Origin of the sequence: Methylorubrum sp. GM97 (genome assembly GCF_024347855.1) — a bacterium.
In the GTDB taxonomy this organism is placed as follows: Bacteria; Pseudomonadota; Alphaproteobacteria; order Rhizobiales; family Beijerinckiaceae; genus Methylobacterium; species Methylobacterium extorquens.
The window spans coordinates 4649824-4706669 of record NZ_AP025942.1; the positions used below are offsets into that span (position 1 = coordinate 4649824).

Consider the following 56846-nt stretch of genomic DNA (forward strand, 5'->3'; position numbering starts at 1 on the left):
ACATCCGTCCCCGCAACCCTTGAAAGAAACGCAAGGCATCTTCGCGGCAGCCAGTCACGGATGACTTCGAAGTGATCTTCGTCTGCTCGGCGCGCCTCTTTCAACTATGGTGTCGGCTCGATCACCGGCACAATGACTGAGCGTCCCAAACGGCGCAGGGCAACCGTCCGTAGTGAACGGCTTACAGGCGGGAGGCTCGCGAAAAGCCTGCCGCCGGACGGGATATTCCGGCGCGGCGCTACCCCGTCGGCAGCGCTTCCTCGAACACCACCGCCTCGCCGCGTGCGGGGTTGGCCAACTCGCCCTGCCACATCACCGGCGTGCCTCGCACCAGCGTGCCCACCGGCCAACCGGTGACGGTGAGCCCATCATAGGGCGTCCAGCCGCATTTCGAGGCGATCCATTCGTTGCGGATCGTCTCGCGGCGCTTGAGGTCCACCACCGTCACGTCGGCATCGTAGCCCACGGCGAGCCGCCCCTTGCGGGCGATGCCGAACAGGCGCTTCGGGCCGGCGCTGGTCAGATCGACGAACCGGGCGAGCGAGAGCCGGCCGGCATTCACATGGTCGAGCATGATCGGCACCAGCGTCTGCACGCCGGTCATGCCGGAGGGCGAGTCCGGATAGGGCTTGGCCTTCTCCTCCAGCGTGTGCGGCGCGTGGTCGGAGCCGAGCACATCGACCACGCCCTGGCTCAGACCGCGCCAGATCCCGTCGCGGTGCCCGGCATCGCGCACCGGCGGGTTCATCTGCACCAGCGTCCCGAGACGGGCGTAAGCCTCGCTGCCGTCTATCGTCAGGTGGTGCGGCGTCACCTCGACGCTGGCGACGTCCTTCGCCTCGGCCAGAATCGGCATCTCGTCCGCGGTCGAGATGTGCAGGATGTGGATGCGCGCACCCGTCTCCCGCGCGAGCGCGATCAGCCGCTGCGTGGCCTTCACCGCCACCTCCGGCGAGCGCCAGACCGGGTGCGAGGCAGCATCGCCCGGCACGCGAAGGCCCTTGCGCTCGCGCAGCATCGGCTCGTCTTCCGAGTGGAAGGCGGCGCGGCGGCGGATGCGCTTCAGGATCTCGCGCACGCCGGCATCGTCCTCGACCAGCAGCGAGCCGGTGGAGGAGCCGATGAACACCTTGATCCCGGCAGCAGCAGGCAGCCGCTCCAACGCGGCGACCTCGCCGGCATTCTCGTGGGTGCCGCCGACCCAGAAGGCGAAGTCGCAATGCATCCGGTGGTGGGCGCGGGCCACCTTTTCGGCGAGTGCTGCGGCGCTCGTGGTCTGCGGGTTGGTGTTGGGCATCTCGAACACCGCCGTGACGCCGCCCATCACCGCCGCGCGCGAGCCCGTTTCCAGATCTTCCTTATGGTCGAGGCCGGGCTCGCGGAAATGCACCTGGCTGTCGATCACGCCGGGCAGGAGATGCAGGCCGCGGCAATCGCGCCGCTCCTGCGCCGATGCGCCCGAGAGGTCGCCGATGGCCGCCACCCGTCCGGCGCGGATACCGAGATCGGCACGATGCTCGCCGTCGTGGTTCACCAGCGTGCCGCCGGACAGGACGAGGTCGAAAGGCGCTTCCATCGGGCTCTCCCGGTTCGCATCGTGCGATTGAGACGAGGATAGCGGCGGCTTATGTCAGGCGTCCCACACGCGCAACGCCGCCGTCCTTTCAAGGAGATGCTATGCCGATCGCCCTGCTGCCGGACCGCACCGTCGTTGCCGTCTCGGGTTCGGACGCGCTCCCCTTCCTGCAAGGCATCCTCACCTGCAACGTCGAGACGCTGCCCGAGGGCGAGGCGCGGCTCGGCGCGCTGCTGACGCCCCAGGGCAAGATCCAGTTCGATTTCCTGGTATCCCGCTCGGACGATGGCTTCCGTCTCGACGTCGCCGCCGAGCGCGTGGCCGACCTCGTCAAGCGGCTCGGGCTCTACCGCCTGCGCGCCAAGGTGACGGTGGCCGCCGACCCGACACTCGGCGTGGCGGCTGCCTGGGATGGGGCCGAGACCGCGGCCGAAACGGTGCGGGTGCGCGACGGACGCCTGCCCGCGCTCGGCGAGCGGCTGTATTTCGCCGAGGGCGCGTTCTCGGCCGATGCCACGGAAGACGCGTATCACGCCCACCGCATCGGCCTCGGCGTACCTGAGGGCGGGCGCGACTTCGCCTTCGGTGACGCCTTCCCGCATGAGGCGCTGATGGACCAACTCGGCGGCGTGGACTTCAAGAAGGGCTGCTATGTCGGGCAGGAGGTGGTCTCGCGGATGCAGCACCGGGGCACCGCCCGCACCCGCATCCTGCCCATCGTCTACCGCGACGGCCCGGCGCCAGAGCCCGGCACGGAGGTGATTGCGGGCGCGCGCAGCCTCGGCGTCACCGGCAGCGCCGCCGGTGACCGGGGGCTCGCCACGATCCGCCTCGACCGCCTCGGCGACGCGCTCGCCATCGGTGAGCCGGTGCGGGCGGGCGGCACGATCGCGGCCGTGGCCAAGCCCGAATTCGCCCGCTTCGCCTTCCCCACCGACACGGCCGTGGCCGGATGAGCGCGGATTCGAGCGGGCTGATCACCACCCATCCCGACAACTGCCCGCGCTGCTGGTGGCCGGGGACCGATCCGGTTTATGTCGCCTATCACGACACCGAGTGGGGCGTGCCGGAATACGATTCCCGCGCGCTCTACGAAAAGCTGATCCTCGACGGGTTCCAGGCGGGCCTGTCGTGGATCACCATCCTGCGCCGCCGCGACGGCTTCCGCCGGGCCTTCGAGGGTTTCGAGCCGGAGCGGGTCGCCCGCTTCACGGACGACGATGTCGAGCGGCTGATGGGCGACACCGGCATCATCCGCAACCGCGCCAAGATCCGCGGCGCGATCAGCGGCGCGCGGGCGTGGCTCGCGATCGAGGAGGCCGGGCCGGGCTTCTCGCCCTTCCTCTGGGACTTTTGCGACGGCCGGCCGATCCAGACCAACGCGGCCACCCGCGCCGCGATCGCCACCGAAACCGATGTGTCACGAACGATGGGCAAGGCCCTGAAAGCGAAGGGCTTCACTTTCTGCGGCCCCACCATCGTCCACGCCTTCATGCAGGCGGTCGGCATGGTCAACGACCATCTCACCGGCTGCCATCGTCACGCGCCCTGCACCGCCCTCGGCGAGGGCCGCCGACCGTGAGCGTGGCCGCGAGCACTTCCAAAAAACCGGTGCGGGCGTGGCAGCGGATGCTTTCGGGCCGGCGGCTCGACCTGCTCGACCCCTCGCCGCTCGATGTCGAGATCACCGACATCGCCCACGGCCTCGCCCGCGTCGCCCGCTGGAACGGGCAGACGGCGGGGCCGCACGTCTTCTCCGTGGCGCAGCACTCGCTGCTGGTGGAGGCTATCGGCGGCGCCCTCGATCCGCGGATCGGCGCCCCGGAGCGGCTCGAATTGCTGCTCCACGACGCGCCGGAATACGTGATCGGCGACATCATCTCGCCGCTCAAGAACGCGATCGGCGACGCCTATCGCAGCGTCGAGCGGCGCCTGCTCGCGGCGATCCGCCAACGCTTCGGGCTCGCCGCGCCCTCCCCGGCGCTCGCCCGTCTCGTCAAGCGCGCCGACCGCATCGCCGCGGCGATCGAGGCGACCCGGCTCGCCGGTTTTTCGAGCGCGGAGGCCGACGGGATCTTCGGGCGCCCCCCGGTTCTGCCCGATCCCGTGAGCGCTGAAATCGAGCGGCTGGTCGCCGGATGGCCGACGGCAGAGGCGGAGGCGTGCTATCTCGCCCGCTTCGCGGCGCTTCAGCGCGGGGCGTGAGACCGAAAAAGAGAATGCCCGTCATCCACGTCTGCCCCCTCTCGCGCCTGCCTGAGACCGTCGCGGCCTCCGGCGCGAGCCATCTCGTGACGCTGGCCACGCTCGGCAGTGCAGTGGAGCGTCCGGCCGCGATCCGTGCCGAGCACCACCTGCGCGTCGGCTTCAGCGACATCGTCGCACCGATGGAGGGGCACCTGCCGCCGGGCGAGGCGCATGTGCGCGCCGTCCTCGATTTCGTGGCGGCGTGGCCGCGCGAAAAGCCGATGGTGATCCACTGCTATGCCGGGATCAGCCGCTCCACCGCGGCGGCCTATGTCGCGGCCTGCGCCCTGCGGCCGGATTGGGACGAGGCGGAACTCGCGCAAGACGTGCGGCGGCTCGCGCCGAGCGCCACGCCGAACCGCCTGTTCGTCGAGATCGCCGACCGGCTGCTCGGACGCGAGGGCCGGATGAGCGCCGCCGTCAGCGGAATCGGCCGCGGCGCCGAGGCCTTCGAGGGCACGCCGTTCCACCTCGCCTTGGCGTGACGGGCACGCCGCGCAGGGCGGAGATCGGTCGCACGCAATCGACCCGGGCTTGTGCGACCGCACGTCGCCCGTCATAACCCGCCCCAAAAGGAATCCGGGATGAACGATCTTACACCCGACGCATCTGCGGCGGCGGCGCCGGACGATCTTCCGTTCGAGCGGGCGCTGGAGCAGCTCGAGGAGATCGTGCGTCGGCTGGAGCGCGGTGACGTGCCCCTCGACGAATCGGTGGCGATCTACGAGCGCGGCGAGGCGCTCAAGCGTCACTGCGAGACCCTGCTGAAGCGGGCCGAGGCCCGCATCCAGAAGATCGCCATCGGACCGGACGGCCGGGCCGCCGGCACTGCGCCGCTCGACGTCGAGTAGGTGACGCCGGTGCGGTTTCAATCACGACAAAATTCATCGCGCGCAAAGGTTTGCGCGCCGTTCCTTACTTCGGGTATGAGGCTGGTCCGGTGGCACTAGCGGACACGACGATCCTTGAGGGTCTTGAGACGCCGGATCGTCTCCGGCTTCTGCCGGAGAGCGAGCTGCAGCGGGTGGCCGACGCCGTGCGCGCCGAGATGATCGACGCCGTGTCGATCACCGGCGGCCATCTCGGCTCGGGCCTGGGCGTGGTCGAACTCACGGTGGCGCTCCACCACGTCTTCGACACCCCCGACGACCGCATCGTCTGGGACGTCGGACACCAGTGCTACCCGCACAAGATCCTGACCGGCCGCCGCGACCGCATCCGCACGCTGCGCCAGGGCGGTGGCCTCTCCGGCTTCACCAAGCGCTCGGAGAGCGAGTACGACCCCTTCGGCGCGGCCCACTCCTCCACCTCGATCTCCGCCGCGCTCGGCATGGCCGTGGCGCGCGACCTCGAGGAGGCGGACGCCAAGGCCAAGGGCGGACCGGCGCCGAAGCGCCGCAACATGATCGCGGTGATCGGCGACGGCTCGATGTCGGCCGGCATGGCCTACGAGGCCATGAACAATGCCGGCGCGCTGCACTCGCGCCTGATCGTCATCCTCAACGACAACGACATGTCGATCGCGCCCCCGTCGGCGCGATGTCGGCCTACCTCGCCCGTCTCGCCTCCGGCGGCACCTACCGTTCACTCCGCGAGACCGCCAAGCAGCTCGGCAAGCTGCTGCCGAAGGCGCTCTACCAGCGCGCGGCGGCGGCCGAAGAGTATGCCCGCTCGCTGATCGTCGGCGGCGGCACGATGTTCGAGGAGATGGGCTTCCACTATGTCGGCCCGGTCGATGGGCACAATCTCGACCACCTGCTCCCCGTTCTGAAGAACGTGCGCGACTCGGATCAGGGCCCGATCCTGCTCCATGTCGTCACGCAGAAGGGCAAGGGCTACGCGCCGGCGGAAGCCAGCGCCGATCGCTACCACGGCGTGGTCAAGTTCGACGTGGTCTCGGGCGTGCAGGCCAAGGCCAAGGCCAACGCCCCGGCCTATACCCGCGTGTTCGGCGAGAGCCTGATCAAGGCGGCCGACGCCGATCCGAAGGTGGTGGCGATCACCGCCGCCATGCCCGGCGGCACCGGGATCGACCTGTTCGGCAAGGCGCATCCCGACCGGACCTTCGATGTCGGCATCGCCGAGCAGCACGCGGTGACCTTTGCCGGCGGTCTGGCGACGGAGGGCTACAAGCCGTTCGTGGCGATCTACTCGACCTTCCTGCAGCGGGCCTACGATCAGGTCGTGCATGACGTCGCGCTGCAGAACTTAGCCGTGCGGTTCTGCCTCGACCGGGCCGGCCTCGTCGGCGCGGACGGCGCCACGCATGCGGGCGCGTTCGATCTGGCCTATCTCTGCTGCCTGCCGAACATGACGGTGATGGCGGCGGCTGACGAGGCCGAGTTGGTGCACATGGTGGCGACCTGCCACGTGCACGATTCGGGCCCGATCGCGCTGCGCTACCCGCGCGGCGAGGGGGTCGGCATCGAGTTGCCGGAGACGGGCGTGCCGCTGGCGATCGGCCGCGGCCGCGTGGTGCGGCGTCCGGAGGGGGCGCGGGTGGCGCTGCTCTCGCTCGGCACGCGCCTGTCGGAGGCGCTGAAGGCGGCCGACGCGCTCGAGGCGGAGGGTGTCGCGGCCACGGTGGCCGATGCGCGCTTTGCCAAGCCGCTGGATGCCGAGCTGATCGTCGATCTGGCGATGAGCCACGAGGTTCTGGTGACGGTCGAGGAGGGCTCGGTCGGCGGCTTCGGGGCGATGGTGCTGCACCTGCTGGCCGAGCGCGGCGTGCTCGATACCGGCCGGGTCCGGGTCCGCACGCTGACGCTGCCGGACTTGTATCAGGACCACGACAAGCCGGAGAAGATGTACGCCGAGGCCGGGCTCGATGCCGAGGGCATCCTCAAGATCGTCCGCGCCGCGCTGCCGGAGAAGGCGGCGCAGCGCGAAGGCAGCGTGGTGAGCCTGAAGCGGTAGCCTCTGCCAACGCCCTCCCCCGCAGGGGGAGGGCAAGAGGCGTGTTACTTGATCACTGCGCAGCCGATGCGCGCGCCCGCGCCGCCGATGGGCTGGCTCGTGTGGTCATCCTCGTTGGCGTGGATGATTAGCGCCGAGCCGTCGCCGTCGCGCAGGCCGCCCTCGCCGGTCAGCGGAGTCTCGCTCGACACTTCCGCGTTCACCGAGCCGTCGGCGTTGGCGTAGACGTTGGGCAGGTCGCCCTCGTCCGGGCCGTCGGGGTTGAGCAGGCCGTGCTTGCTCTGGTCGTGGTTCACGTGGGCCTTCGACTTCTCGAACTTCTCCGTGTCCGAGCAGTCGCCGACGGCGTGGAAATGGATGCCGTGCCAGCCCGGAGGCAGGCCGCCGGCCTGAATTGACAGCCGCATGACGAGGGAATTCGCCCCGTCGCGGATCATGATCTTGCCGATGCTGTCACCCTTGCCGTTGGTGATCGCGCTCTCGTAGGTCTGCGGCGCGCCGGCACTCTCCGTCTTGGCGGGGGCCGGCTCCTTCGGAGTCTCCTTGGCATCTTGCGCGAAGGCGGACCCGGTAAGGCCTGCGAGCAGGGCCGCGGCCAGAGGGATGGCGACCGGTATACGGCGGATGGCAGGCGTCGTGGCCCCTCGCATGATGGCACCTCTCATGAACTGACTCACTCCGTTGCTGCGGCCCGGCGGTTCCGCCCGGGATTCCGCCACCGCTTGAGGCGGTGCGCAATCCGGGCTACCCGGCAAAAGCGGATTTCGCATCGCCCTTTTCGGACGAGCCGGCACGCGCCGTCTCAGGCGATGCTGTAGGTAACGCGAAGCGGCGCGTTCCGACAGGGGACGGGCCGATCCGTCTCGATCACGTGAGCATCGTCCCGAAAGGCGGCCACCGGCTTTTGGAAAAGAACGATGCAACATCAAAATCCGAGGCCCTCGTCCCGGATCAGATATGCGGGACGAGGATCTCGGGCGCGGCGGAGCGATTTTCGGAAGGGAGACCGATGACGGGCGAGCGGCTCCGGGCCGACCGGTTCCTGGTCGAGCGCGGGCATTTCCGCAGCCGGGCGCAGGCGCGGGCGGCGATCGAGGCCGGCCTCGTCAGCGCCGACGGCCGCCTCGTCACGCGCCCCTCGGATCTGGTCGAGCCCAGCGCCCGGATCGAAGCCTCGGCCCCCCACCCCTACGTCTCCCGCGGCGGCCTCAAGCTCGCCGCGGCGCTCGATGCCTTCGGCCTCGACCCCGCGGGCCTGCCTTGCCTCGATGTCGGCGCCTCGACCGGCGGCTTTACCGACGTGCTGTTGCGGCGCGGTGCTGCCCATATCCACGCGGTCGATGTCGGCCGCGACCAGCTCGACGCCGCCCTGCGCGCCGACCCACGGGTGACCAGCCTGGAGGGCACCGATATCCGCGCCCTCTCTCCGGGGGCGATCCAGCCCGCGCCGCAGCTGGCCACCATCGATGTGAGCTTCATCGGCCTGCGGCTGGTTCTGCCGGCTGTGGCGGCGCAGCTCGCCGACGAGGCCGCCATCGCCGCGCTGATCAAGCCGCAATTCGAGGCCGGCCGCGAGCGGGTCGGGCGCGGCGGCATCGTGCGCGACGCCGAGGTTCATGCCGAGGTCTGCGAGGGCGTACGCGCCGTGCTCGTCGGCCTCGGATTCACTGTGTCGGGGCCGATCCCCTCCCCCATCGAGGGTGGTGACGGCAACCGCGAGTTCCTGGTCGCCGCGAGGCGTTCCTCTGATGATTGCCTCTGATGATTGATCCCATGTCCGACGTGATCGAAGAGACTCTGACCATCGCCCGGCTCGGCGCCCGCGGCGATGGCCTCACCGAGGGCGGGCTGGCGGTGCCCGGTGCCCTGCCCGGCGAGCGCGTACGGGTGCAGCGCGGCGACCGCATCGGCACGCTGATCGCCGTGGAGGAGGCGTCGCCGGATCGGATCGCGCCGTTCTGCCAGTATTTCTCGGCCTGCGGCGGCTGCGCCGTGCAGCACCTCGCCCCCGCCCCTTACGCGGAGTGGAAGCGCGGCATCGTCGCCGGGGCGCTGGGGCAGGCGCGCATCGAGACCACGCTGATGCCGCTCCTCGACGCGCAGGGAGAGGGCCGGCGGCGGATCACCCTGCATGTGCGCGAGATCGAGGGCCGGGCGCGGGCCGGGCTGATGGCCGCGCGCAGCCACGCCCTGGTGCCGATCGACCATTGCCCGATCACCGTGCCGAGCCTGCACCGGGCGCCGGCCGTCGCGGAGGCGCTCGCCGCCCCGCTCGGGCACGGCCGCAAGCCGCTCGACATCGCCGCCACCGCCACCGTAACCGGCCTCGACATCGACATCCGCGGCCACGGGCAGGTGAGCGACGGCGTCCGCGGCGTCCTGACTCGGCTCGCCGGCGAACTCGACCTCGCCCGTTTGTCGATCCACGGCGACGTGGTGGTCGAGCGCCGCCCGCCCGCGGTCGGCGAGGGCCCGGCCCGGCGCGTGCCCTCGCCCGGCAGCTTCCTCCAGGCGACGCAGGCCGGCGAGGCGACCCTGACCGCGCTGGTGCTGGAGGCCATGGACGAGGGCAAGGCCAAGGTAAGGCGCGTCGGCGACCTGTTCTGCGGCAGCGGTCCCTTCGCCCTGACGCTCGCTGCGGGGGCCCGCGAGGTCCACGCCGCCGACGGCGAGGCCGCGGCGATCACCGCGCTGACCCGCGGCTACCGAGCCGGAGCCGGCTACGCCCGGATCACGGCGGAGGCGCGCGACCTGTTCCGCCGCCCGCTTCTCGGGCCGGAACTCGACGCGCTCGATGCGGTGGTGTTCGACCCGCCCCGCGCCGGGGCCGAGGCGCAGGTGCGCCGGATCGCGGAATCGAAGGTGCCCCTCGTTGTCGCCGTCGCCTGCGATCCCGGCACCTTCGCCCGCGACGCCGCGACCCTGATCGCCGGCGGCTACCGGCTGGAGCGGGTCACGCCGGTCGATCAGTTCGCATGGTCGGCCCATGTCGAGCTGGTCGGCGTGTTCCGCAAGCAGGCGAAGGTCACCGGCCGAACGCTGCGTCGCCCGCGCTGAGGCCCGGTGGAGGGAGATCGGGGCGCTGCCCCGAGACCCCGCCAAAGGGGTGACCCCTTTGGGATCCCAGGATCTCAACGCAGACCGGCCGCCGCGAGGGCCTCGCGCAGGGGCTCGGGGTCGATCGCGAAATCCCGAAGATATTCGGGTGCGTCCGATGGAATCCGGGGGCCGAACACCGCCGCATAATCCTGGCCGCAGGCGGTGGCGATCTCGCCGTAGAACCGGTCCTCCCAGCCCTCCGGCACGAGGTGGATGACCGGCGTGCCGGGCCGGCAGAAGACCGTGTTGGTCATCCCCGCCCCGGCGATGCCGACCACGATCTCGGCGGCCGAGAACCGCACCACCTGCTGCCGCACGCTGGTGAGTTCGGGATCGAACGCCTCGAAGCCGAGGCCGCGCACCAGGCCGAGCACGGCGTCGCGGTTGGCGAGCCCCCGGCCCCGCCCCGGATGCCGGTCCACGAACAGGCGCCGGCCTTGTCCGGTGAGCGTCCGTAACGCGAATAGCCCGCGCGGCAGGCGGGTCCGCGCCCGCATCTGCCCGGCGAGATAGCGCAGCGCGTGCGGCGACTTGCCCGTGCTCGGCAGGCTGCACGGCGTGGCGTGGTGCAGGCGCGCGAAGTGGTAGGTCTTGTCCCGGTCGAGGAAGCGGATCGAGACCCGATCGCGCAGCAGGAGCTGGATCGAGCGGCGCCGCGCCGCGTCGATATGCGGGAAGTAGGACACCAGCGCGACGGTGATCGGTACCCGCGGATGACGTTTACGCAGCAGCGCGAGCGCGTGCAGCCGGGGCAGGTCGTCGATCAGCCAATGGCCGTAATTGAACGAGCCCGCCGAGTTGAGGAGAAAGATGAGCCCCGCCTCGGCGATGGTCTCGTCCACGTGCAGGAAGCCGGGGCCGGGGCCGGGCACCACGTGCCGCTCCTGCGGCCGGTAGGTCTCGAACAGCACCTGTGGCCGGCCGTCCGCGACATGGAACAGGGCGTTGCCCGCAAGCCGGACGTCGCGGGTCTCGCACAGCAGCGTCGGCGGCCCCGGCGGGCGCGGCGCCGCGAGCGCGGCCCCCTGCTTCTCGCGGAAGGCGGCGCTGCCGCCGAACAGGCGTGGCGGCTCGGGGTCGTGCGCGGGAAAGCCGGGAAACACCGTGCCGACCACCTCGGTGAGCGGGCTCACCCGCTCGCGCAGCCGGTCGAGCAGGGCGGCATCGCCCGCGAACCCGCCGTCGCGGTACAGGCGCCCGGCCTCGCAGGTGAGGACGAGGTTGTCCTCGATCAGCCGGGCATGCGCCGCGGCCTCATCCGCTTGCGTGTCGTTCAAGCCTGCTCCTCGCGGGTCCCGCCGTGAAGCTCGTCCATTCAAGGAATGCGCAACACCGCTCGGGCATCGTCATCGTCCCGGAAGCCGGAGGCCGCCTTTCGGGACGATGCCCTAGACCCTTGTCTTTGCATTATCTTTTTCCGAAAGCCGAAGGCCAGCTTTCGGGTTGATGCTCTAGCATATCGCTGCGGGCGAAGTCCGACCCATGTCTTCCGCTCCCGGCCGCATTTGCCTCGGAGCGGCCGGCGCCTGTAGAGCCACGGCCCGCCCGCGCGTTCGGCATCGGCGAAGACGGTTGAGGAAGGGCGGGACTTCGTGTCGGACACGGCCACCGATCACATTCATGTCGGCAAGGACGGCTGGCTGTTCGTCGTCGCTGGCAGCAACAACGTCATCGCGCAGTTCAACGAGTCGGGCTTCATGGCTCACCAGACCGAGCTGTGGCGCCAACGCATCGCCGGCCGTGCGGCGCGCGCGCGTGAACTCGGCATCGCCTACCACCACGTCGTCGTCCCGGAAAAGCTCAGCGTCTACGACGGCTTCCTCGACGGGATCGCAGTCGATCACCGCCTCTCCCCCGCCCGCCGGCTGATCCGCGGCCTGCCGCGGCGGCGGTGGTTCTCCCGGTTGAGGGGGCATCTCCGGGAATGGCCGGTCACGCGCATCCTGCGGCGAACCTGCATCGACCTCGTCGCGCCGATGCGGGCGGCCCGCGCGGGTGAAGACCTGTTCTACCGCACCGACAGTCACTGGACCTTCGCCGGCTGCCACCTCGCCTATCGCGAGATCTGCCGCGCGCTAGGGGCCACGCCCTGCCCGGATCTTGCCGCGCGCGGATTCCGCGAGACCGAGATTTCCGGCGATCTCGGAGGCCGGTTCGATCCCCCGCGCACTGAACGGACGCGCATCCACGACCTGCAGCGCGATGCCGTGCGCCGCTACGCCAGCCCGATCGTCGAGGCGCGGGAGGCGGCCGGCCGCGCCGATACGCTCCATGTCGGCTCGCACGTGATCTACGCCAACGCCGCCGCCCGCGACCCGCGCCGCCTCGTCCTGTTCGGTGACTCCTACTCGCACTTCGCGCCGCTGATGCTGACGATCATGCTCGCCGAGACCTTCGCCGAGGTGCACTTCGTCTGGAGCACGTCGGTCGATTGGTCCTACGTCGAGCGGGTCCGGCCCGACATCCTGCTCACCGAGATCGCCGAGCGGTTCATGTTCCGCGTGCCCGACGACACGTTCAACCTCGACGACTACGCCGCCGAACGGTTCGGGGAAGAGGTGGGCGGGGAAAGCGGCGCGGCAGCCTGAGCGGAGAGCGCGTCAGAACAGCTCGCCCTGCACGATCTCAGCCTTCGCCGGAGCCCGGCGGCTTGCGGGTGGGGCCACCGGTTCGGGCAGCCCGGCATCGTCGTTGCGCGCGTTGTTGACCCGCTCGCTCACCGGATCGAGCCGCAGCCATTCGTCCGGGCAGGGCCGGCAAAGGCGGGCGGCTTCGGGCGCGTCCACCGCCGCATCGAGCCACGGCCCGACCGCTTCCGGGGCCAGGATCGCCGGCATCCGCTCGTGGATCGCGCTCAGGGTGCCGTTGGCCGAGCAGGTGATGATCGCCGCCGTATCGACTTCCGATCCGTCCGCGCCCATCCACGGCTCCCATAGGCCGGCGAACGCCATCGGCGTCCCGTCGGTGCGGCGCACCGCGAACGGCATCTTCGTCGCGGCCTTGCCAGTCCCCTCGCGGCGCCATTCGTAGAAGCCGTCGGCCAGGAACACGCAGCGGCGGTGGCGCAGCGCCCCGCGGAAGGCCGGCTTCTCGGCCGCCGTCTCGATGCGGGCGTTGAACAGGGTCGGAAAGTCCGACGGATCCTTGAGCCAGGTCGGCCAGAGGCCCCAGCGCATCAGCCGGAAATGCCGCTCGCCGCTCTCGCGGATCACAACGGGCACCGGCTGGGTCGGCGCCACGTTGAAGCGGCCGGGGAAATTCGGCTGCTCGGAATAGCCGTAGAAGGCGCGGTAGACCTCCGGCGGCTGGCCGATGAAGAAGCGTCCGCACATGGGCGCGATATGGGCTCTGGGCGAGGGCGGGATCAAGCGCAGCGGGGGCCCAAGTCACAGCGATGACGGAGGGTTGGATGAGATGAGGTAACAGGCTCCCGTTTTGTCGCGCCACGCATTCGCCGAACCGGTATCCACATCCGGGCCGAGGCGCTCTAACTTGGGGCCATGACCACCCCCGCGACGGCGAACGCTCCCGAGCCCGTCCTGCAGGTGCGCGCCGTGCCGGGCATGGCCCGGTTCGACGCCGCCGAATGGGACGCCTGCGCCACCTCCCCCGAGACCCTCGGGGCGGGCGACGAGACCTTCAATCCGTTCACCTGCCACGCCTTCCTCTCGGCGCTGGAGGAGGCGGGCTGCGTCTCCCGCCGCACCGGCTGGCTGCCGCTGCATGTCCGCGTCGAGCGCGAGGGCCGGCTCGTCGGCGCCGCACCCTGCTATCTGAAGTCCCACAGCCAGGGCGAATACGTGTTCGACCACGGCTGGGCCGACGCCTACGAGCGGGCCGGCGGCAGCTATTATCCCAAGCTCCAGGTCAGCGTGCCGTTCACGCCCGTCACGGGGCCGCGCTTCCTCATCGCGCCGGGGGAGGATCCCGACACCGCCGCCGCCGCCCTCGTCGCGGGGCTGCGCGCCCTGCGGGCCGAGACCGAGGCCTCCTCGATCCATGTCACCTTCGCCCGCGCGCGCGAGGCCGAACAGGCCGAAGCTCTCGGGATGCTGCCCCGCATCGACCAGCAGTTCCACTGGGAGAACGAGGGCTATGCCGGCTTCGACGATTTTCTCGGGGCGCTGGCCTCGCGCAAGCGCAAGGCGATCAAGCGCGAGCGGCGGGAGGCTCTGAGTCAGGGCATCACGGTCGAGCACAAGACCGGCGCCGACATCACGGAAGCCGATTGGGACGCCTTCTACGAGTTCTATCAGGACACCAGCGCCCGCAAATGGGGCCGGCCCTATCTCAACCGCACCTTCTTCTCGCTGATCGGCGCGCGGATGCCCGAGCGCATCCTGCTCGTCATCGCCAAGAACGCGGGCCGGCCGATCGCCGGCGCCATCAACTTCATCGGCGACACGGCGCTCTACGGCCGAAACTGGGGCTGCATCGAGGATCACCCCTTCCTGCATTTCGAGGTCTGCTACTATCAAGCCATCGACTTCGCGATTGCCCGTGGGCTGAAGCGGGTCGAGGCCGGTGCGCAGGGCGAGCACAAGCTCGCCCGCGGCTACCGCCCGGTGCCGATGCATTCGGCCCACGACATCGCCGACCCGGCGCTGGCCCGCGCCGTCGCCGACTATCTCAAGCGGGAGCGCAGCCACGTGAACGCGGCGATCGCCGAATACGCGGCGATGTCGCCCTTCCGCCGAACCTGCGAGGACGCCAGCGAATGAACCCGATCGACCGCATCCGCAGCTACGCCGACGAGCTGACCGCCCTACGGCGCGATCTCCACGCCCATCCCGAGATCGGCTTCGAGGAGGTCCGCACCTCCGGCATCGTCGCCGAGCATCTCGAAAAGTTCGGCATCGAGGTACATCGGGGGCTGGGCAAGACCGGCGTGGTCGGCGTGCTGCAGGGCCGACCGGGGGCGCGCCGGATCGGCCTGCGCGCCGACATGGATGCGCTGCCGATCACCGAGGAGACGAACCTCCCCTACCGCTCCACCGTGCCCGGAAAGATGCATGCCTGCGGGCATGACGGGCACACCACCATGCTGGTCGGCGCCGCCCGCTATCTCGCCGAGACCCGCGATTTCGACGGCACGGCCGTGTTCGTGTTCCAGCCGGCGGAGGAGGGTTTGGGCGGGGCCCGCGCGATGATCGCCGACGGCCTGTTCGAGAAATTCCCGGTCGACGAGATCTACGCGATCCACAACGCGCCCCATGGCCCGCACGGCGTGCTGCAGGTCCGGCCCGGCCCGATCATGGCGGCGGCCGATTTCTTCGACATCCGCATCACCGGCCGCGGCGCGCATGCGGCCATGCCGCATCAGGGCATCGACCCGATCGTGATCGCGACGGGGCTGGTCCAGGCGATGCAGTCGATCGTCAGCCGCAACAGCAACCCGCTGAAATCCGCCGTGGTCTCGGTCACGCAGATCCATGCGGGCGCGGCCTACAACGTCATCCCCGAGGGCGCGCATCTCACCGGCACCGTGCGCACCTTCGATGCCGATCTGCGCAAGCTGATCGCTGCCCGCATTCGCGAACTGGCGGCGGGCTTTGCCGCGGCCTACGGCGCCACCATCGAGGTGGATCTGCGCGACGTGTTCTCGGTGCTCGACAATCACCCCGAGCAGGCGGCGGCCGCCGCCGAGGTCGCCGCGGAACTGTTCGGCTCCGACAAGGTCGAGGCCAACACCGTGCCGCGCATGGGCAGCGAGGACTTCGCCGACATGGTTGCGGCGGTGCCCGGCGCCTATGCCTGGCTCGGCGCCACGCCGGGCCCGGGCCTGCACAATGCGAGCTTCGACTTCGACGACAGCCTGATCCCGCTCGGCGCGGCCTACCTGGCGCGGATGGTGGAGCGGCGCACGGCGGCATAAGCCATCCGCATTCTTCCAACCCTCCCCCTCATCCTGAGGTGCTGGAGCGAAGCGGAAGCCTCGAAGGATCGTCCAGGTCCCGCGCGTTTCCTGGAGCATCCTTCGAGGCCGCTGCGCGGCACCTCAGGATGAGGTGCGGGCTGGAGATCGGCAGCGAGCGAGCTCGAATAACGATTTGACCGCAAGGGACGGGATGCGCGCCCCACGCGGATCCGCCAGGATCGCCGCATCCCTTCTCCTGGAGGAGCCGATGCTCGCCGAACCCGAAATCGCCCCACCCGACGCAGCGCCCCTCACCGAGGCCGAGATGCGCGCCGCCGTCGCCGCGCGCGATGGCGGCTTCGACGGGCGTTTCGTCTATGCGGTGCGCTCCACGGGGGTCTATTGCCGGCCGAGCTGTCCCTCACGGGCGGCGCGTCCCGAAAACCTCTCCTTCCATGCCGGATCGGCGGAGGCGGAGGCCGCGGGCTTCCGGCCCTGCCGCCGCTGCCGGCCCGACGAACCCGCTCTGTCCGTGCAGCAAGCCGAAAAAATCACCCGCGCCTGCCGGCTGATCGAGGCGGCGGAGACGCCGCCTTCCCTCGACGCGCTCGCCCGCGCGGCGTCGTTGAGCCCGTTCCACTTCCACCGGATCTTCAAGGCGGTCACCGGCGTGACGCCGCGGGCCTACGCCCAGGCCCACCGCGCGGCTCGCGCCGCCGACAGCCTCGCCGAGGGCCGAACCGTGACCGAGAGCGTCTACGCGGCGGGCTACGGCGCGCCGAGCCGGTTCTATGCGGGCGGCGCGGAGCGGCTCGGCATGAGCCCGTCGGCCTACCGCAAGGGCGGCGCGGGCGAGCGGATCTTTTTCGCGACCGACGCCTGTGCCCTCGGGCTCGTGCTGGTGGCGGCGACCGTTCGAGGGGTCTGCGCGATCCTGCTCGGCGACGATGCCGACGCGCTCCGACACGACCTGACGGCGCGTTTCCCCAAGGCGGCGATCGTGGCCGGCGACGCGGATTTCGCGGCGACGGTGGCCGAGGTCGTGCGCCTCGTCGCGGCGCCGGGGGGCACCTTCGACCTGCCCCTCGACATCGGCGGCACCGCTTTCCAGCAGCGGGTGTGGCAGGCGCTGCGCCGCATCCCGGTCGGCACCACGGCGACCTATGCCGAGATCGCCCGCGCCATCGGCGAGCCGGCGGCGGTGCGGGCGGTGGCCATGGCCTGCGGCGCCAACGCGCTGGCCGTCGCGATCCCCTGCCACCGGGTGGTGCGCTCGGACGGGGCGCTGTCGGGCTACCGCTGGGGCACGGAACGCAAGACGGCCCTGCTCGCCCGCGAGGGGGTGAAGCGGTAAGCCCTCAGGCCGGAACGGCCGAGCCGGGCGGGGCCGCGTCATGGCCCGTGGGCGCGGGGGTGGACTGATCGGTCGGCGCATGCCCGGCGGCATGCGCATTCCGCGACTGGATCTCGATGAAGACGCGGGTGACGTTGCGGCTCTTCGCCTTGATGCGCTGCTCCAGCCGCGCCACCGTCCGCTCGACCTCGCCCGCGGGCACCTCGTCGGCAAAGTCGAGGCTGAGGTTCACGAGGATGTCCGAGGGGCCGAGATGCTGGGTCAGCACCGCGTTGACGTGCTGGACGGCGCTCTCCTCGGACACCGCCGCCTGGATCGTGCGCACCACCGCCGGGTCGGCGGCCTCGCCGATCAGCAGGCCGTGGGTCTCGATCATCAGGAAGATCGACATGCCGATCAGAACGAGGCCGATGCCGATCGAGGCCCAGCCGTCGAGTGCCGGCTTGTCGAGGACATGCGCGAGCACCACGCCGCCGATGGCGATGACGAGGCCGATCAGCGCGGCGACGTCCTCCACGAGGATCGTGTAGAGCGCCGGGTCCTTGCTGCGCTGGATCGCGGTGATGGCGCTGCGCTCGCCCTTCTCCGCCCAGAACGCCTTCACGGCCACGAAGCAGGAATAGCCCTCCGCCAGGATCGCGAAGCCGAGGATCGAGACGTTCACCCAGAAGCCGGACAGCTGAACGCCGAACAGGGTTGCGTCGGCGGAGGGCTCGGGGTGCTCGATCTTGTGCGCGCCCTCGTAGATCGCGAAGATGCCGCCGCCGAGGAAGATGAACAGGGCGACGATGAAGGCGTAGAAATACACCTCGCGGCCGTAGCCGAAGGGATGCTTGGCGTCCGCTGGCTTCTTCGCCCGCTTCAGGCCGACGAGCAGCAGAAGCTGGTTGGCGGTGTCCACCAGCGAGTGCGCGCCCTCCGCCAGCATCGCGGTCGAGCCGGTGAGGAAGGCGCCGACGAACTTCGCCGCCGCGATGGCGAGGTTGGCGCCCGCCGCCGTGTAGATCGCACCCGTGCTTTCGGCCATGTCCCGCTCCTGAGCGGCGCGCGCCGCCGTCACGGGCTCGTCAACGCCGCCGGAGTGGTCAAGGTTGCTGCGATGAGGCAGCCCGTGCAACGTGCCGCCCGTTTCTGCGAGGAACCGTGCGATGACGCCCTACGATCCGGATAACATCTTCGGAAAGATCCTGCGCGGGGAGATCCCCGCGCATAAGGTCTACGAGGACGAGCACAGCCTCGCCTTCATGGATGTGATGCCCCAGGGCGAGGGCCATACCCTCGTCATCCCGAAGGCGCCCTCGCGCGGGCTGCTCGATGCCGAGCCGCAGACGCTCGCGGCCGTGATCGGCACGGTGCAGCGGGTCGGCCGTGCGGTGAAGGCGGCCTTCAAGGCCGATGGGCTGACGCTGTTCCAGTACAACGAGCCGGCCGGTGGGCAGACGGTGTTCCACCTGCACTTCCACCTCGTGCCGCGCCACGACGGCGTGCCGCTGAAGCGCCATGAGGGCGGCATGGCCGACCATGCGGTGCTCGCCGAGCATGCCGCGCGCATCCGGGCGGCTTTGGACGAGGGCTGAGCCGGCTCCGCGACATCCGCTCGCGCCCGCTCGGGGGCGCGGATGTCGCCTCCGCTCAGGCGTGCCGTACCCCGTTCGTCGATCCCGCGCCCATGCCCGCTCCCGTGCCGGCACCCAGGCTGCTTCCCATGGACGCGATCACCGCGCGCAGGCCGGCATTCTCGGCCTCCAACTCGGCGATCCGGCGCAGCAGGACGGCCAGCGACGGGTCCGTCGACGGTGCCGGGGACGGCTCGGAGGCAGCCTTCTGCACCTCCGCGAAGGCGACGCCGACCGCGTCGCCGCGGCGCCAGCGCAGATTCGACCGGAGGGTGATTTCTTTCTGCGGGATGTAGAGGTCGAACGTTTCCGGCAGGGTGTTGGTCTCGCTCAACTCCAGCCGTGCGCCCATCTCCGAGAAATCGCGGACGAGGCAGTCCATGCTGGACGCACCCTTGTTGAAGTGGATCCGTCCCTTGAGAAAGGTTCGCTTGCGAGGCTCCTGGCGCTTCTCGCTGATCATGATCGGTCTCCGGCCCGCCTGACTGCACGCCTGTCTCGCATGCCGGCCGTTAAGGAATGCTCGACATGATTGCGCACCCGCTTACGGTCCGTCGGCCGCTCGCTCCGTCCCACCCTCGTCGAGGCACTGGAACAGGTAGAAGCCGTTGAAGCGCACGGCGGTCACCGCGGCGCGGTCGTCGAAGCCGGGGGGTGGGCTCGCGCTTTCATCGATTCGCCCGCCGAAGGTCCAGCGGCGCCCGCCGACGAAGCGCGGCACGGCACAGCTCTCCGGAACTGCGCAGAAAAGCGCTTCCCTGCCCCGGCGGCGGAACAGGTTGTAGCTTCGCATCGGATCTCCTCCGCATCGCCGCACCCTCGGAATCAAGGTAGCCCGACAATCGGTCCGGTTTGTGTCGGACAGGGCCATCGCTTGAAGGCGATAGCTCTGGTTTCCGGCTGGCCTCAATCGCCGGCGCCCGCCTCCGCGGACGGCATCGGTTCCTTGGACGTTCGCTCCGCTCGATGCTGTCCGGGGCTCACGCCCCAAAAAGCACGCGCCGCGAAGCCGCTCACGCGGCTTCGAGCGATCGTTCGGTTTTTGTGGGTATAGGCCGATCAGGCCGGGACGGCGTCGGCCTCTGCCCGGCAATCCGGCTCCTCGGTCGGCGTCTCGCGGTCGGCCGCGGCGAGGCGGACGGCGTGGTTGATCACCGCCATATGGGTGAAGCCCTGCGGTACGTTTCCGCGCTGCTCGCCCGTTTCCGCGTCGATCTCCTCGGCGAACAGGCCGAGATCGTTGCCCCGCGCCAGCAGCCGCTCGAACAGGGCGGTGGCCTCGTCGTTACGGCCAGCCAGCGCCAGACAGCCGACCCGCCAGAAGGAGCAGGCGGTGAAGGTCGCCTCGTCGCCCTCCAACCCGTCGTCCATCCGGTAGCGGTAGATGAGGTCGCCCGCGCCGAGTTCCTCGCCGACCCGCTCCAGGGTTTTCGCGACGCGCGAATCGTGCGGATCGAAGGCGCCGAACAGCACGGTGCGCAGCACTGCCGCATCGAGATCGTCCGATTCGTAGGCCATGGTGTAGGCGCCGCGCGCCGCGTTCCAGCCGCGCGCATGATACTCCGCTCGGATCTCGGCCGCGGCCCGCTCCCACCGGGCGATCGTGTCCGGACTGGCGAGACGGTGCTTCGGGTCGGCGCGGGCGATCTGCACGGCGCGGTCGAGACCGACCCAGAGCATCGCCTTGGTGTGCACGCTCTGGCGCTTCTCCGTGCGCATCTCCCACAGGCCGTGGTCGGCCGCGTGGCGGGCCCGCAGGATGTGGTCGGTGAGATGGCCAAGCGCCTCGGGCAGGTGGTCGTTGACCTTCACCGGCGGGTCGTATTCCACCGCCTCGAGGTAGCCGTGGAGGGCCACCAGGAACTCGCCGTAGATGTCGTACTGCTCCTGATCCGCCGCCGCGTTGCCGATCCCCACCGGGCCGATGCCGCGCCAGCCGCACAGGTGGTCGAGGAATTCTTCCCCCGGCACCGCACCGTCGAGGGCGTACATCAGGTGAAGGTCGCGCCCCCGGCTCGTATCGGCCTCGCGCAGGAAGCGCAGGAACTCGGCGGCTTCGCGCTGGTAGCCGAGATTGACGAAGGCGGTGACGGTGAAGCTCGCATCCCGCATCCAGACGTAGCGGTAATCGTAGTTGCGGTTGCCTGGCACCGCCTCGGGCAGCCCCGCCGTCGCGGCGGCGACGATGCCGCCGGAGGGGCCGTGCGTGAGGAGCTTCAGGGTCAGCGCGCTGCGCAGGACCGTCTCTCGGTAGGGCCCCTCGTAGGTGCAGCGGCCCGACCATTCCTCCCAATAGGCCCGTGTGTCGGCAAGCGACGCATCCACCGCGCCGGGTAGCCCTTCTCCGTCCACGCCATGCTTTTCACCGTGGGCGATCACGAGGTCGGCGCGTTCGCCGGCCCCGAGTGCGAAGGCGCCCTCGGCCTCATCGTCGCGGAGGACGAGCGGAACGGCGCAGACGGCGCGGATGGTGTCCCCGCCGCCGCGGAAGCGGATACAGGTCTCGCCCTCCGTCGTCGCCTCGGTCGGGGCGCGGGCGTAGTCGAAGCTCGGGCGCAGCTGCCAGCGGCCGGAGACGCGGCCGGACCGGCAGGCGAGGCGGCGGACCACCTGAGCTTGCGCTTGGCCGTCCGGTCCCTCTTCCGGCACCGATTCGTGACGGTGAAGCGGCATGAAGTCGGTGAGCACCGCCCGGCCGGAGGCGGTGACGAAGGTGGTCTCGAGGATGTTGGTGCCGGGCAGATACCGACGGGTGATCTCGGTCAGGCCGTCGAGGACGAGGCGGCAGGCACCGCCCCGCTCGCTGTCGAGCAAGGCCAGGAAGACGGCCGGCCCGTCATGGCGGGGCCAGCATAGCCAATCGAGGGAACCGTCTCGGGCGATCAGGGCCGTGGTGCAGGTATCGCCGATTACGGCGTAGTCGGCGATAGCTTTGTCGGTCACGGCCGTTCCCGGTTAAGTTGCGCCGCGCCAACGTCTCCCGGCTCACAAGGTTCGCCCCTGCGACATCAGGCAACGCGACGCGGCGCACCGGTCAGAACCGGGGCGCGCGGCTTCGCATGGACCGCCGCGAATGGCTCCTGGTCGGGCGGTAGGCCCGCCGCGTGCTGTAGCCCCGCCGCGTGCCGTAGCCGCCGGGCCGGCGGTAATTGCCGTTGTTGACGCCGGCGCTGCGGTCGTTGCCGGTGGCGCTCGCCGACGGCGAGAGGCCGCTGCCCGCATTGCCGCTGCTGCCCTGCGCGGCCACGGGGCCGGCGGCGAGGGTGAGCGTTGCGGCCAGGATGAAGAGGCCGCGTCGAAGCGGAAGTTTCATGGTTCTCGACCCTTTCGGAAAATGCGGCCCCGGACGGGCTCCGTGAGGGAGCGAACCGTGGCTCAGACGGCTTGTTCCCCGCCGATCCACGTGCCGAGCACCGCCCTGTCGGCGGAAAGCGCGACGAGATCGGCCGCAAAGCCGGGGACGATCCGGCCGAGCCGGGTGTCGAGCCCGAGAAAGCGGGCCGGGGTCAGCGAGGCCATGGCCAAGGCCTCCGCGAGGGAGGCGCCGCCACGCGTGCTCATGTGGCGGACAGCCTCCGCCATGGTGATCGCCGCGCCCGCCAGGGTGCCGTCCTCGCCGGTGAGCCGGTCGCCGGTCCGGACGATCCGGCGTCCGAACAGGGTGAAGGACGCGTCCGCGCGGGTGTCGCCGACCGGTGGCATGGCATCGCTCACCAGCATCAGCCGCTCGCTTCCCTTGAGGCGCAGGGCCAGCCGAAGCTGGTCGTCGCCGACATGGTGTCCGTCGGCGATGATCCCGGCAAAAGTCTCGGCCTCCGAGAGGGCGACGCCGACCGCGCCGGTCTCGCGCGGGCCGATCTGCGACATGGCGTTGAACAGGTGGGTGAAGCCGGTGAGCCCTTCCGCCATCGCCGCCCGGATCGCGACCCCGGTATCCGCCGTATGCCCGGCGCAGACGCGGGCGCCGCGGGCGATGAGGGCGGCCACCGCGCCGGCCGGCACCTGCTCGGGCGCCAGCGTCACCAGGGTGAGGCCGTGCTCGCCCAGGCTGGTCAGGAGTTCGGCGTCGCCGGGGCCGAATTCTGCGAGCCGGGATGGGTCGTGAATGCCGATCCGCTGCGGGCTCAGGAACGGCCCTTCAAGGTGGATGCCGAGGATGCCGGGGACGCCCGCCTGGATCGCCGCCGCAACGCCCGCGATGGCCGCCCGGATCGCGGGCCGCGTGTCGGTGATGAGGGTCGGCAGCAGCGCGGTGGTGCCGCCGCGCCGGTGCGCCGCCGCGATCCGGGCGATGCCGGCCACGCTGGAATCGTCGTTGAGGAGCACCCCTCCGCCGCCATTGACCTGACAATCGATGAAGCCCGGCGCCAGCACAGCGCCTGCCGGCAGCCGGACGAGGGGAACATCCTTTGGCGGCTCGGCGGTGACGTCGATGATGTGCCCGCCGCGCAGCACGACGGTGCGGTCGCCGAGCATCCGCTCGCCATCGAAGACGCGCTCAGCAGCGATCGCGTGATGATCCCGGGTTCCCAAAGGGATCATCCCTTTGGCGGGGACTCGGGGCAGCGCCCCGATGTCGTCCCAGGGCTCCGCCCTGGACCCGCGAAAGGGCTCGCCCTTTTGAAGCCCGGACTCGTCATCACAGCGTCTCCGTCACCTTGGTGAGGCCGGCCGGCTTGTCCGGGTCGAGGCCGCGGCGGCGAGCCTCGGCCTCGATGGCGCGGTAGGCCGGCACCAGCATGGCGATGGGGTCGCAGGCCGGATGGCCGTCGCCGAGCCAGGGCAGGGTGCCGAGGGGACCGCCGCAGGCATGGACCCGCATTCCGTCGCGGTTGAGGTCGCGCACGAGCGCGTCCACGCCCTCGGCCAGCGGATCGGCCTGGCGCAGGGCTAGGACCGGCGTTGCGACTGAGACGGAGGCGCGGGGCCCGTGGCGCAACTCCGCCGCCGAGTAGCCGAGCGCGGGCAGGCGCAGGGTCTCCGCGAGCTTGAGGGCGATCTCGCGCAGGGGCCCGAGCCCGTGTCCGCGCCCGGTGACGAAGGCCGCCGGGGCGCCCGCGAGATCGGCACTCCAGGCCGACCAGTCGAGGGCGAGCGCCTGTCTCAGCCGCTCCGGAAGGGCGGCAAGGCCCCGTTCCAGCTCGCTGTCGCCGGCCCAGGCCGAAACCAGCGCCGCGCCCGCGATGGCTGAATTCGTCACCGTCTTGGTGGCGGCGACCGCATGCTCCGGCCCGGCGAGGATCGGCAGGACGAGGTCGCTTGCCCGCGCGGCCGGGGAGTCGGGATCGTTGACGAGGGCGAGCGTCAGGGCGCCGCCGGCCCGCGCCGCTTCCGTCGCCGCGACGAGATCGGGCGAGCGGCCCGATTGCGAGACCACGATGAAGAGCGCGCCCGCCACGTTCGGCGGACGGTCATAGCCCGTCACCACCGAGGGCGCGGCGGCCGAAACCGGCAGGCTGAGCCGCGTCTCGATCAGGTAGCGCAGATGCACGCCGGCATGGCCCGAACTGCCCCGCCCGCACACCACCACGAAGGGGAAGCTCCTGGCCCGCAGCGTCGCGCCGATCCGGGCTGCTTCGCCGGCTACCAGCAGAGAGGCGGCATCGGGGATCTCGGCGATTTCCCGCGCCATGAAGGTCGTTGCGCTCATGATCGGCCCACCTCGCGAAGCGCCCGGCGCAGGTTGCCGTCATGGCGCAGGAGCAGGTCGTCGGCCCGCATGGCGCTCATCCCCCCGGCGAGCAGCACCGCACGCTTGATGTCGCCCTCGGCTCGCGTCAGGGCGTCGGCGGCGACGTCTGCCGGGCAGCCGGCGAGCTCGGAGACCATGGCGACGCCGCGGGCGCGCAGCTTCCGGTTGGTCGCGCGCATCGCCACCATCCGCCCGCGATAGACCCGGCCGAGCCGGATCATCACCAGGGTCGAGAACAGGTTGAGGATCACCTTCTGGGCCGTGCCCGCCTTCATGCGGGTGGAGCCCGCCAGCACCTCGGCCCCCGTGGCGGCGAGGATGCCGTGGGCGGCCTCGCGCAGGATCGGCGCGTCGGGGTTGTTGCTGACGCCGACGGTAACGGCGCCGCGGCTGCGGGCGGCCTTCAGCGCCTCGACGGTGAAGGGCGTCGAGCCGCTGGCGGCCAGCCCCACCACCACGTCGCGCGGGCCGATCTCGGCGCTTGCGATCCAGGCGGCGCCGTCGGCGGCGGAATCCTCCGCATCCTCCACCGCGCGCAACAGGGCGCCCTCCCCGCCGGCGATGGCGAAACCGAGCTGCACCTCCGGCCAGTCGAAGGTCGGCGGCAATTCCGCCCCGTCCTGCACGCCGATCCGCGCGGAGGTGCCGGCCCCGACATAGACCAGCCGCCCGCCCTCGCGCAGGCCCGGCTCGGCGGCCCGCGCCGCCGCATCGATCGCCGGCAGGGCCGGCCCCACCGCCGCCACTGCCGCGAGCTGGCCCTCCCAGAGCGCCTGGAGGATGTCGAGCCCGCCCCAGGCGTCGAGATCGACGTAGCGGGCGCTGGCGTCCTCGGTCCTCATACCTTGCGTGCCCTGCTCGTCCGCATCGCGTTTACCTGATTCCGTCTTCGGCACTGCATCACGCGCCTCGCCTGTTCGAAAGAGGTCATCTCCGGTGCGGTTCCGCCGGACGCGGAAAACGGCCGTCGGCGCGGTTTGGCTGCATGCGATCCGACGCGATCAGGGATCGGTTGGCCCGTCCCGGCGTTCGGTTGGCGCGCGCCGCTCCGGCTCCTTGCAGGCGGCGCGCTGCAATCCGGCCGGGGGAGAGGGCGTGCAACAGGAGCAGATCGAGGCGCATGCCGAGGAACGATCGGAACTCGCGTCGGATGAGCCGGCATCGGCGGCGTCGCGGCGCTTGCGCCTGCTCACCTACAACGTCCGCCATTGCCGCGGCACCGACGGGCGGGTCGCGCCGGAGCGGGTTGCGCGGGTGATCGCCGCCCTGGCGCCCGACATCGTCGCGCTCCAAGAGGTCGATGTCGGGCGCCCGCGCACCGACGGTCTGGATCAGGCGGAGGAGATCGCCCGGCTGGTCGGAATGTTCTCGCATTTCCATCCGGCCCTGCACATCGAGGAGGAGCGCTACGGCGATGCCGTGCTCACCCACCTGCCGTCGCGGCTCAAGCGCGCCGGCCCCCTGCCCGGCCTGCTGCGGCGCCCCGGCCTGGAGCCAAGGGGGGCGCTGTGGGTCGAGGTGACGGCGGGCGCCAGCAAGCTTCAGGTGCTCACGACTCATTTCGGATTGCTCGGGGCGGAGCGCGTCGCCCAGGCCAAGGCGTTGCTCGGGCCAGACTGGCTCGGCGATCCCGCCTGCCACGCGCCGACGGTGCTGCTCGGCGACTTCAACGCCATGGGCTGGTCGCGCGCCTACCGCCGGCTGAGCGGACGCCTCACCGATGCCCGGCGGCTCACGGGGGAACGGCGCTGGCGGCGCGGCGGCGCCACCTTCCCGAGCCGCTTCCCCCTGCTGCGCGTCGATCATGTCTTCGTCAGCGAGCGCGTCGCCGTCGAGCGCATCGCGGTCGTGGACACGCCGCTGGCGCGGAAGGCGTCCGACCATCTGCCAGTTCTGGCGGAGATCCGGATCGAGCCGGGTTGAGGGTCTTTCCGCGCGCGAGCATGGTCGTCCGCGGGCCGGCCCGACGACCGGCCGTGGACGGGAGAGGATGCGCGCACGATGACGAAGACGACCGGACCCCTGACCGCTCTCGGTCTCGCCGCCCTGACCGCATTGTCCGCCGGGCCGGCGCGGGCCGAGTCGCCGCGGATCGCCGTAGTCGCGACCGGCGGCACCATCGCGATGAAGCTCGATCCCACGACCCACGCGCCGGTCCCGGCCCTCTCGGGCGAGGATCTCGTCGCGGCGGTGCCGAAGCTGAAGGACATCGCCACCATCGAGGTCACCGAGTTCAGCAACGTGCCGAGCGACTATATGGGCCCGGACCGCTGGCCGGCGCTGACCGCTAAGCTCGACGCGCTGCTCGCCGATCCCGGCATTCGCGGGGCGATCGTGCTGCACGGGACCGACACCCTCGATCAGACCGCCTACTTCCTCGACCTGACGCTCAAGAGCGACAAGCCGGTGGTGCTGGTGGGCGCCCAGCGCAACGCCTCCGACGCGGATGCGGACGGCCCGCGCAACCTCCTCAACGCCGCCCGCCAGATCCTGGCCGAGGGCGCGGTGGGCCAGGGCGTGACGGTGACGCTCAACCACCGCATCAACGCGGCGCGCGAGGTGCGCAAGACCCACACCAGCAACGTCGAGACCTTCAATTCGGGGGAGGCGGGCATCCTGGGATACGTGGACGAGGACCGCGTCGTGTTCAGCCGCCGCTCCTTGCGCCGCCAGACCCTGCCGCTGCCGGAGCGGATGCCGCGGGTCGATCTCGTGGCGATGTATGCCGGCGCCGACGGTTCGCAGGTCCGGCACGCGGCCGAAAGCGGGGCCGAGGCGATCGTGGTCGAGGCCTATGGCTGGGGTAACGTCAACGCCGAGATGCACGACGCCATCGCCGAGGTCATCGCCAAGGGTGTGCCGGTGATCGTGGCGACCAGGGTCCATGACGGGCGCGCCCTACCCGTCTACGGCTTCAAGGGCGGCGGCAACACCCTGCGCAAGGCCGGCGCGGTGTTCGCGGGCGACCTCACGCCGGACAAGGCGCGCATCCTCACCCTGATCGCCCTGCCCACGGGCAAGGAGGCACGGAAGGATCAGGCCGCTTTGCAGGCGGTGTTCGACAAGTAGCCGCGCGCCTTCTGCTCTCTGGGACCGCCTCGACTTCGCGCGCATACCCTCTCCCCGCGTTCGGGGAGAGGGGGAGCCGGGTAAAATCCAACCGTCCGACCGTCACGGTGGAGGGTTCATGAGGCGCCTAGTGCCGCCTTCTCCGGTTGTGAGGCGGTGTCCTCCTCCAAGAAACTTGAGCCGCCAACCCGGCGCAGCGCCTTGCGGCGGTGCCAGGGGCGCCACGCGTCGGCGGGGCTCACCGGGTCGCCGAGGTGGAAAGCCTCGACGAGGCGGGCCACTGGGCCGCGGCGGGAGGGGACGAGGGGGCAGACCCGCGAGCACGGCATCAAGCGGGGATCGTCGAGCACCGCGCGCAGGGAGCCGCGCGCCGCGAAGGCTTGCCCGAACACATCGGGCGGGCAGCCGCCGTGATGGGAGAGCAGCCGGACGAGCAGCCGCCGCAAAGCCGCGCGGGCCTCGGCGTCGTCGGCCGGCACCTCCACGGCGAGGTCGCACTCGGTGTCGTAGCCGAGGGAGCGGTTGTTGAGGTTGGTCGAGCCGATCCGCAGCAGGCGCTCGTCGATGATCGCGACCTTGGCGTGGACCAGGATCGGCCGGCCCTTCTCCGTGTGCGGCGCCACGATCCGCAGCCGGTCGAACCGGTCCGCGCGGCGCAACGCCCTGATCAGGCCACGGCGGGCGCTGTCCATGGTCAGACGGTCGAAGCCGCTCGGGCTGCGCTCGGACAGCACGATCACGATCTCCGGCCCGTCGGGTTCGGCGAGGCGCTCGGCCAGCGCCTCCGCGACGACCGGCGAGGTGAGATACTGGTTCTCCAGATAGATGAAGCGCTCCGCTGCGCGGATCGAGGCGCGATAGAGCGCGGCGCTCTCCGTCACCGCCGGGCGCCCAGCCAGCGGCGGATCGGTGCGGGCGAGCCCCACCGTCACGTCGGTCAGGTGCGGCGCGAGGGTTTCGGGCCAAGGATCCAAGTCCGAGTCCCCGTCCGGATCGCCGTCGGCAGACGGAAGGCTTTCGCCGGTGGCGCGGCGCCAGCGCTCGCGGGCCAGATCCGCCAGCGCCCGCGCGGCGTCACGATCGACCAGCATCATCACGTCGTGGCGCGGCGGGTAGTCCTCGCCGGAGGGCAGGCGGCGGCGGGGGTCGCGGTCGCGGTGGGCGGGGGTGTCCCAGCGGTTCACCTCGAAGTCGCTGCCGCCGCTGAAGGCGATCGCATCGTCGATCACGAGGATCTTCTGGTGCTGGCAGGCGCCGAGGGGCAGCGTGCCGTCGATGCGGAAGTCGATCTCGGGCCCGAGGCTCTCCCGCACGCTGTCGGGGGTATGGTCGTTGCCCGCCGAGATCGGCCAGGGCATGTCCCAGATCAGGATGCGGATGGCGAGTTTCGGCCGCGCGGCCTTCAGGCGCCGCAGCAGTTCCGCCAGGGTCTCGCCCGCATCGGGGGAATCTCCCGGCAGCAGGCGCGCGCGCGGATCGAAGCTCCAGCCGATCAGGGTGATGGATGTCCGCGCCTTCAGCAGCGCCGCATGGGCGGCGGCGAAATAGGCCGCGCCGTCATGCAGCACCGCGACGCGCCCCGCCCGCTCCTGTCGCCAGCAGGTGAGCCCGGGCCGCAGCCAACTCTCGGACGATCCTTGACCCACCCCGCGTTCCATCCTCATGCGCGCACCGAGCTGCTACGCCGCGACGGCGCGCTCATCCCCTGTTCGAGCGGAACGCTCATCGTGCCCCAGCCTTTCCCAGCTTGAGTTTGCCGGCTTCAAGCTTGGCCCGCACCCGGCGCCGGGTGAGTTCCACCGCGGCGACGGTGGCGAGGAGGCCGAGGCCGAGGGTGATCCAGTGGGTCGGCTCGTCGCTGCCGGCATGGCGGCCGATGACGCCGAGATAGACGCACACCACCGTGCCCGGCAGCATGCCGATCACCGTGGAGACCAGATAGGCGGAGGTGCGAACATCCGTCACCCCGAAGACGTAGTTCTGGGCGTTGAACGGCACGAAGGGGCTGAGCCGCATCAGAGTCATGAGCCGCCAGCCGCCGTCGCCGACCGCCTCCACGGTGGCGTTCAGCGCCGGCCGGCGCTCGATCAGTCCCCGCACCCGCTCGCGGAACAGGTGGCGGGCGGCCACGAAGGCGAGCCAGGAGCCGAGCGTTGCCGAGAACAGCACCACCGGCATCACCGCCCAGCCGAAGGCGACGGCCCCGGCGATGGTGAGCGGCGTGCCCGGCACGACGAGAAGGGTCGCCAGGAAGAACAGCACGCCGAAGGCGAGGAGGCCGTAGGGACCGAGGCCGTTCGCCCAGTCCGAAAAGGCGCGCAGCCAGTCCTCGACGGGCAGGAGGTACCATGCTCCGACCGCCAGCGCGGCGGCGCCGGCCGTGGCTGCCCAGGTCTGGGCCGAGCGGCTGGGTTTATCCATTCGGTGGCTCGAAAGGGGGAACGGTGCGCCTGTCGCACGCGTCCCCAAACCGTTGGCCGGCGTAACTGTTCCGCCAAGCTCGGCCGTTATCGCGCGCGGTTCGATGGGCGCCTACGCGGCGCGGCGCCGGTCCCGACCGCTTTGCCGTCACCAGTCGCGGTCGAGTCGCACCGCGATCCGGCTCGGGCGCGCGCCCGCGAGCGTCCGTTCGAGGGAGGTGAGCGCTTGGCGCGCCTTGTTCAGGCGGGGGCTCCGCCAGCGGCGCTCGTGGCCTCTCGGCGCGATCACCGCCTCGCCGAGTCGGTCGCCCGCGAAGACCAGACGGTCGACCGCCCGTCGGATCGTCGGCGTCTCCTGGGTCAGGACGCAGAGGTCGGAGAGATAGTTGCGCAGGGCGTGCAACTCGTTGCGGCCCCCGCCCTCCCCTGCCAGCGCGACGAGCGTCCGCTCCATGGCCACGATGAGATCCGCCAGCGGCTCGGGTACGCCACGGGAGACTCCGTCGCCATCCCGGCGATCACGTCCGTCCCGTTCAGGCCCGTGCAGGGCGACTCCCATCCTGGCTCCCAGCTTCATCCGGCGCGGCAAGGGCTGCCGCGAATCGCGATGGTGATTGGTGTACGAAGGGTTAACAACCTCAACTGTTAAATCGATACAGGTCCAGGAAAAAAATGTGAAAAATAGTTTCAACGGTTCCGGGCGCCTCGCCTCACCCGGCATCATGGCCGGATGCCGCGCGTCATCGCCCCCTCAGACCGACAAAGGGCGGTCCGTCAGCGACGGGGCATCCTGCGAGACCCTCTGAGGGCGTAGACGAGGGCCGCGGCGGTCATCAGCGCGAGGGCGTACCATGTCAGCGCGTAGACGAGATGGTTGTTGTGGAAGGCCACCACGGTGAGGCCGCCGACCGTCAGGCCGCCAGGATTGGGCGCGGCGTCGGCATCCACGAAATAGGGCGCGACCTCATTCGGCGTGCCGCCGATCCCGCGGGCGGCGGCGATGGCCGCGACGTCGCGAGAGTACCAGCGGTCGGCCGCCGGATCGTTGTGGCGCAGGAAGGCGCCGCCGGGCTCGGTCAGGCGCAGCAGGCCCGTGACCGTCACGTCCCCGTCCGGCTCACCCGCGGCACGGGCCGTGCGCTCGCGGGCCTCCGTCGGCACGAAGCCGCGGTTGACGAGGACGGTGAAACCGCGGTCGGTCGCGAGCGGCACCAGCACCCAGAAACCGGCGCCGCGGGCGGTCACCGCCTGGACCAGCGTGGCGCGATCGTAGGCGAAGCGCCCGGTGAGGCGGACCCGCCGGTACTCGGCGGAGGCGGCCGTGAGACCGGCCCATTCCTCCGGGCCCGGTGCAGGCGCGGGCTCGGCGCGAATGCGGGCCTCGACCCGGTCGATCAGGTCGAGCTTCCAGATCCGGCGCTCGACCTGCCACGTGCCGAGGCCGAGGAAGACGCCCGTCACCGTAAGGCCCGCCAGGATCAGCGCGAGCCGGACGAGCAATGGGCGCCGCCGACCCGTTGCCGGGGCGGCGGGCGCCGGAGTGTCGGGTTTGCGGGACGCGTCAGGGAGCGTGACGCATCTCCTCGGGCGAGATCGGCATCATGTTGGTGTTGAGGTGGTGCATGACCCAGATCGACCCGCACAGGGTGATGACCACGAGGGTAATCGTGAAGATCAGCGCCATGAAGGTCCAGCCGCCCTCCGACTTCGTGTTCATGTGCAGGAAGTAGATCATGTGAACCACGATCTGCACCGCGCCCAGACCGAGGATGACGACGCCGGTGATGAGCTTGTCGCCCAGCACGTCGCCCATCACCAGCCAGAACGGGATCGCCGTCAGGATGACGGAGAGCACGAAGCCCGTGACGTAGTCTTTGAAGGAGCCGTGGCCGTGGGCATCCTGCCCATGGCCGTGATCGTCGGCGTGCGCTGCCCCGCTCATTGCAGGACTCCCATCAGGTACACGAAGGTGAAGACGCCGATCCAGATGACGTCGAGGAAGTGCCAGAACATCGACAGGCACATCAGCCGGCGCTTGTTCTCCGCCCCGAGGCCCTTGAGCCGGGTCTGGATCATCAGGGTGACGAGCCAGATCAGGCCGAAGGTGACGTGCAGGCCGTGGGTTCCGACCAGGGTGAAGAACGCGGACAGGAAGCCGCTGCGCTGGGGCGTGGCGCCTTCGTGGATCAGGTGAGCGAACTCGTAGAGTTCGAGCCCGACGAAGGCCGCGCCGAACAGGCCGGTGATCGCGAGCCAGAGCTGGGTCTTGGCGAGGTCGTCCTTCTCCATCGCCAGCATGGCGAAGCCGTAGGTGATGGAGGAGAACAGCAGCATCGACGTGTTCACCGCCACGATCGGCAGGTCGAACAGGTCCTTGGGCGAGGGCCCGGCCGCGTAGCTGCGGCCGAGCACGGCGTAGGTGGCGAACAGGACTGCGAAGATGAGGCAGTCGCTCATCAGGTAGATCCAGAAGCCGAGCATCGTGCCCCTTCCGGGTGATGCTCGCCCTCGAGATCGAGGAAGTCCGGCACGTCGGCGCCGGACATCCGGTCGCCGGCGAGGGTGTGGGTCGCGTGCGTTGCCATGATGCTGCTCAGACCCGCGCCGCGAGCGCTTCGGTCCGCTGTTGCTCGGTCCGGCGGACCGTCTCAGCGGGGATGTAGAAGTCGCGGTTGTAGTTGAAGGTATGGGCGATCGTGATCGCCAGCATCGCCACGAAGGTGAGCGCTGCGAGCCACCAGATGTACCAGATCATCGCGAACGAGAAGACGATGCTGACCACGCCCAGGATCACGCCGGTGGCGGTGTTCTTGGGCATGTGGATCGGCTTGTAGCCCGAGAGCGGACGCTGGAAGCCGCGGGCCTTCATGTCCCACCACGCGTCGAGGCTGTGCACCACGGGCGTGAAGGCGAAGTTGTAGTCCGGTGGCGGCGAGGAGGTCGCCCATTCGAGGGTCCGGCCTTCCCACGGATCGCCGGTCACGTCGCGCAGCGCCTCGCGGTTTTTGATCGAGACCGCGAACTGGACGATCATCGCACCGATGCCCAGCGCGATCAGACCCGCGCCGATGGCGGCGATCACGAACCAGATCTGCAGCGAAGGGTCGTCGAAGTGCTGGGCACGGCGGGTCACGCCCATGAGCCCCAGCACGTAGAGCGGCATGAAGGCGACGTAGAAGCCGATGGTCCAGAACCAGAAGCTGACCTTGCCCCAGAACTCGTCGAGCCGGAAGCCGAAGGCCTTCGGGAACCAGTAGTTCACGCCGGCGAACATGCCGAACAGCACGCCGCCGATGATCACGTTGTGGAAGTGCGCGATCAGGAACAGCGAGTTGTGCAGCACGAAGTCGGCCGGGGGCACGGCGAGCAGCACGCCGGTCATGCCGCCGATGGTGAAGGTGACCATGAAGCTGACGGTCCACAGCATCGGCACATCGAAGCGGATGCGGCCGCGGTACATCGTGAACAGCCAGTTGAAGATCTTCGCGCCCGTTGGGATCGAGATGATCATCGTCGTGAGGCCGAAGAACGAGTTCACGCTCGCGCCCGAACCCATCGTGAAGAAGTGGTGCAGCCACACGAGGTAGGACAGGATCGTGATGACGACGGTCGCGTAGACCATCGAGGTGTAGCCGAACAGGCGCTTGCCGCTGAAGGCCGAGGTGACCTCCGAGAACACGCCGAAGGCCGGCAGGATGAGGATGTAGACCTCCGGATGACCCCAGATCCAGATGAGGTTGAAGTACATCATCGGGTTGCCGCCGAGGTCGTTCGTGAAGAAGTGCGTGCCGACGTAGCGGTCGAGGCTCAGCAGCGCGAGAACGGCGGCGAGGATCGGGAAGGCGGCCACGATGAGCACGTTCGTGCACAGCGAGGTCCAGGTGAAGATCGGCAGCTTCATCATCGACATGCCGGGCGCGCGCATCTTCACGATGGTCGCGACCAGGTTGATGCCGGACAGCGTCGTGCCGATGCCCGCGATCTGCAGGCCCCAGATGTAGTAGTCGACGCCGACCCCCGGGCTCATGTCCGCGCCCGAGAGCGGCGGGTAGGCGAGCCAGCCGGTGCGGGCGAACTCACCGACGAACAGCGAGATCATGATCGTGGCCGCGCCGGACACCGTCATCCAGAACGAGAAGTTGTTCAGGAACGGGAAGGCGACGTCGCGCGCGCCGATCTGCAGCGGCACGACGTAGTTCATCAGGCCGGTGACGAACGGCATCGCCACGAAGAAGATCATGATCACGCCGTGGGCGGTGAAGATCTGGTCGTAGTGGTGCGGCGGCAGGAAGCCCTCGTTGGAGCCGAACGCGATCGCCTGCTGCGAGCGCATCAGCAACGCGTCGGCAAAGCCGCGCAGCAGCATCACGAGCGCCAGGACGACGTACATGATGCCGATCTTCTTGTGGTCGACCGAGGTCAACCAGTCGCGCCAGAGCGGACCCCAGAAGCGGAAATAGGTGATGGCGGCGATCACCGCGATCCCGGCCACGGCGACGCCTGCGAAGGTCACTTGCAGGATCGGTTCGTGGAACGGGATGTCCTCCAAGGAGAGGCGCCCGAACAGCAGGTGCTGCAGGTCCGTGTTTGCGAACATGGGTTGAAACTCGTCCGTAAATCCTGAGGCGGCGACGGATCAGTTGTTGGTCTGGTCGGGAGCGGAGTGGCCTTGGCCGCTCCCCTCGTGGTTCTTATCGCCGTCCGGCGTTTCGCTCTTGGGCGCGCGGTGCGAGGCCGGGGTCGTCGCCCCCGGGGCTTCGTCGCCGCGCTGCACATGGCGGTTGTCGTACTGGAGCCGCTCGGCGTTCTCTTGGCTTTCCTTGCCGGCGCCGCCCTTGGCGTCGATGGTCATCATCTCGTGCATGCACATCTTGCCGGGCACGGCGCACATGCCGAGGATCTTGCCGAAGAGGCCGTCGGCAAACGAGGCGTAGTAGGTGACGGGAACGCGCTCGCTCGGGCGCTCGAGTTCGAGATAGGCATCACGGCTCAATTCCGAACCCTGCTGCTTCACTTTGGCAATCCACTGGTCGAAGCCGTCGCCGTCGAGCCCATGGAACTTGAACGTCATGCGCGAGAAGCCGGTGCCGCTGTAGTGCGACGACAGCCCGTCATAGGCGCCCGGCTTGTTGATCACGGCGTGAAGCTGCGTCTGCATGCCGGGCATCGCGTAGATCATGCCGGCGAGCGCGGGGATGTAGAAGGCGTTCATCACCGAGGAGGCGGTGATCTTGAAGGTGATCGGCCGGTTCACCGGCGCGGCCAGCTCGTTGACCGTCGCGACGTTGTATTCGGGGTAGAAGAACAGCCACTTCCAATCGAGGGCGACGACCTCCACCTCCAGCGGCTTCACCTCCGCCGCGACCGGCTTGCCGGGCTCGATGCGCGAGAGCGGCCGGAACGGGTCGAGGGTGTGGGTGCTGATCCAGGTCAGCGCGCCGAGCGCGATGATGATCATCAGCGGCGCGGTCCAGATCACCACTTCGAGCCCGGTCGAGTGGTCCCAGTCGGGGTCGTGGCGGGCCGCCGTGTTCGACGCGCGGTAGCGCCACGCGAACAGCAGGGTCAGCACGATCACCGGGATGATGATGAGCAGCATCAGCCCCGTCGAGGCGAGGACGAGGTTGCGCTGCTGCATGGCGATGTCGCCGGAGGGCTGCATCACCACGAGGTTGCAGCCGGCGAGCAGGCCGAACAGCGGCAGGAGGACGAGACCCCGCAGGATCCGGCTCGCGGAGCCGGCCCCGGCACGGGCTCTCATTGAACGGTCGGCGGTCATGGCCACGAATCTTCGTTCCATCGCAAGGGCCGCGCGGGTGACTTCCCGCGTGGCGGCGGTTCGTTTCTCTCCGGAGAGGCCGAGCCGACGGTGTCGGCTCGGCCTCTCCGGGACCTTGTTGTGACGCGCTTTCTGGCGCCGGACCGGCATCCAGGGTTCGGCGGAAAGCGCTCCCGGTCCCGCGGCGAGATGAGTCTCCGCCCGCGGGGCCAAACTCACATCTGGCGCATCTCGGACCGGTCGAGGGAGAGCGCGAGCAGCGTCGCCAGGGCGCCCGACAGCAGGTACACGCCGACCATCGCGAGCCCGTACTCGGTGGAGAGGTACAGCACCACGAGGGGGGCGAAGCCCGCGCCGAACAGCCAGGCGAGGTCGGAGGTGAGCGCCGCGCCGGTGTAGCGGTAGCGCCCGCCCAGCCGCGAGGTCACGGCACCGGCGGTCTGGCCGTAGGACAGGCCGAGCAGCATGAAGCCGATATTGACGTAGATCGTCTGGCCGATGGCGTTCTCGCCGAAGATCAGCGGCGCCAGGATGCTGCCGCAGGCGAACACGGCGATCAGCCCGGCGCTGATGAGCAGCACGTTGCGCCGCCCGATCTGGTCGGCGATCAGGCCCGAGGCGGCGATCGCGCCGGCGCAAACCATGGCGCCGGAGAACTGCACCATTAGGAAGTCGCCGGCGGAGCGTTCGCTCGACAGGGCGAGCCACGCGATCGGGAAGATCGTGACGAGGTGGAACAAGGCGAAGCTCGCCAGCGGCACGAAGGCGCCGATCCACACGTCGAGGGCGTGGTGGCGGGCGAGATCGACGACGCTGACGGGCTCGAGCCGACCCTTGTCGAGAAGCCGGGTGAATTCGGGGGTGGCGACGAGCCGGAGCCGCGCGAACAGGGCCACGACGTTGATGGTGAAGGCGCAGAAGAACGGGAAGCGCCAGCCCCAGTCGGTGAAATCCTCAGGGGTCAGGTTGACAGAGAAGAACGCGAACAGCGCGCTCGCCACCATGAAGCCGAACGGTGCGCCGAGCTGCGGGATCATCGCGTACCAGCCGCGGCGCTCCCGCGGCGCGTTGAGGGCGAGCAGCGAGGCCATGCCGTCCCAGGCGCCGCCGAGCGCGAAGCCCTGCGCGACCCGCAGCACCGCGAGCAACTCGATGGCGACGACGCCGATCGAGTTGTAGCTCGGCAGGAAGCTGATCGCCGCGGTCGAGCCGCCAAGCAGGAACAGGGCAAGGGTGAGCTTCACCCCGCGTCCATGCCGCTTGTGGACCCACATGAAGAAGACCGACCCGAGCGGGCGGGCGATGAAGGCCAGCGCGAAGATGGCGAACGAGTAGAGCGTGCCCGTGAGCGGGGCAGCGAAGGGGAAGAACACCTTCGGGAACACCAGCACCGAGGCGATGCCGAACACGAAGAAGTCGAAATATTCCGACGCCCGCCCGATCACCACGCCGAGCGCGATGTCATTGGGGCTGACGTCGTGGTGGCTCATGGCCACTTGCGCGTCGCGCTCGAGCGGGTGGGAATTGGCCGTGGCGTGGTCGGTGGTCATCGCGGGCAGCCGGCTCGCCTGAAGGTGATCGGAGCCGCCGCCTTGGCGCGGCGTTCGGGACGTGCCTAGCGGATGGCTTGACATCCGCAAAGGGGTTTTGGCGACGCGTGTTGCCGCACAGGACGGCTATGCAGCGAAAGCAGAGGTCATGCGCTCAAGCGCAAAAATCTCAGCCCGAAACGCGTGAGATGCATAATACAACTGGTTTCATCTGTGCGTGATCGTCTCGAATCCGCCGGGTGCCGCGGGATGCCGCCGACACCGGCGCGGGGACCACCGGCGCCGGCCCGCCCGGCCTCAATGGCTGGGCGCTGCCGCGTCGCGCGAGGGCGGCCTGATCCTGTACCAGCCGACATAGAGGGCGGGCAGGAACAGCAGCGTCAGGGCGGTCGCGGCCAGGATGCCGCCGATCATCGCGTAGGCCATCGGCCCCCAGAACACCTCGCGGGCGATCGGGACCAGGCCGAGACTCGCCGCGGCCGCCGTGAGCAGGATCGGCCGCATGCGGTGGCGGGTGGCCTCGACCACCGCGTCCCAGGGCGCCATCCCCTCGGCCTCGCATTCCTCGATCTGGCTGACCAGGATCACGGCATTGCGCACGATGATACCGATCAACGCCAGGATGCCGAGGATGGCGACGAAGCCCATCGGCTTGTCGAACAGCAGCAGCGCCGGGACCACGCCGATCAAGCCTAGCGGCGCGACGGAAAAGACCAGGAAGAGCTTCTGGAAGCTCTGGAGCTGGATCATCAGGAACACCGCCATGGCCAGCAGCATCACCGGCACGACGGCGGCGATCGGGCCCTGGCCCTTGCCCGCCTCCTCGACCGCGCCGCCGACCGCCAGCGTGTAGCCCTCCGGCAGCGCCTTCATGTAGGCGTCGATGGCCGGCTGGAGCGCGGCGACGACGGTGGGGGGCTGGGTCGCGTCGTTGATGGTGGCGCGCACGGTGAGCGTCGGCACCCGGTCGCGGCGCCAGACGATCGGCTGCTCCAGATCGTAATCGATCTTGGCGAAGGCCAGGATCGGCACGACCGAGCCGTTGGAGAGCGCGACCTGAAGGCTCTGGAGCGTGTCGAGCGAGGTGCGCTCCACGGTGCGCGCCCGGCCGACCACGTTCACGAGGTAGATCGAATCGCGCACCTGCGTGATCGCTTGGCCGCCGACGACGGCGTTGAGAATGCCGGCGATGTCCTGGCTGGTGACGCCGAGCTGGCGCGCCTTGTCCTGCAGGATCTCGACGCGCAGCACCTTGCCGGGCTCGTTCCAGTCGAAGGTCGGCACGGCGAGCCGCTTGTCGGTCGCCACCACGTCGGCGAGCTTCAGCCCGAGCCGGCGCACCTCCTGCACGTCGGGGCCGGAGAGACGGTACTGGATCGGGCGCCCCACCGGCGGGCCGAGGCTGAGCGGCTGCACCAGGACGTCGGTGCCGACGAAGTCGTGCCGGCCGAATTTCTGCAGCCGCTCCATGACTGCGTCGCGCACCTCCAGCGACTTCGTGACGATCACGATCTGCCCGAAGAAGGCGTTGGCGAGCTGCTGGTCCAGCGGCAGGTAGAAGCGCACCGCGCCCTGGCCGACATAGGAGCTCCAGCGCTCGATGTCGGGATCGGCCTTCAGCCGGGCCTCGAAGCGGTCCATCTGCGCCCGCGTCTCGGCGATGGTGGCGTTCTGCGGCAGGGTCAGGTCGACGAGAAGCTCGGAGCGGTCTGAGGACGGGAAGAACTGCTGCTGCACGTGCCCCATCCCGACCACCGCCAGCCCCATCAGGGCGACGCAGGCGATCACGGTGATCCAGCGCAGCCGCATCGCGACCCGAAGGACCGCCATGAAGATGCGGGTGAACAGGCCCTGCCGCTCGGCATGGTGCTTCATGGTCTTGGGCAGGATGGTCACGCCGAGCAGCGGTGCGAACAGCACCGCGACCACCCAGGAGACCAAGAGCGAGGCGGCGATCACCACGAACAGCGAGTAGGTATACTCGCCCGCCGAGGAGCCGTTGAAGCCGATCGGCAGGAAGCCCGCCACCGTCACCAGCGTGCCCGTGAGCATCGGAAAGGCGGTTGAGGTATAGGCGAAGGTCGCCGCCTTCTTCAGGTTGTCACCGAGTTCGAGACGGGCCACCATCATCTCGACGGTGATCATCGCGTCGTCCACGAGCAGGCCGAGCGCGATGATGAGGGCGCCCAGCGAGATGCGCTGGAGCGTGACGCCCATGATCTGCATGACGACGAAGACGATGGCGAGCACGAGCGGGATCGAGATCGCGACGACGAGCCCGGCGCGCAGGCCCAGGCTCACGAAGCTCACAACCAGCACGATGACGACCGCCTCGACCAGCGCCTTGGTGAAGCCGCCGACCGCCTCCTCGACGATCTTGGGCTGGTCGGAGACGAGGTGGATGCCGACGCCGATGGGCAGCTTGCCCTCGACGTGGTGCATGCGCTCCTTCAGATCCTCGCCGAACTTGAGCAGGTTGGCGTTGGGGCGCATGGCGATGGCCAGCCCGATCGCCGGCTTGCCGTCGACGCGGAACAGGGCAGCCGGCGGGTCCTCGTAGCCGCGGGAGATCTCGGCCACGTCCGCGAGGCGGAAGAAGCGGTCGTTGAAGCGCAGATTGACGTTGCGCAGCGACTCCTCGGACGAGAACTGGCCGCTCACCCGCAGGCTTACCCGCTCCGACCCCGCCTGGACCACGCCGGAGGCGGCCACCGCGTTCTGCGATTGCAGCGCCTTGATTAAGGCCTGGAGATCGATGCCGTAGCCCGCGAGCTTGCGGGTCGAGAAGTCGAGATAGATCGTCTCGCCTTGCACGCCCATGAGCAGGGTCTTGCCGATATTGGGCACCTTGAGGATCTCGGTGCGCACGCCCTCGACGTAGTCGCGCAGCTGCCGGTGGGTCAGGCCGTCGGCGGTGAAGGCGTAGACGTTGCCGTAGACGTCGCCGAACTCGTCGTTGAACGACGGGCCCTGCACGCCCTGCGGGAAGGTGTGCTGGATGTCGCCCAGGCGCTTGCGCACCTGATAGAAGGCAGGCTGGATCTCCTCCTTCTTCGTCGTGTCGCGGAACTGCACGAACACCGTCGCCTGCCCCGGCGTGGTGTAGCTGCGCACGTAATCCAGCGCATTGATCTGCTGGAGCTCCTTCTCGATCCGGTCGGTGACCTGATCGAGGGTGTCCTTGATCGTCGCGCCGGGCCAGCTCGCCTGCACCACCATGGTCTTGATGGCGAAGGGTGGGTCCTCCTCCCGGCCGAGGCGCGAATAGGCCATCACGCCCGCCACGAGGCAGACGAGCATCAGGAACCAGACCAGCGAACGGTGGCCGAGCGCCCAATCGGAAAGGTTGAAGTCCTTCACGCGCGGAAACCTTTGCAGAATGTCTTGCCGGGCCGAATCCCTTGTCGGGTTCCGGCTTAGTTCCGGTCGTCGGCCAGCCGGACGGTCTGGCCGTCGCGCAGGGAATGGGCGCCCGCGACCACGACCCGCTCGCCGGGTTTCAGCCCCGTGCGCACGGCGATGCGCCCGTTTCCGTCCGGCCCGTCCCCGTCGAGGGTCACGTCGCGGCGCTCGACGTGCCGGTCGCCCGGCTCATCGCCCTGCAAGGCCTCTTGCACGGCCGCATTCTCTTCCCCGCGCTTGTCGGCCGCCGGCACGATCCACACCGAGCGGCGGCCATCGGCGTCGAGGAGCGCGGTGGCCGGCAGGACGAAGCGGCGCTCGATGCGGCGCTCCAGCGCGACGGTAATGGTGGCGCCGAGCCGGAAGGCGGGGCCGGGCTCTTCCAGGGTCAGGCGGACGCGGCGGGTGCGGGTGCCGGCTTCGGCGAAGGGGGCGACCTCGCGCACCCGGCCGCGGGCGGTGATCTCCGGCGCGCTCTGAAGCACCACCGTGAACAGCCCGTCCTTGGGCATGGCGCCGGCCGGCGTCTCGGGGATGTCGACTACGGCCTCGCGGGTCTCGGGCCGGGCCAGCGTCACGATCCCCTGCCCCGGACTCACCACCTGCCCGATCTCGGCGAGCCGCTGGGTGACGACGCCGTCGAAATCGGCACGCAGCTCGGTGTAGCCGATCTGGTCACGGGCCTTCTGCAGGCTGGCGCCGGCCTGGGCGAGGCGGGCCTGGGCGGTGTCGCGCCGGGCCACCGCCGCGTCGAGCTGGGCTTGGGTGACGTTGCCGCCCTCCATCAGGCGCCGCGTGCGCGCCTCGGTGGCCGTCGCGTTCTCGGCCTGGGCCTTGGCATCGGACAGTTCCGCCTCGGCGCGGCTGAGGTCGAACCGCGAGACGATCGGATCGAGGGCCGCGAGGCGCTGGCCCTTCTTCACGACGTCGCCGACGGTGACGTCGCGGGCCACCACCCGTCCGCCGATCTGGAAACCGAGCTGCGACTGGTAGCGCGGCTCGACCGTGCCGGCGAAGGGGCCGAAGATCACGCTGTCGGTGGGCTGTGCCAGGGTGGTCAGAACCGGCCGCACGGGCGGCGGAGCGGGCGCCTCCTGCGACGGCTGACAGGCGGTGAGCGGAGCGGCGCCGGCAACCACGGCGCAGACAAGGAGCGCGTGCCTCATCGTCCGCTCTCCCCCGCCGCGGATTTCGTCGGTTCCGGCGCGGCGTCCTGTGCCGCCAGCGCGACGTGCTGACCGGGGCGGAGGAACTGGATGCCGGCGACCACCACTGTTTCTCCGGACCTGACGCCGCCCTTCAGGACGATGTTGTCGAAGCCGTAGCGGTCGATCTCGACGCCGCGGATCGAGACCGTGCCCGCCGCGGAATCGTAGATCCACACCGCCGGCCGGTTGTCGAAGCGGTAGAGCGCCGACCAGGGCAGCACCACGGCCTCGCGCGAGGCGAAGCGGCCCCGGCCGATCACCACGGCGCCGAGCGACATCGCGGGCGGGGTCGCTTCCAGCCCGACCTTGACGCGGACCGTGCCGCTCGCCGCGTCCACCGTCGGCGAGATCTCGCGCACGTGGCCGGTCGCCGCTGCCGCGGGATCGGACTGGAGCGTGACGTGGATCGTCTTGTCGCCGGGCGGGTGGGCCGTCAGCGCTTCGTAGACGTTGAACACCGCGTCGCGTGGGCCGTCCTGGGCCAGCACCATCACGGCTTGGCCCGCCTGCACCACCTGCCCGACCTCGAAGGTGCGACTCAGGACGATGCCGGATACGCCCGCGCGCAGCTCGGTGTAGGAGAGCTGTTCCTCGGCGGTGCCGAGCGCCGCCTTAGCCGAATCGACCGCGGCTTGGGAGGTGCGCAGCTGCTGCTCGGCGTTGTCGTAGGACGGGCGCGTGGTGTAGCCGCCGTTGATGAGCTGCTTCTGGCGCTCGAAAGTCACCTTGGCCTGGGTGAGCTGCGCCTCCGCCGAGACCAGGGCGGCGCGGGCGTTGTCGAGATTCGCCCGCTGCGTCAGCGGCTCCAGCACCGCGAGCACCTGATCAGCGGTGACGTGATCGCCGACCTCGACACGGCGTTCGGCGACCTTGCCGTTGGTGCGGAAGGCGACGTTGGTCTGGGCCTGGGCCTGGATGTCGCCGGTGAGCACCACATCCGAGGTGACGGGGCCCTCGGTCGCCGTCACGACCCGCACCAGCGCGACGGACGGGTCTTCCGCCTCCGGGAGGGCGGAGGTCGCGGGCGCATCCGCCGGAAAGGCCGCCGTCACGAGGAGGGCCGACAGGGCGGCCGTGAAGGCGGTGGCGGTGAGGACGGGACGGAGCCGTGGGGACATCGGCCGAGTTTCCGGACGGCGGGGACGGGGCATACGGCCGATTCGTGAGAGGACGGCTTTCGCGGCGCAGGCTTATCGCCTATCTTACCGACCGTCCAGACGGTTTTTAAGCGAACTGGCTTGGGGGACGCCCCTGGTTTCTCTCGAAACATCAGCGACAACAGTGATTTAGTGTGGCACGCTGGATGGCGCGTGCAGGGCGGGGATCGGGGGCGATCATGTCGCAGAAGACGCGCAGCCGGCGCGACGACCGTGCCGAAGTGATTCTCGACGCGGCGGGCGCGGTCCTGCGCCGGGGCGGCGCGCGCGCGCTGACCATCGACGCCGTGGCGACGGAGGCAGGCCTGAGCAAGGGCGGCGTGCTGCACCATTACGCCTCGAAGGATGCTCTGATCCTCGCCCTCGTCGGCCGCAAGCTGGAGGAGCTGCGCACCGGCATCGCCGCCTGCGAGGCCGAGCGGGGCCCGGGCGCGACGGGGCTCGCGCTCGGCATGATCGAGCATCTGCGCCGCAGCTATTGCGAGGAGGACGAGTTCAGCCGCGCCCTTCTGCTCGCCTCCGCCGAGAATCCGGATGCCCTCGCCGGCTACCGGGTGTTCGTGGCCGAGCGGCTCGCCCGGTTCGAGGCTGCGGAGGGGCCGGCCGGTGTCGGGGCCGCCCTGTTCTTCTCGCTGCTCGGCGTCGTAATGGGCCGCACCCTCGGCTTCCACGATCTGAGCGCCGCGCAGATCGAACCGCTTCTGGGCGCGCTGGAACGCGCGGCGCAGGAACTGGGCTGAGCAGGCTCGGTGAGAAGGGGCCGGGCTTGTCGCGGGCCGTTCGGCTGCCGAGGCGGTGCAACGCTTGCGATGAAACGGGCAGCTTTGGCCGGTCGGCCCTGCTACGAGAAGAAGCTCTGACAATATGCAAGAGAGCGCCCGCCCCGGTCATGCGGAGCGGTAGAATCTCGACGATCAATGATCCGTCGGGTGCCGTCCGTCGATGGCCGGATTTCGGTTGTCCGCTTCGTGCCGCATGAAACGCACAAGGTGATCGGGTGCGCCGCTCATGGGATGGTTTCAACTCCTACGCAAACGAAACGCCGGTTCTCGATAAGACTCACATCAGTGATGGTGGCCGCTCCGACGACAAGCGCCTGTTCTCGGTCTCGAGCCAGCCTTGCCCGAGCGCGAAGCGGACGATGCTGGCGCGGGACCGGAGGCCGAGCTTCTTGCAGCCGCGGATCTTGTAGGTGTCGACCGAGGCCGCCGAGATCGACATGGCGAGACTGACCTCTTTCATCGTCATGCCCAGCGCGATCAGCCGGAGCACCTCGCGCTCCCGTGCGGTGAGGCCGCCCTCCTGGCCGGGATGCGGAGCGGGCGGGCCGGCTTCCGTACGGTCGGGCGGCGCTGGCGGCGCGCGCATTTCGGCATCGACGTACTGGCCGCCCAAGACGACCGCTTCGATGGCCTCCAGAAGGCTGGTGCCGGCGGAACGCTTCAGGACATAGCCCTGGGCCCCCGCGGTCAGCGCCTCGTCGACGAAGGCGAGGTCTTCGTTGACCGTCAGGAACACGATGTGCACCGCGGAGCCCACTTCCCGGAGTGCACGCGCCACCGCGAGGCCGCTCATGCCGGTCATGGTGATATCCATGATGACGACGTCGGGCTTGGTCCTGAGGACCAGATCCAGGGCGTGCCGGCCGTCGCTCGCCTCTCCGACGACCTCTATGCCGGCTGTCTCGCCGAGCAGGCCGCGGACCCCGCTTCTGAAGATTGGGTGGTCGTCGATCAGGGCGACCCTGACCCGTTCTTTCGCCATTCGCATCTCATCCCCCTGTCAGCGGCAATCGCGCCAGAATCGTCGTCCCGCCGCCGGGAGGCGATTCGATCATGAGCGTTCCTCCGAGCAGGGTCAGCCGCTCGCGCATGCCCGCGAGTCCGAAGCCGCCGCCCGCTCGCCGCGCCTCGGGCGCCTGCTCGCAGGCAAGCCCGGGCCCGTCGTCCTCGATCGCCAGGGTGACGCCCGTACTGGCGTATTGCAGGGTCACGGAGACGTGGCGCGCCCCCGGCGCGTGCTTGACGACGTTGGTGAGGGCTTCCTGCACCAGCCGAAAGATCGTCACCTCGATCTCCGGCGTGAGGCGGACCGTGGTTCCCGAAAGCTGGAAGTCGATGGGGATCGCGCTTTGGTCGGACCATTCGCGCACGAGGCCGCCCAGGGCGAGGATGAGGCCGAGTTCGGTCAGGGTGACCGGGCGCAGCTCGCGAACGACCTGCCGCAGGCTGGCCGAGATCGCATCGACCTGCTTCAACATCGCCTCGACTTGCGTCGGCGAGGGCGCGCGCCGCAGGCGGTCGAGCTGAAGCTTCAGCCATGCGAGCTGCTGGCCGGCCTCGTCGTGGAGTTCCCGGGCCAGACGCTCCCGCTCGGCTTGATGCGCCCGGTAGAGTTGGGCGAGGACCGCGTCCCGGTCGCGTTCGGCGCGCAGACGCGCCTGCGCGCTGCTGCGCAAATCGGCCAGCAGGAGGTCACGCTCGCGCAGCAGCGCCTGCTGGCTGCGCTGATGGCGCTCGCGCGCGGCGAGTTCGCGCCGCAGCATCGCCGCCTCGGTCGCCTGAAGATTGAACCGCATCTCCGGCGTCGGCAGGAGCCGCAGGAGAACCAGGGGGTCGATCCCCTCCCGGTTCAGGCGGAAGCCGTGGCAGCGGTAACGGCGTATCCCGCTTCCCCGCTTGATCGCGATCACGCCGGGAAGCGGCGTCCGCGTCGCTCTGGCTCGGGCCAGAAACACCGTCGAGATTTTGCCTGTGAGCGCGTGCTTGTCGGCCGGCGAGGTCTCGCTGTTGCGCGAGGTATGACCGCTCAGATGGGTCCGGGACGGATCCTCCCGTGTCAGCAGCAGGCGGGCGGGATCGTTGGCGTAGGCGATGCTGCCCGAGCGGGCGACGACCAGGACAGGGGCATCGACCGCATCGAGGACGCGCGCCGCGTCCGCGGTCAGCGGGCCTGAGCCGGCCGCCGTCGCCACGCTCTGATCCATCGACGAGGCCCCCCCGGACACGTCACCGCCTCCGTGCGGCCACGCGTGTTGTTCCGTGGAGCCGGCGAGGGCGCGATAAGCGTGTCGAGAACGTTCGGCATCGACGCTCGTACATCAGCCGCGTGATCGAGCCGCCATCACCCGCCACGATTACTGACATCGACGGAGTCCCCCCACTACCCACCGTTGCCATGGTGGCATGATCCATCCGGGTTATGATCGAAACACCGGATTAGTTCTGCCCAGGCGACCGTAAGGTTGTACGATATGACTCTGCTGCGGCGCGGTATATAACAAAAGTGTTTTGCCGATACCTCATTGTTGATAGCCCGAAAGGCGTATTCAGTTCATAATTGATAGCGCGTCGCGGATTTTCTGGAATGAGCTCCTGATCGAATCGACGATTCAAAATAATATTTGCCAATATCGGGTAGTCTCTTGAGAGAAACTTGCCGATTGCGGTTCGCATGTTAAGCATTGGGCGAGGCAGAGCTCTTCTGCGAGGCAGGAAAGTCTGTCAATTTGTCTATAATTCGGGATTTCGTTTTAATTTGACGTTTTCCTGAGTGCGGTGCGATTGAAAGCTGTGATTTTCAGAGCATAAAAACAGATCGGCGCGCTCGAAGTGAAGTTATAGCAGATATATTCATTTTACTCGCGATGATCGGCAATCTAAGGAGTTAACGCTCAGTTATGTTGCGGATCATCATCGCAGATGACCAAAGAAATTTCCGCATCGTCTTGCGGCGAACTCTGGAATTGAATCTGAGTGGAATCATCGTCGTCGATGTTTCGAATTCATCAGAATTGATTAACAGCCTTCGGTCACCGCTGAAGACGGACCTCGTGATCGTCGGATCGCGCCTCCTTCCGGCCGGCGATCCGACCTATCTCGGAGCCCTGAAGCGCGCGGCCGGCACCGCACGCCTCCTGCTCGTCGTCCCCCATGCCTCGGCCGACCTGTTCCAGGATGCTCTGAGCCTCGGCTTTCACGGATTGATCGTTCGGCGCCAGCGCCACGAGGAAATGCTCGAGGCGGTCCGAACCACGCTCGACGGCCGGCTCTACGCACCCACCACCATCCTGGCCGTGAAGCCGCCGGATGCCGGGGCGGGGCTGCGGCAACCGGAGCGCAGCGTGCGAACGTTCGGGTTGACCCTGCGCCAACGCGAAGTTCTGGCGCTGATCGGCAAGGGGTTATCCAATCGAGAGATCGCGATCGCACTGAGTATCGCCGAGGCGACCGTGAAAATTCACGTTTCAGCCGTGATCCGAATGCTCGGCGTCAGAAATCGAACCGAGGCTGCGCTGCTCGCGCCGACCATTCTCAAGGGAAAAGCCTAGTACGAACTGGATACGCCTTGTTGAGATGTCCAAGTTTTTTCTGACATGACAGGACACCTCCCATTCGGTCTAGTTAATTTGTGCCTAACCATTCTGCGACGCACAATATGTGCGTTTGAACGGCCTGAACAGAATCTGGCGGTCAGAGTGATCCGGCGCGGGAGGTTTTCAGGAGATCAGGGGAGTAGCTCCGATGGAACACATCGATACGCTCATCGTCAGTGACAACCGCATGGTCCGGGAAAGCCTGATCGCGCTTCTTTCCGGCACCCGCTTCATGGTGCGGCAGGTCGCGGCCAGCCCGGCGCTTCACCTGTCCGACCTCAAGGCGGCGCATTTGGCGCTCGTCGTCATCGATGAGGAGGCCGCGGGCATCGTCGGGCAGGTCGCCGAGGCGCTGCCCGAGGTCAAGATCGTGGCGCTCGCGCTGCGCGATACCGAAGGGCTGATGCTGCGCAGCCTTCAACTCGGCGCTTCGGCCTATCTGACCGAGGACGTCTCTCCGGCCGACCTGCTCAAGACCCTCGAGGTGGTGATCGCCGATTGCGCGGTGCTGCCGGTGAGCTTCCTCGGGCGTTTGTGCCTAGCCTTCGATCCGGTGCGCGCACCCGGTCCGGTCGCCGCCCTGACCGGGCTGCAGCGGGCGGACGGCACCTCGCTCTCCAGCCTGTCGAGCCGCGAGGTCAACATCCTCGAAGGGTTGGCCTTGGGGGAGTCCAACAAGGTCATCGCCCGCAACCTCGATATCGCGGAGGCGACCGTCAAGGTTCACGTCAAGGCGATCCTGCGCAAGGTCCGGGTGAAGAACCGGACGCAGGCGGCGGTCTGGGCGATGAACAAGGGCATCGTCACCAACGGCTGCGCCCCCGCCGAGCGGTTCGGCGGCCTCGTAGCGCCCCTCCCCTCGTCGCCGGCCGTGACAGCTTCTCCAGCGCGCTCGCGGCTGTGGCCTGACGATCGTGCGGCGCCGTGAGGGCCCGGCGCCGCCCCTGCCCGAACGCGCGTGGTCCCGCACGCGATCGCAAGCCGAAAGACGAGGAAGCCGGCCATGAAGGTGTCCGTGGTCACCCCGACGCTGAACGGCGTCGAATACTTACGCGAATGCATCGAATCCTCGCGGGCCAGCGCCCGCAACGGCATCGAGGTCGAGCACGTGATCGTCGATGCAGGCAGCACCGACGGCACCGTCGAACTGGCGCAAAGCCTCGGCGCCACCGTGCTCCAGGGCAAGGATCGCGGCATCTTCGACGCGATCAACAAGGGCTCCTTCGCCGCATCGGGCGAGCTGCTCGGCTTCCTCGGCGCCGACGACGTGCTGCTCGAAGGCGGCCTGGAGGCCGTGGTCGAGGCCTACAAGGGCAGCCATCGGCGCTGGGTCGTCGGCGGGATACGCTGGATCGACGGGCGCGGCCGGGGCCTGGGCGGGTTGGCCGCCCCGCCCAACTGGATGACGCCGCGCATGCTCGTGTGCCTCGGCTGGAATCCGGTCATGCACATGGCGACCTACATCGCGCGGGACTTCTACGCCGAGCTCGGCGGGTTCAACTACGCGTTCAGGGATTGCGGCGACTACGAGATGTTCTGCCGTGCCCTGGCGCAGGAGCCCTACGCCCGCGTCGGCCGGCCGGTCGCCTGCTTCCGTCGCACCGGGCAGAACAACAGCGCCAACCTCGCCCACAAGGCCCGGGCGCTGGGCGAAGTCGCCCAGGTCAAGGGGGTGCACGGACCGTCCTCCCGCGCGGAAGAGCTGTTCTGGCGCTACGCGCTGAAGGGTTACTTCAACGCCCGCAATCCGGACTGGCTCGTCAGCAAGCAGCTCGATCTCGGCCGCAGCCGGCTGAAGCTTCAGCCCCACGCCCACTTCTGATGTCCGAGGCGAAGCCCTCGCGATCCCGTCGCGATGACGGAGGGCGCCGGCTCGGACATCGCGCCGGCGTCATGAGGCGGAAGCCGCTCCGTTCGAGCGGATCCGGTGGCACGGTCCCGGCGCGGGGCGGGCGCCGCTATGCCGACCCCGAAACCGCCAGGGAGTCGCCATGGAGACGCTGATCGACCGCGCCCGCCACGTGGCGTCGGATGGACTCCCGGGCCCTCCGCGGATTCTCGAATTCGGGCTGATGCCGCTCGTGACCGCCGCCTTCCCCGAGCGCACGACCTTCCTCGACACGCGGCTGCGCTGGGCCGACGTGCGGACCCGCGCGCCGCGTTCCGGCAGCTTGCCGCTGCGGCTGCTGAAGCTGGCGCGGCGGGTGGCCGGGATCGGCCGGGCGTGCCTCGCCCAGGATTACGACATCGTCGTCGCCCGGTGTGTCGGCCCGGTCAACAGCGCCGGGCACGCCTACCCCGTCCATGCGGCCTTGAGCCTGATCGGGCTCGCCTTCCGCGGCCTCGTCCTGTTCGCCGCCCGCGGCCCCCGCGTCCGGCTCGCGGTCCTCGACGTGACCGACCATCTCACGATCCACCCGCGCGACCGCGCCTTCCTCCGGCGTTGCGACCTGTTCTTCAAGCGCGAGTTGGCCGCCAATCCGTGGAACACCCTCGAAACGGTGCTGCCCCGCGGCGCCTGCGCCGGCCATGCGCGCCAGGATCCCGCCTGCCTGGCGCTCCGGGCCAAGCTGCGCCCCTTCGCCCTCGGGATCGAGGCGACGGCGCTGAAAACCCCGATCCCGGCCTCCGCGCGCAGCTACGATCTGTTCTACGCCGGCTCGGCGCAGGGGATCGCCTTTCGTGAGACCGTCAGCGGCGTCTTGCCGCGATTGGCGGCCCGGGGGTGGCGCATCCACGCGCCGACGCATCGCCTGAGCCCGGAAGCCTTCGCCGAGGCGATCACCCGGAGCCGGTTCTGCCTGTCGCCGGGCGGCGTCGGCTGGGATTGCTACCGGCACTACGAGGTCGCGTCACTCGGCAGCGTGCCGATTTTCGATACCCGCCCGCTGACCGGCATCGAACCCTTCCTGCACGGACGCGAGGGGTTCTATCTCGACCCGCAGGAGGATCTGGAACGCGCCCTCGACCAGCTGTTGCGCACGGACGACGCGGGGGTCGACCGGATGACGGCGGCCGCTCAGGCTCTGGTCGAACGGGTCTACACCTTCGACGCGCTGGCCCGCTACGTGATCGCCGAGACGCTGGCGTTGGGCCCATCCCCTCGAACGGCGTCGCCGCCGAGCGAGGCGCTCGTCGCGGCGAAGGCCGGTCACAGGCAGCCCTCCCTGAACTGAACGGGTGGCTTATGAGCGCGCGGACACTGCCACTCACCCCGCCCGAGACCCGGCAGCCTCCTGCACCGTTGCCGCTGAGCCTCACCCTCACGATCGCGCGTGCAGCCATGTTGACGCGACGCCCGTCACAGCCTATCTGACGCCAGCACCGAGCGCGGGATGGCGGCCAACGCGATCCCACCTGCTTCCGGCCTCCCTCGACGGGGCCGGTGACGGCTTCGGTGGGGGATAGTTTAACGGTAGAACCGCGGACTCTGACTCCGCTAGTCCTGGTTCGAATCCAGGTCCCCCAGCCATCTAACGACCTAAGCCATTGCAGGCGCTGACGATTTTGCTGAACCGCCCTGCGGTCTGAGCATTTTGCTACACACCGCTGCTACACAGACCGTCCGCGCGGACGGCGGGAGCGCGGTTTGGGTTTCGTCGCCAACGTCGTCCAGCGCGGACGCACCTTCCACTTCCGACGCCGCATCCCGGCCGACCTTCGGCAACGTCTCGGCCGCCACGAACTCGTGCGCAGCCTCGGAACGGGCGATATACGCGCTGCCAAGCTCAGGGCCTGTCGGCTATACGTGGCGGCGGAAGAGCTGTTCTCGACCCTGCGCGCTACGCCGATTGATCGGCCCCCACGCGGTGGTCCAAGTTCTAAGTTAGTGCAGGGTCGGCCTTTGCTCCACGGGTCGCTTGGCCGGCGGAGCCGACCGAGTGAGCGCAGCCGGCCAAGCGGTGAAGGCCGGCACGAACACCTCCGGGGCCGGTGGTCGGTAGCCGAGCGAGGCGTGCGGGCGCACGCTGTTGTAGTGTAGACGCCAACTCTCGATCACGATCTGCGCCTCCTTGAGCGTGTAGAAGATCTCACCGTTCAAAAGCTCGTCCCGTAGTCGTGCGTTGAAGCTCTCGACGTAACCGTTCTCCCATGGCGAGCCGGGTGCGATGTAGGCTGTTCTGGCGCCGACACCGGTGATCCAGGCCTGCACGGACTTGGCGATGAACTCCGGACCGTTGTCCGAGCGGATATGGCTGGGCACGCCGCGCAGGATGAACAGGTCGGACAGCACGTCGATCACGTCCGCCGCCTTCAGCTTGCGTGCGACGCGGATCGCTAGGCACTCCCGCGTGAACTCATCGACCACGTTCAGCATCCGGAACTTGCGGCCCTCGTGCGTGCGGGCTTCGACAAAGTCGTAGGACCAGACGTGATCGCGACGCTCCGCCCGCAATCGCAGGCAGGAACCATCCCCGTCCCAGATGCGGCCGCGCTTGGGCTGCCGAGACGGGACCTTCAGCCCCTCGCGCCGCCAGATCCGTTCGACCCGCTTGTCGTTGACGAACCAGCCCGCCGCCTTCAGCAATGCACCGATCTTCCGGTAGCCGTAGCGCCCGTACTGGCGAGCCAGTTCCACGAGGTCGGCTGTCAGCGCGGCCTCATCCTCTCTTCCCCGCGGCACCTTGCGCTGCGTCGAGCGATGCTGCCCGAGCGCCCGACAGGCGCGGCGCTCGGAGACGTCTAGGACGTTCATGACATGCGCGATGCAGGCGCGTCGGCGCGCGGGGCTGGTCAGTTTCCCCGAGCGGCCTCCTGCAGGATCAGCTTGTCGAGGGTGAGATCCGCAATCGCCTTGCGCAGCCGCTGGTTCTCAACCTCCAGGTCCTTCATCCGTCGAACCTGATCGCTCTTCAGGCCGCCGTACTCCTTGCGCCAGCGGTAGTAGGTCACTTCCGTCACGCCGATGGCCCGGATCGCCTCCGCCACGCTCTGGCCCTGCGAGACCAGAACATCCACCTGCCGCAGCTTGGCGACCACGTCTTCCGGCTTGTGCCGCTTCGTTCCCATCTGTCCGTCCTCATCTGGCTCAAAAGCCATACCTCAGGGCGGACCACTTCAGTGGGGGCGGATCAGCCGCCTGGCACCGGCAAGTCGCAGACGATCGCCAACATCATCGCGGCCGCGATCGCCGACGGGCGCAGCGTGCTGTTCGTGGCCGAGAAGATGGCCGCGCTTGAGGTGGTCAAGCGGCGCCTCGACCGTGCGGGGGTGGGCGATGCCTGCCTTGAGCTGCACTCCAACAAGGCTAATAAACGCGCGCTGCTCGACGAGCTGCGCCGCACATGGGAGCTCGGCGCGCCCCGATCCGGCACCGAGGCGAGTCTCATCGCCCGGTTAACCGAGGCGCGCGACGCGCTGAACGCCCATCCAGCGCGGCTCCATCAGCAGCACGCCCCCTCAGGCCTCACGCCGTACCAAGTTATCGGACACCTCACGCGTCTGCGCCAGGATGGCGAGCGCCCGACGGACCTCGAGCTGCCCGCGGCGCCATCCTGGGACGCGGACGGGGTGCGGCAGCGCGACGATCTGCTGACCGAGCTTGCCCAGCGCGTCGCCGACATCGGCCGGCCAGACGATCACCCCTGGCGCGGTGTGGGGCTTGAGGCGATCCTGCCGACCGATGTCGAGCGGCTGAAGCTCCGTCTTGCCGGCCTGCAGGTGGCCCTGGGGGCGGCACAGGCCGAGGCCGAAGCGGTCGGGGCTTCATTCGGCCGACCGGGGCTCGCGTCCCTCGGCGACCTCGAACTCGCCGCCGCGCTGGCCGAGCGCTTCGCCGGAGCGCCGACGATTCTTGGCGACGCAGCCCTCGGCTGCGAGGCGTGGGCCTCGCACCGGCTTGAGATCGCCGCGCTGCTCGAGCGTGGCAGCGCCTACGCCGCGCTCGTCGCCGAACTGTCCGGAGCAGTGCGGGCGGAGGCCTATGCGGTCGACGTCGCGGGCCTGCGCACCGGGCTCGAGACACTACCGAGAACCTTCCCGGCCGAGGGATTCGCTCGCGCGGCCGCGCTCGAGACGCAGGTCCCGCGTGTGCTGGCTGCTGCACGCGATCTGAGGGGGCGTCTCGGGTCCGCGGCTTCGGCCGAAACCCTGTGTGACGTTGAGCGCCTCGTGACCACCGCGCGGCGTGTCGCGGACGCCCCAGACGCGAGCCCCGAGGCCTTCGCCGCAACTGTGTGGGAGCGCGGGGTCGATCAGGCGGGGGACCTCGCTGAAGCGGCGGCCCGGCTGGCTCAGGCCAGCGCAGCGACCGCAGGCGTTTTGACCGAGGCTGCCTGGACGACGGAACTCGCGTCGGCGCGTCAAGTCCTGGCAGCAAAGGGCACGAGTTTCACCCGGTTCTTGTCGGGTGAGTGGCGCGCGGCCAACCGACTCGTGAAGACGGTCCTCGCGGCGCCGACCACCCCGCTGCCCGCGGTACTCGCCGCCCTGGACGCACTTCAGGCTGGCAAAGCAGCGATCACCCTCCTGCAAGCCGAGGATGCCTTCGGGCGGGCGGCCTTCGGCGACGACTGGCGGGCTGAGCGCTTCCGGCCGGAGCCACTACAGGCCCTCGTTGCCTGGATGCGCAGCCTGCGCGGCCTGGGCGCCGAACCGCGCCTGATCGCGAGCCGTCTACCCGATCGCGCCGATCTCGAGGCGCGGGCCTCCGCCCTCGCGCGGCTGTGCGAGGTGCTCGGTCCGCTCGCGTCCAGCCACTGGGCGGATCTCGGCGACGCGAATGAGGCGGCTTTCCCTAGCGTCGTGGCGGTCAATCAAGCGCCGCTCGCACGAATGGCCGATCGGGCGGGCGCCATCGCCTCTCTCGACGCGGGCTGTCGCGCGGTGATGATCGAGACGGACACGCCCGTACCACAGCGCCTCGCCGTGCTGGCGCGCCTGACCGCCGCACAGGAGGCCGGCGACGCGCTCGAAGCAGCCGACGCACTCGGCCGCACCGCGTTCGGTCTGGCTTGGCGCGGCTCTGACTCCGACTGGCCAACCCTCAGGTCCGCTGCAGAATGGATCACGGACAACGCCGATATTCGCGTGCAGTCCGCACGCGTCTCAGACCGGGTGGCGCTGGCCAAGCGAGCGGAGGCAGCGGCGGCTGAGGCCAGACGATTGACCGCTGGCCTCGACGCGCTCTTCGCGGATCTGAGGCTCGAGGTCGTTGCCCGGTTCACCCACTCCGGTGCAGGCACGATCCCAACAGAGACCTTACGCTCCGCTCTTGCGCGCTGGGGCACGGAGATCGAAGGCCTCTCGAAATGGGTAGCCTACCGCGAACGTGCCAACCGGGCCCGGGATCTTGGACTCGGAGAGTTGGTCGACCGGCTGGCGGACGGGCGTCTCGCACCGGACACCGCCCGGCCGGCTTTCGAGATGGCGTACTTCGAGGCGCTGTTTCGTGCACTCACCAAAGCCGACCCAGCGCTCGCGCGCTTCGACGGCGAACTGCACGGACGGCTGGCCACGCAGTTTGCCGACCTCGACCGGCAGCGCATCGCCCTGGCGAGCGTCGAGGTCGCCCGCGCCCACCACCGGCGTATCCCGAAGGTCGCGGGCGGACTCGGGCCGCTCGGCGTGCTCAGGGCCGAGATGGCGCGCAAGCGTGGCCACATGCCGATCCGCCAGCTCATGCAGCGCGCCGCCCCGGCGATCCAGGCGCTCAAGCCCGTCCTGATGATGAGCCCACTCTCGGTGGCTCAGCTCCTGCCGCCAGGGGTAATCGAGTTCGACCTCCTCGTGATGGACGAGGCGAGTCAGATCCAGCCGGTCGACGCGCTGGGTGCCATCGCTCGCGCCCGCCAAGTCGTTGTGGTCGGTGACGAGAAGCAGCTGCCGCCCACCCGCTTCTTCGCCAAAATGACTGGCGGGACGAACGACGAGGAGGACGACGGCACCGCGCAGGTTGCCGACGTCGAGAGCGTGCTCGGCCTGTTCACCGCGCGTGGCCTGCCGCAGCGTATGCTGCGCTGGCACTATCGCAGTCGGCACCAGTCCCTGATCGCCGTCTCGAACAGCCAATTCTACGAGAACAAGCTGTTCATCGTGCCGAGCCCCTACACCGGCGAGGCCGGGATGGGCCTGCGCTTCCACGCGGTGGCCGGCGGGGTGTTCGACAGCGGCAACACCGGCACCAACCCCGTCGAGGCGAAGGCAGTGGCCGAGGCCGTGCTTCGGCACGCGCTGACCCACCCGAACCTCAGTCTGGGCGTCGTGGCGTTCTCGGTTAAGCAGCGCCGCGCCATCCAAGACGAGGTCGAGCGTCTGCGCCGGCTCAATCCCGAGACGGAGCCCTTCTTCCAGGACCATCCGAGCGAGCCGTTCTTCGTCAAAAACCTTGAGAACGTGCAGGGCGATGAGCGCGACGTCGTGATGATCTCGGTGGGCTACGGGCGCAACGCGCAAGGTTACATGGCGATGCGGTTCGGGCCCTTGAGCGCGGAGGGGGGCGAGCGGCGTCTCAACGTTCTGATCAGCCGGGCGAAGCGCCGCTGCGAGGTCTACGCCTCGATCACCGATGAGGACATCGACCTCGAGCGCGCCAAGGGCAAAGGTGTGCTGGCCTTCAAGCTGTTTCTGCACTTCGCCCGCACAGGGCGGCTCGGCATCGCGCAGACGACAGGGCGCGACCACGACAGCGTGTTTGAGGCACAGGTCGCGCGCGCACTGCAGGCCCGCGGCTATCACGTCCACCCGCAGGTCGGTCTGGCGGGCTTCTTCATCGACCTCGCCATCGCCGATCCCGAGCGGCCCGGCCGCTACCTGATCTGCATCGAGTGCGATGGGGCGGCCTACCACGCCTCCCGATCGGCGCGCGACCGCGACCGGCTGCGCCAGGCCGTGCTCGAAGACCACGGCTGGATCATCCACCGGATCTGGAGCACCGACTGGTTCCAGCGCCCCGAGGAACAGCTCGAGCGGACAGTCGCGGCGATCGAGGCGGCCAAGGCCGAACTCGACGCGCGACTGGAGTTCGGCGGGGCCCGTGCGCGAGCCGTTCCGGTCGAGGTCGTGACGATCGAGCGGGCTGACGTCGTCGAGGTCGGCCTGAGCGAGCGCTCGGACGACCAGCCGAGCCGCCTCTACGTCGAGCTGGTGCCCAACGCCCCGCGCGGCCAGCCCGAACTGCATGAGACGCCGACAGGACTGCTCGCTGGCCTCGTCGAGCAGGTCGTGGCGGTCGAGGGCCCGGTGCACATCGATGAGGTGACCGCTCGCGTGCGTCAGGCCTGGGGCCTGCAGCGCAGCGGTCCGCGCATCCAGGCAGCGGTCGAGCGCGGTGCCGAGGCGGCTCGCGCGCGTGGGGGGATCGAGCGGGAGGGTTCGTTCCTCACACTGCCGGGTCAGACCGTGACCGTGCGCGACCGAAGCCTGGCCGGTTCGGGTACGCTGCGGCGGCCGGAGATGCTACCGCCGACCGAGCTGCGTGCAGCGATCCAGGAAGTCGTGACAGGGAGTTTCGGGGCGAGCCCCGAGGAGATCGTCCCGGCGGTCGCACGGATGCTGGGGTTCAAAGCGACGAGCGCTCAGCTGCGCGACG

The 56846-nt window shown here is 69.5% G+C and carries 46 protein-coding genes, 1 tRNA gene and 3 pseudogenes (1 of these 50 running past the window's edge); 23 read left to right on the top strand and 27 right to left on the bottom strand.

Annotation, left to right across the window (positions count from 1 at the left end; translation table 11 throughout):
• Window positions 1-238 precede the first annotated feature (238 nt).
• Complete coding sequence (locus MSPGM_RS21720) at window positions 239-1576, bottom strand: dihydroorotase (protein WP_015857455.1); 1338 nt, start codon at window positions 1574-1576, stop codon at window positions 239-241.
• Between the two features lie 101 nt (window positions 1577-1677).
• Between MSPGM_RS21720 and MSPGM_RS21725 the strand changes: the two genes are divergently transcribed.
• From MSPGM_RS21725 to dxs, 6 genes and pseudogenes are all read left to right on the top strand, one after another.
• Window positions 1678-2532, top strand: coding sequence for a YgfZ/GcvT domain-containing protein (locus MSPGM_RS21725; protein ID WP_003604711.1), 855 nt, complete (start codon window positions 1678-1680; stop codon window positions 2530-2532).
• Window positions 2529-3158, top strand: coding sequence for a DNA-3-methyladenine glycosylase I (locus MSPGM_RS21730; protein ID WP_003604712.1), 630 nt, complete (start codon window positions 2529-2531; stop codon window positions 3156-3158). The genes MSPGM_RS21725 and MSPGM_RS21730 overlap by 4 nt, the downstream gene beginning before the upstream one ends.
• Window positions 3155-3781, top strand: a complete 627-nt coding sequence (locus MSPGM_RS21735) for an HD domain-containing protein (protein WP_003604713.1) — start codon at window positions 3155-3157, stop codon at window positions 3779-3781. Before MSPGM_RS21730 ends, MSPGM_RS21735 begins: the two co-directional genes overlap by 4 nt.
• 14 nt (window positions 3782-3795) lie before the next feature.
• A complete protein-coding gene (locus MSPGM_RS21740) occupies window positions 3796-4308 on the top strand; it encodes a tyrosine phosphatase family protein (protein WP_003604715.1) in 513 nt (170 codons plus the stop codon).
• A 99-nt stretch (window positions 4309-4407) separates the two neighbouring features.
• Window positions 4408-4674, top strand: a complete 267-nt coding sequence (locus MSPGM_RS21745; protein WP_003604717.1) for an exodeoxyribonuclease VII small subunit — start codon at window positions 4408-4410, stop codon at window positions 4672-4674.
• An 89-nt stretch (window positions 4675-4763) separates the two neighbouring features.
• Window positions 4764-6739 (top strand): annotated as a pseudogene (dxs, locus tag MSPGM_RS21750) (1-deoxy-D-xylulose-5-phosphate synthase).
• Window positions 6740-6783: 44 nt separating this feature from the next.
• Here dxs and MSPGM_RS21755 read toward each other — a convergent pair.
• A complete protein-coding gene (locus MSPGM_RS21755; RefSeq protein WP_003607160.1) occupies window positions 6784-7389 on the bottom strand; it encodes a superoxide dismutase family protein in 606 nt (201 codons plus the stop codon).
• A 359-nt stretch (window positions 7390-7748) separates the two neighbouring features.
• Here MSPGM_RS21755 and MSPGM_RS21760 point away from each other — a divergent pair, with 359 nt between their 5' ends.
• Complete coding sequence (locus MSPGM_RS21760) at window positions 7749-8501, top strand: TlyA family RNA methyltransferase (RefSeq protein ID WP_003607161.1); 753 nt, start codon at window positions 7749-7751, stop codon at window positions 8499-8501.
• Between the two features lie 11 nt (window positions 8502-8512).
• A complete protein-coding gene (locus tag MSPGM_RS21765; RefSeq protein WP_261925909.1) occupies window positions 8513-9796 on the top strand; it encodes a class I SAM-dependent RNA methyltransferase in 1284 nt (427 codons plus the stop codon).
• Between the two features lie 74 nt (window positions 9797-9870).
• Here the strand turns inward: MSPGM_RS21765 and MSPGM_RS21770 are convergent, their stop codons facing one another.
• Window positions 9871-11115 (bottom strand): glycosyltransferase family 61 protein, encoded by a 1245-nt coding sequence (locus MSPGM_RS21770; protein ID WP_015857460.1) that lies wholly within the window; start codon window positions 11113-11115, stop codon window positions 9871-9873.
• A gap of 315 nt (window positions 11116-11430) precedes the next feature.
• Here MSPGM_RS21770 and MSPGM_RS21775 point away from each other — a divergent pair, with 315 nt between their 5' ends.
• On the top strand, window positions 11431-12426 hold the full coding sequence (locus MSPGM_RS21775) for an alginate O-acetyltransferase AlgX-related protein (protein ID WP_003606269.1): 996 nt from the start codon (window positions 11431-11433) through the stop codon (window positions 12424-12426).
• Window positions 12427-12438: 12 nt separating this feature from the next.
• Here the strand turns inward: MSPGM_RS21775 and MSPGM_RS21780 are convergent, their stop codons facing one another.
• Complete coding sequence (locus tag MSPGM_RS21780) at window positions 12439-13170, bottom strand: SOS response-associated peptidase (RefSeq protein ID WP_003606268.1); 732 nt, start codon at window positions 13168-13170, stop codon at window positions 12439-12441.
• Window positions 13171-13338: 168 nt separating this feature from the next.
• Here MSPGM_RS21780 and MSPGM_RS21785 point away from each other — a divergent pair, with 168 nt between their 5' ends.
• From MSPGM_RS21785 to ada, 3 genes are all read left to right on the top strand, one after another.
• Complete coding sequence (locus MSPGM_RS21785) at window positions 13339-14559, top strand: GNAT family N-acetyltransferase (RefSeq protein ID WP_003606267.1); 1221 nt, start codon at window positions 13339-13341, stop codon at window positions 14557-14559.
• Complete coding sequence (locus tag MSPGM_RS21790) at window positions 14556-15713, top strand: M20 aminoacylase family protein (protein WP_003606265.1); 1158 nt, start codon at window positions 14556-14558, stop codon at window positions 15711-15713. The genes MSPGM_RS21785 and MSPGM_RS21790 overlap by 4 nt, the downstream gene beginning before the upstream one ends.
• A 250-nt stretch (window positions 15714-15963) precedes the next feature.
• Window positions 15964-17049: a bifunctional DNA-binding transcriptional regulator/O6-methylguanine-DNA methyltransferase Ada gene (ada, locus tag MSPGM_RS21795; RefSeq protein ID WP_015857461.1), complete on the top strand. Its 1086-nt coding sequence runs from the start codon at window positions 15964-15966 to the stop codon at window positions 17047-17049.
• A gap of 4 nt (window positions 17050-17053) precedes the next feature.
• On the opposite strand, the gene MSPGM_RS21800 is transcribed toward ada, so the two are convergent.
• The gene (locus MSPGM_RS21800; protein ID WP_003605260.1) at window positions 17054-18076 is read right to left on the bottom strand and encodes a cation diffusion facilitator family transporter; all 1023 of its coding nucleotides are present in this window, start codon (window positions 18074-18076) and stop codon (window positions 17054-17056) included.
• A 121-nt stretch (window positions 18077-18197) separates the two neighbouring features.
• On the opposite strand from MSPGM_RS21800, the gene MSPGM_RS21805 reads away from it, so the two are divergent.
• Window positions 18198-18626 (top strand): HIT family protein, encoded by a 429-nt coding sequence (locus tag MSPGM_RS21805; RefSeq protein WP_003605258.1) that lies wholly within the window; start codon window positions 18198-18200, stop codon window positions 18624-18626.
• A 55-nt stretch (window positions 18627-18681) separates the two neighbouring features.
• Here MSPGM_RS21805 and MSPGM_RS21810 read toward each other — a convergent pair whose 3' ends face one another.
• The 7 genes from MSPGM_RS21810 to MSPGM_RS21840 form a co-directional block, all read right to left on the bottom strand.
• The gene (locus tag MSPGM_RS21810) at window positions 18682-19128 is read right to left on the bottom strand and encodes a PilZ domain-containing protein (RefSeq protein WP_003605256.1); all 447 of its coding nucleotides are present in this window, start codon (window positions 19126-19128) and stop codon (window positions 18682-18684) included.
• A gap of 81 nt (window positions 19129-19209) precedes the next feature.
• Window positions 19210-19458: a hypothetical protein gene (locus MSPGM_RS21815; protein WP_003605255.1), complete on the bottom strand. Its 249-nt coding sequence runs from the start codon at window positions 19456-19458 to the stop codon at window positions 19210-19212.
• Between the two features lie 266 nt (window positions 19459-19724).
• Entirely contained in the window at window positions 19725-21608 is a 1884-nt protein-coding gene (locus MSPGM_RS21820) for a glycoside hydrolase family 15 protein (RefSeq protein WP_003605254.1), read from the bottom strand.
• A gap of 91 nt (window positions 21609-21699) precedes the next feature.
• Window positions 21700-21978: a hypothetical protein gene (locus tag MSPGM_RS21825; RefSeq protein ID WP_003605253.1), complete on the bottom strand. Its 279-nt coding sequence runs from the start codon at window positions 21976-21978 to the stop codon at window positions 21700-21702.
• Between the two features lie 62 nt (window positions 21979-22040).
• The gene (gene nagA / locus MSPGM_RS21830) at window positions 22041-23207 is read right to left on the bottom strand and encodes an N-acetylglucosamine-6-phosphate deacetylase (RefSeq protein WP_043766544.1); all 1167 of its coding nucleotides are present in this window, start codon (window positions 23205-23207) and stop codon (window positions 22041-22043) included.
• Window positions 23208-23304: 97 nt separating this feature from the next.
• On the bottom strand, window positions 23305-24315 hold the full coding sequence (locus MSPGM_RS21835) for an SIS domain-containing protein (RefSeq protein WP_003605251.1): 1011 nt from the start codon (window positions 24313-24315) through the stop codon (window positions 23305-23307).
• On the bottom strand, window positions 24312-25199 hold the full coding sequence (locus tag MSPGM_RS21840) for an N-acetylmuramic acid 6-phosphate etherase (protein ID WP_015857464.1): 888 nt from the start codon (window positions 25197-25199) through the stop codon (window positions 24312-24314). Before MSPGM_RS21840 ends, MSPGM_RS21835 begins: the two co-directional genes overlap by 4 nt.
• Before the next feature lie 253 nt (window positions 25200-25452).
• Here MSPGM_RS21840 and MSPGM_RS21845 point away from each other — a divergent pair, with 253 nt between their 5' ends.
• Together MSPGM_RS21845 and MSPGM_RS21850 are read left to right on the top strand one after the other, a co-directional pair.
• Entirely contained in the window at window positions 25453-26280 is an 828-nt protein-coding gene (locus tag MSPGM_RS21845) for an endonuclease/exonuclease/phosphatase family protein (RefSeq protein WP_015857465.1), read from the top strand.
• Window positions 26281-26358: 78 nt separating this feature from the next.
• Window positions 26359-27426 (top strand): asparaginase, encoded by a 1068-nt coding sequence (locus MSPGM_RS21850; RefSeq protein ID WP_003600104.1) that lies wholly within the window; start codon window positions 26359-26361, stop codon window positions 27424-27426.
• Window positions 27427-27542: 116 nt separating this feature from the next.
• Here MSPGM_RS21850 and MSPGM_RS21855 read toward each other — a convergent pair whose 3' ends face one another.
• The 12 genes and pseudogenes from MSPGM_RS21855 to MSPGM_RS21910 form a co-directional block, all read right to left on the bottom strand.
• On the bottom strand, window positions 27543-29090 hold the full coding sequence (locus MSPGM_RS21855; protein WP_315974095.1) for a phospholipase D-like domain-containing protein: 1548 nt from the start codon (window positions 29088-29090) through the stop codon (window positions 27543-27545).
• A gap of 58 nt (window positions 29091-29148) precedes the next feature.
• Window positions 29149-29847 carry a TVP38/TMEM64 family protein gene (locus MSPGM_RS21860; RefSeq protein ID WP_015857466.1) on the bottom strand — a complete coding sequence of 233 codons (699 nt, stop codon included), beginning with the start codon at window positions 29845-29847 and terminating at the stop codon, window positions 29149-29151.
• A gap of 147 nt (window positions 29848-29994) precedes the next feature.
• A complete protein-coding gene (locus MSPGM_RS21865) occupies window positions 29995-30405 on the bottom strand; it encodes a hypothetical protein (RefSeq protein ID WP_003600107.1) in 411 nt (136 codons plus the stop codon).
• Window positions 30406-30620: 215 nt separating this feature from the next.
• The gene (locus tag MSPGM_RS21870) at window positions 30621-31346 is read right to left on the bottom strand and encodes an SURF1 family protein (protein ID WP_261925911.1); all 726 of its coding nucleotides are present in this window, start codon (window positions 31344-31346) and stop codon (window positions 30621-30623) included.
• Window positions 31347-31407: 61 nt separating this feature from the next.
• Complete coding sequence (gene cyoD, locus MSPGM_RS21875; RefSeq protein ID WP_003600111.1) at window positions 31408-31788, bottom strand: cytochrome o ubiquinol oxidase subunit IV; 381 nt, start codon at window positions 31786-31788, stop codon at window positions 31408-31410.
• Window positions 31785-32392, bottom strand: a pseudogene (gene cyoC, locus MSPGM_RS21880) (cytochrome o ubiquinol oxidase subunit III). The gene cyoD and the pseudogene cyoC overlap by 4 nt, the downstream one beginning before the upstream one ends.
• Before the next feature lie 47 nt (window positions 32393-32439).
• Window positions 32440-34443 (bottom strand): cytochrome o ubiquinol oxidase subunit I, encoded by a 2004-nt coding sequence (gene cyoB / locus MSPGM_RS21885; RefSeq protein ID WP_003600114.1) that lies wholly within the window; start codon window positions 34441-34443, stop codon window positions 32440-32442.
• Window positions 34444-34482: 39 nt separating this feature from the next.
• Window positions 34483-35607: a ubiquinol oxidase subunit II gene (cyoA, locus tag MSPGM_RS21890; protein ID WP_015857467.1), complete on the bottom strand. Its 1125-nt coding sequence runs from the start codon at window positions 35605-35607 to the stop codon at window positions 34483-34485.
• Window positions 35608-35840: 233 nt separating this feature from the next.
• Window positions 35841-37175 carry an MFS transporter gene (locus tag MSPGM_RS21895; protein ID WP_003600117.1) on the bottom strand — a complete coding sequence of 445 codons (1335 nt, stop codon included), beginning with the start codon at window positions 37173-37175 and terminating at the stop codon, window positions 35841-35843.
• A gap of 297 nt (window positions 37176-37472) precedes the next feature.
• Entirely contained in the window at window positions 37473-40535 is a 3063-nt protein-coding gene (locus MSPGM_RS21900; protein ID WP_003600118.1) for an efflux RND transporter permease subunit, read from the bottom strand.
• A gap of 56 nt (window positions 40536-40591) precedes the next feature.
• Complete coding sequence (locus tag MSPGM_RS21905) at window positions 40592-41743, bottom strand: efflux RND transporter periplasmic adaptor subunit (RefSeq protein WP_003600119.1); 1152 nt, start codon at window positions 41741-41743, stop codon at window positions 40592-40594.
• The gene (locus tag MSPGM_RS21910; RefSeq protein WP_003600120.1) at window positions 41740-42903 is read right to left on the bottom strand and encodes an efflux RND transporter periplasmic adaptor subunit; all 1164 of its coding nucleotides are present in this window, start codon (window positions 42901-42903) and stop codon (window positions 41740-41742) included. The genes MSPGM_RS21905 and MSPGM_RS21910 overlap by 4 nt, the downstream gene beginning before the upstream one ends.
• Window positions 42904-43121: 218 nt before the next feature.
• Here MSPGM_RS21910 and MSPGM_RS21915 point away from each other — a divergent pair, with 218 nt between their 5' ends.
• Window positions 43122-43682, top strand: coding sequence for a TetR/AcrR family transcriptional regulator (locus tag MSPGM_RS21915; RefSeq protein ID WP_003600121.1), 561 nt, complete (start codon window positions 43122-43124; stop codon window positions 43680-43682).
• Window positions 43683-44001: 319 nt separating this feature from the next.
• Here MSPGM_RS21915 and MSPGM_RS21920 read toward each other — a convergent pair whose 3' ends face one another.
• Together MSPGM_RS21920 and MSPGM_RS21925 are read right to left on the bottom strand one after the other, a co-directional pair.
• Window positions 44002-44706 (bottom strand): response regulator, encoded by a 705-nt coding sequence (locus tag MSPGM_RS21920; RefSeq protein ID WP_015824421.1) that lies wholly within the window; start codon window positions 44704-44706, stop codon window positions 44002-44004.
• Window positions 44707-44713: 7 nt separating this feature from the next.
• Window positions 44714-45928, bottom strand: a complete 1215-nt coding sequence (locus MSPGM_RS21925; protein WP_015857468.1) for a sensor histidine kinase — start codon at window positions 45926-45928, stop codon at window positions 44714-44716.
• Window positions 45929-46621: 693 nt separating this feature from the next.
• On the opposite strand from MSPGM_RS21925, the gene MSPGM_RS21930 reads away from it, so the two are divergent.
• The 6 genes and pseudogenes from MSPGM_RS21930 to MSPGM_RS25410 form a co-directional block, all read left to right on the top strand.
• On the top strand, window positions 46622-47272 hold the full coding sequence (locus MSPGM_RS21930) for a response regulator transcription factor (RefSeq protein WP_003600124.1): 651 nt from the start codon (window positions 46622-46624) through the stop codon (window positions 47270-47272).
• A 193-nt stretch (window positions 47273-47465) separates the two neighbouring features.
• A complete protein-coding gene (locus MSPGM_RS21935) occupies window positions 47466-48245 on the top strand; it encodes a LuxR C-terminal-related transcriptional regulator (protein ID WP_261925912.1) in 780 nt (259 codons plus the stop codon).
• Window positions 48246-48320: 75 nt separating this feature from the next.
• Window positions 48321-49139, top strand: coding sequence for a glycosyltransferase family 2 protein (locus MSPGM_RS21940; RefSeq protein WP_003600127.1), 819 nt, complete (start codon window positions 48321-48323; stop codon window positions 49137-49139).
• Window positions 49140-49308: 169 nt separating this feature from the next.
• The gene (locus MSPGM_RS21945; protein ID WP_003600129.1) at window positions 49309-50493 is read left to right on the top strand and encodes a glycosyltransferase; all 1185 of its coding nucleotides are present in this window, start codon (window positions 49309-49311) and stop codon (window positions 50491-50493) included.
• Window positions 50494-50715: 222 nt separating this feature from the next.
• Window positions 50716-50789, top strand: a tRNA-Gln gene (locus MSPGM_RS21950).
• A 117-nt stretch (window positions 50790-50906) separates the two neighbouring features.
• Window positions 50907-51086, top strand: a pseudogene (locus MSPGM_RS25410) (DUF6538 domain-containing protein); the annotation flags it as partial.
• Between the two features lie 57 nt (window positions 51087-51143).
• Here the strand turns inward: MSPGM_RS25410 and MSPGM_RS21955 are convergent.
• Window positions 51144-52327 (bottom strand): IS3-like element ISMex5 family transposase gene (locus MSPGM_RS21955; protein WP_209688052.1). Its coding sequence is split into 2 segments (ribosomal slippage): window positions 51144-52063 and window positions 52063-52327, totalling 1185 coding nucleotides; the frame shifts between segments, so codons are not numbered across the junction.
• A gap of 135 nt (window positions 52328-52462) precedes the next feature.
• Between MSPGM_RS21955 and MSPGM_RS21960 the strand changes: the two genes are divergently transcribed.
• Window positions 52463-56846, top strand: partial view of a DUF3320 domain-containing protein gene (locus MSPGM_RS21960; RefSeq protein ID WP_261925913.1) — the 5' portion only. 104 nt of this gene lie beyond the right edge of the window; only the first 4384 of its 4488 coding nucleotides appear in the window; it begins with the start codon at window positions 52463-52465; its stop codon lies off the right edge, out of view.

What these genes read in the sequence shown, in the direction of transcription:
- MSPGM_RS21720 (WP_015857455.1), bottom strand. Translation starts at nt 1,576, where the DNA reads ATGGAAGCGCCTTTCGACCTCGTCCTGTCCGGCGGCACGCTGGTGAAC.
- MSPGM_RS21725 (WP_003604711.1), top strand. Translation starts at nt 1,678, where the DNA reads ATGCCGATCGCCCTGCTGCCGGACCGCACCGTCGTTGCCGTCTCGGGT.
- MSPGM_RS21730 (WP_003604712.1), top strand. Translation starts at nt 2,529, where the DNA reads ATGAGCGCGGATTCGAGCGGGCTGATCACCACCCATCCCGACAACTGC.
- MSPGM_RS21740 (WP_003604715.1), top strand. Translation starts at nt 3,796, where the DNA reads ATGCCCGTCATCCACGTCTGCCCCCTCTCGCGCCTGCCTGAGACCGTC.
- MSPGM_RS21745 (WP_003604717.1), top strand. Translation starts at nt 4,408, where the DNA reads ATGAACGATCTTACACCCGACGCATCTGCGGCGGCGGCGCCGGACGAT.
- MSPGM_RS21755 (WP_003607160.1), bottom strand. Translation starts at nt 7,389, where the DNA reads ATGCGAGGGGCCACGACGCCTGCCATCCGCCGTATACCGGTCGCCATC.
- MSPGM_RS21760 (WP_003607161.1), top strand. Translation starts at nt 7,749, where the DNA reads ATGACGGGCGAGCGGCTCCGGGCCGACCGGTTCCTGGTCGAGCGCGGG.
- MSPGM_RS21765 (WP_261925909.1), top strand. Translation starts at nt 8,513, where the DNA reads ATGTCCGACGTGATCGAAGAGACTCTGACCATCGCCCGGCTCGGCGCC.
- MSPGM_RS21780 (WP_003606268.1), bottom strand. Translation starts at nt 13,170, where the DNA reads ATGTGCGGACGCTTCTTCATCGGCCAGCCGCCGGAGGTCTACCGCGCC.
- MSPGM_RS21785 (WP_003606267.1), top strand. Translation starts at nt 13,339, where the DNA reads ATGACCACCCCCGCGACGGCGAACGCTCCCGAGCCCGTCCTGCAGGTG.
- MSPGM_RS21790 (WP_003606265.1), top strand. Translation starts at nt 14,556, where the DNA reads ATGAACCCGATCGACCGCATCCGCAGCTACGCCGACGAGCTGACCGCC.
- ada (WP_015857461.1), top strand. Translation starts at nt 15,964, where the DNA reads ATGCTCGCCGAACCCGAAATCGCCCCACCCGACGCAGCGCCCCTCACC.
- MSPGM_RS21800 (WP_003605260.1), bottom strand. Translation starts at nt 18,076, where the DNA reads ATGGCCGAAAGCACGGGTGCGATCTACACGGCGGCGGGCGCCAACCTC.
- MSPGM_RS21805 (WP_003605258.1), top strand. Translation starts at nt 18,198, where the DNA reads ATGACGCCCTACGATCCGGATAACATCTTCGGAAAGATCCTGCGCGGG.
- MSPGM_RS21810 (WP_003605256.1), bottom strand. Translation starts at nt 19,128, where the DNA reads ATGATCAGCGAGAAGCGCCAGGAGCCTCGCAAGCGAACCTTTCTCAAG.
- MSPGM_RS21815 (WP_003605255.1), bottom strand. Translation starts at nt 19,458, where the DNA reads ATGCGAAGCTACAACCTGTTCCGCCGCCGGGGCAGGGAAGCGCTTTTC.
- MSPGM_RS21825 (WP_003605253.1), bottom strand. Translation starts at nt 21,978, where the DNA reads ATGAAACTTCCGCTTCGACGCGGCCTCTTCATCCTGGCCGCAACGCTC.
- nagA (WP_043766544.1), bottom strand. Translation starts at nt 23,207, where the DNA reads ATGATCCCTTTGGGAACCCGGGATCATCACGCGATCGCTGCTGAGCGC.
- MSPGM_RS21835 (WP_003605251.1), bottom strand. Translation starts at nt 24,315, where the DNA reads ATGAGCGCAACGACCTTCATGGCGCGGGAAATCGCCGAGATCCCCGAT.
- MSPGM_RS21840 (WP_015857464.1), bottom strand. Translation starts at nt 25,199, where the DNA reads ATGAGGACCGAGGACGCCAGCGCCCGCTACGTCGATCTCGACGCCTGG.
- MSPGM_RS21850 (WP_003600104.1), top strand. Translation starts at nt 26,359, where the DNA reads ATGACGAAGACGACCGGACCCCTGACCGCTCTCGGTCTCGCCGCCCTG.
- MSPGM_RS21855 (WP_315974095.1), bottom strand. Translation starts at nt 29,090, where the DNA reads ATGAGGATGGAACGCGGGGTGGGTCAAGGATCGTCCGAGAGTTGGCTG.
- MSPGM_RS21860 (WP_015857466.1), bottom strand. Translation starts at nt 29,847, where the DNA reads ATGGATAAACCCAGCCGCTCGGCCCAGACCTGGGCAGCCACGGCCGGC.
- MSPGM_RS21865 (WP_003600107.1), bottom strand. Translation starts at nt 30,405, where the DNA reads ATGGGAGTCGCCCTGCACGGGCCTGAACGGGACGGACGTGATCGCCGG.
- cyoD (WP_003600111.1), bottom strand. Translation starts at nt 31,788, where the DNA reads ATGAGCGGGGCAGCGCACGCCGACGATCACGGCCATGGGCAGGATGCC.
- cyoB (WP_003600114.1), bottom strand. Translation starts at nt 34,443, where the DNA reads ATGTTCGCAAACACGGACCTGCAGCACCTGCTGTTCGGGCGCCTCTCC.
- cyoA (WP_015857467.1), bottom strand. Translation starts at nt 35,607, where the DNA reads ATGAGAGCCCGTGCCGGGGCCGGCTCCGCGAGCCGGATCCTGCGGGGT.
- MSPGM_RS21895 (WP_003600117.1), bottom strand. Translation starts at nt 37,175, where the DNA reads ATGACCACCGACCACGCCACGGCCAATTCCCACCCGCTCGAGCGCGAC.
- MSPGM_RS21905 (WP_003600119.1), bottom strand. Translation starts at nt 41,743, where the DNA reads ATGAGGCACGCGCTCCTTGTCTGCGCCGTGGTTGCCGGCGCCGCTCCG.
- MSPGM_RS21910 (WP_003600120.1), bottom strand. Translation starts at nt 42,903, where the DNA reads ATGTCCCCACGGCTCCGTCCCGTCCTCACCGCCACCGCCTTCACGGCC.
- MSPGM_RS21915 (WP_003600121.1), top strand. Translation starts at nt 43,122, where the DNA reads ATGTCGCAGAAGACGCGCAGCCGGCGCGACGACCGTGCCGAAGTGATT.
- MSPGM_RS21920 (WP_015824421.1), bottom strand. Translation starts at nt 44,706, where the DNA reads ATGGCGAAAGAACGGGTCAGGGTCGCCCTGATCGACGACCACCCAATC.
- MSPGM_RS21925 (WP_015857468.1), bottom strand. Translation starts at nt 45,928, where the DNA reads ATGGATCAGAGCGTGGCGACGGCGGCCGGCTCAGGCCCGCTGACCGCG.
- MSPGM_RS21930 (WP_003600124.1), top strand. Translation starts at nt 46,622, where the DNA reads ATGTTGCGGATCATCATCGCAGATGACCAAAGAAATTTCCGCATCGTC.
- MSPGM_RS21935 (WP_261925912.1), top strand. Translation starts at nt 47,466, where the DNA reads ATGGAACACATCGATACGCTCATCGTCAGTGACAACCGCATGGTCCGG.
- MSPGM_RS21940 (WP_003600127.1), top strand. Translation starts at nt 48,321, where the DNA reads ATGAAGGTGTCCGTGGTCACCCCGACGCTGAACGGCGTCGAATACTTA.
- MSPGM_RS21945 (WP_003600129.1), top strand. Translation starts at nt 49,309, where the DNA reads ATGGAGACGCTGATCGACCGCGCCCGCCACGTGGCGTCGGATGGACTC.